At 69.0% G+C, this 57,671-nt stretch carries 47 protein-coding genes and 1 pseudogene; 17 read left to right on the forward strand and 31 right to left on the reverse strand.

Going from position 1 to position 57,671, the window contains the following annotated elements; genetic code table 11:
- Positions 1–207 precede the first annotated feature (207 nt).
- Positions 208–1,377, reverse strand: a complete 1,170-nt coding sequence (locus tag ACA514_RS45025) for a hypothetical protein (protein ID WP_375047635.1) — start codon at positions 1,375–1,377, stop codon at positions 208–210.
- 561 nt (positions 1,378–1,938) lie between these two features.
- On the opposite strand from ACA514_RS45025, the gene ACA514_RS45030 reads away from it, so the two are divergent.
- A complete protein-coding gene (locus ACA514_RS45030; RefSeq protein WP_375047636.1) occupies positions 1,939–3,102 on the forward strand; it encodes a hypothetical protein in 1,164 nt (387 codons plus the stop codon).
- Positions 3,099–3,854 (forward strand): hypothetical protein, encoded by a 756-nt coding sequence (locus ACA514_RS45035; RefSeq protein WP_375047637.1) that lies wholly within the window; start codon positions 3,099–3,101, stop codon positions 3,852–3,854. The genes ACA514_RS45030 and ACA514_RS45035 overlap by 4 nt, the downstream gene beginning before the upstream one ends.
- A 397-nt stretch (positions 3,855–4,251) precedes the next feature.
- Here ACA514_RS45035 and ACA514_RS45040 read toward each other — a convergent pair whose 3' ends face one another.
- Positions 4,252–4,419, reverse strand: coding sequence for a hypothetical protein (locus ACA514_RS45040; RefSeq protein ID WP_375047638.1), 168 nt, complete (start codon positions 4,417–4,419; stop codon positions 4,252–4,254).
- Here ACA514_RS45040 and ACA514_RS45045 point away from each other — a divergent pair.
- Positions 4,403–5,122, forward strand: coding sequence for a ferredoxin reductase (locus tag ACA514_RS45045; RefSeq protein ID WP_375047640.1), 720 nt, complete (start codon positions 4,403–4,405; stop codon positions 5,120–5,122). The two genes, ACA514_RS45040 and ACA514_RS45045, sit on opposite strands and share 17 nt — an antisense overlap.
- Positions 5,123–5,130: 8 nt before the next feature.
- Here ACA514_RS45045 and ACA514_RS45050 read toward each other — a convergent pair whose 3' ends face one another.
- Together ACA514_RS45050 and ACA514_RS45055 are read right to left on the reverse strand one after the other, a co-directional pair.
- Positions 5,131–5,973, reverse strand: a complete 843-nt coding sequence (locus ACA514_RS45050) for an SGNH/GDSL hydrolase family protein (protein ID WP_375047641.1) — start codon at positions 5,971–5,973, stop codon at positions 5,131–5,133.
- 371 nt (positions 5,974–6,344) lie between these two features.
- Complete coding sequence (locus ACA514_RS45055; RefSeq protein ID WP_375047642.1) at positions 6,345–7,355, reverse strand: LacI family DNA-binding transcriptional regulator; 1,011 nt, start codon at positions 7,353–7,355, stop codon at positions 6,345–6,347.
- Between the two features lie 351 nt (positions 7,356–7,706).
- Here ACA514_RS45055 and ACA514_RS45060 point away from each other — a divergent pair, with 351 nt between their 5' ends.
- The 4 genes from ACA514_RS45060 to ACA514_RS45075 all read left to right on the forward strand — a co-directional run bounded on the left by ACA514_RS45060 (position 7,707) and on the right by ACA514_RS45075 (position 15,156).
- Positions 7,707–10,487, forward strand: coding sequence for a family 78 glycoside hydrolase catalytic domain (locus tag ACA514_RS45060; RefSeq protein WP_375047643.1), 2,781 nt, complete (start codon positions 7,707–7,709; stop codon positions 10,485–10,487).
- Positions 10,488–10,501: 14 nt separating this feature from the next.
- A complete protein-coding gene (locus tag ACA514_RS45065) occupies positions 10,502–12,718 on the forward strand; it encodes a glycoside hydrolase family 3 C-terminal domain-containing protein (RefSeq protein WP_375047644.1) in 2,217 nt (738 codons plus the stop codon).
- 112 nt (positions 12,719–12,830) lie between these two features.
- Positions 12,831–14,222 carry an MFS transporter gene (locus ACA514_RS45070; protein ID WP_375047645.1) on the forward strand — a complete coding sequence of 464 codons (1,392 nt, stop codon included), beginning with the start codon at positions 12,831–12,833 and terminating at the stop codon, positions 14,220–14,222.
- Between the two features lie 91 nt (positions 14,223–14,313).
- Entirely contained in the window at positions 14,314–15,156 is an 843-nt protein-coding gene (locus ACA514_RS45075; RefSeq protein ID WP_375047646.1) for an alpha/beta hydrolase fold domain-containing protein, read from the forward strand.
- An 87-nt stretch (positions 15,157–15,243) separates the two neighbouring features.
- Here the strand turns inward: ACA514_RS45075 and ACA514_RS45080 are convergent, their stop codons facing one another.
- The 3 genes from ACA514_RS45080 to ACA514_RS45090 form a co-directional block, all read right to left on the reverse strand.
- Positions 15,244–16,698, reverse strand: a complete 1,455-nt coding sequence (locus ACA514_RS45080) for an NAD-dependent epimerase/dehydratase family protein (RefSeq protein WP_375047647.1) — start codon at positions 16,696–16,698, stop codon at positions 15,244–15,246.
- The gene (locus ACA514_RS45085) at positions 16,695–17,918 is read right to left on the reverse strand and encodes a DegT/DnrJ/EryC1/StrS family aminotransferase (RefSeq protein ID WP_375047648.1); all 1,224 of its coding nucleotides are present in this window, start codon (positions 17,916–17,918) and stop codon (positions 16,695–16,697) included. The genes ACA514_RS45080 and ACA514_RS45085 overlap by 4 nt, the downstream gene beginning before the upstream one ends.
- Positions 17,919–18,021: 103 nt before the next feature.
- Positions 18,022–19,470 (reverse strand): FAD-dependent oxidoreductase, encoded by a 1,449-nt coding sequence (locus ACA514_RS45090; protein ID WP_375047691.1) that lies wholly within the window; start codon positions 19,468–19,470, stop codon positions 18,022–18,024.
- Between the two features lie 351 nt (positions 19,471–19,821).
- Here ACA514_RS45090 and ACA514_RS45095 point away from each other — a divergent pair, with 351 nt between their 5' ends.
- The 6 genes from ACA514_RS45095 to ACA514_RS45120 all read left to right on the forward strand — a co-directional run bounded on the left by ACA514_RS45095 (position 19,822) and on the right by ACA514_RS45120 (position 26,851).
- Complete coding sequence (locus ACA514_RS45095) at positions 19,822–21,510, forward strand: FAD-binding protein (RefSeq protein ID WP_375047649.1); 1,689 nt, start codon at positions 19,822–19,824, stop codon at positions 21,508–21,510.
- Positions 21,511–21,558: 48 nt separating this feature from the next.
- The gene (locus ACA514_RS45100) at positions 21,559–22,428 is read left to right on the forward strand and encodes an alpha/beta fold hydrolase (protein ID WP_375047650.1); all 870 of its coding nucleotides are present in this window, start codon (positions 21,559–21,561) and stop codon (positions 22,426–22,428) included.
- Between the two features lie 31 nt (positions 22,429–22,459).
- On the forward strand, positions 22,460–23,644 hold the full coding sequence (locus ACA514_RS45105; RefSeq protein WP_375047651.1) for an acyl-CoA dehydrogenase family protein: 1,185 nt from the start codon (positions 22,460–22,462) through the stop codon (positions 23,642–23,644).
- Between the two features lie 27 nt (positions 23,645–23,671).
- On the forward strand, positions 23,672–24,589 hold the full coding sequence (locus ACA514_RS45110; RefSeq protein WP_375047652.1) for a VOC family protein: 918 nt from the start codon (positions 23,672–23,674) through the stop codon (positions 24,587–24,589).
- Positions 24,586–25,623 (forward strand): 2Fe-2S iron-sulfur cluster-binding protein, encoded by a 1,038-nt coding sequence (locus tag ACA514_RS45115; RefSeq protein WP_375047692.1) that lies wholly within the window; start codon positions 24,586–24,588, stop codon positions 25,621–25,623. Before ACA514_RS45110 ends, ACA514_RS45115 begins: the two co-directional genes overlap by 4 nt.
- A 409-nt stretch (positions 25,624–26,032) precedes the next feature.
- Positions 26,033–26,851 (forward strand): IclR family transcriptional regulator, encoded by an 819-nt coding sequence (locus ACA514_RS45120; RefSeq protein WP_375047693.1) that lies wholly within the window; start codon positions 26,033–26,035, stop codon positions 26,849–26,851.
- On the opposite strand, the gene ACA514_RS45125 is transcribed toward ACA514_RS45120, so the two are convergent.
- The 10 genes and pseudogenes from ACA514_RS45125 to ACA514_RS45170 all read right to left on the reverse strand — a co-directional run bounded on the left by ACA514_RS45125 (position 26,848) and on the right by ACA514_RS45170 (position 36,400).
- Positions 26,848–27,480 carry a TetR/AcrR family transcriptional regulator gene (locus tag ACA514_RS45125; protein WP_375047653.1) on the reverse strand — a complete coding sequence of 211 codons (633 nt, stop codon included), beginning with the start codon at positions 27,478–27,480 and terminating at the stop codon, positions 26,848–26,850. The two genes, ACA514_RS45120 and ACA514_RS45125, sit on opposite strands and share 4 nt — an antisense overlap.
- Before the next feature lie 259 nt (positions 27,481–27,739).
- Entirely contained in the window at positions 27,740–28,870 is a 1,131-nt protein-coding gene (locus ACA514_RS45130) for an NAD(P)H-dependent flavin oxidoreductase (RefSeq protein WP_375047694.1), read from the reverse strand.
- A 21-nt stretch (positions 28,871–28,891) separates the two neighbouring features.
- The gene (locus ACA514_RS45135; RefSeq protein ID WP_375047654.1) at positions 28,892–29,191 is read right to left on the reverse strand and encodes a hypothetical protein; all 300 of its coding nucleotides are present in this window, start codon (positions 29,189–29,191) and stop codon (positions 28,892–28,894) included.
- A 15-nt stretch (positions 29,192–29,206) separates the two neighbouring features.
- Positions 29,207–30,334: a MaoC family dehydratase N-terminal domain-containing protein gene (locus ACA514_RS45140; protein ID WP_375047655.1), complete on the reverse strand. Its 1,128-nt coding sequence runs from the start codon at positions 30,332–30,334 to the stop codon at positions 29,207–29,209.
- Positions 30,334–30,680 (reverse strand): annotated as a pseudogene (gene fdxA / locus ACA514_RS45145) (ferredoxin). The gene ACA514_RS45140 and the pseudogene fdxA overlap by 1 nt, the downstream one beginning before the upstream one ends.
- Positions 30,681–30,722: 42 nt before the next feature.
- Complete coding sequence (locus ACA514_RS45150; RefSeq protein ID WP_375047656.1) at positions 30,723–31,940, reverse strand: cytochrome P450; 1,218 nt, start codon at positions 31,938–31,940, stop codon at positions 30,723–30,725.
- Positions 31,941–31,955: 15 nt separating this feature from the next.
- A complete protein-coding gene (locus ACA514_RS45155; RefSeq protein ID WP_375047657.1) occupies positions 31,956–32,186 on the reverse strand; it encodes a ferredoxin in 231 nt (76 codons plus the stop codon).
- Positions 32,183–33,073 (reverse strand): SDR family NAD(P)-dependent oxidoreductase, encoded by an 891-nt coding sequence (locus ACA514_RS45160; protein ID WP_375047658.1) that lies wholly within the window; start codon positions 33,071–33,073, stop codon positions 32,183–32,185. Before ACA514_RS45160 ends, ACA514_RS45155 begins: the two co-directional genes overlap by 4 nt.
- Before the next feature lie 57 nt (positions 33,074–33,130).
- Positions 33,131–34,030 (reverse strand): SMP-30/gluconolactonase/LRE family protein, encoded by a 900-nt coding sequence (locus ACA514_RS45165; RefSeq protein ID WP_375047659.1) that lies wholly within the window; start codon positions 34,028–34,030, stop codon positions 33,131–33,133.
- A gap of 27 nt (positions 34,031–34,057) precedes the next feature.
- Entirely contained in the window at positions 34,058–36,400 is a 2,343-nt protein-coding gene (locus tag ACA514_RS45170) for a CoA transferase (RefSeq protein ID WP_375047660.1), read from the reverse strand.
- Between the two features lie 482 nt (positions 36,401–36,882).
- Here ACA514_RS45170 and ACA514_RS45175 point away from each other — a divergent pair, with 482 nt between their 5' ends.
- Positions 36,883–38,436 (forward strand): FAD-binding protein, encoded by a 1,554-nt coding sequence (locus ACA514_RS45175; RefSeq protein ID WP_375047661.1) that lies wholly within the window; start codon positions 36,883–36,885, stop codon positions 38,434–38,436.
- Between the two features lie 107 nt (positions 38,437–38,543).
- Here ACA514_RS45175 and ACA514_RS45180 read toward each other — a convergent pair whose 3' ends face one another.
- The 14 genes from ACA514_RS45180 to ACA514_RS45245 form a co-directional block, all read right to left on the reverse strand.
- On the reverse strand, positions 38,544–38,780 hold the full coding sequence (locus ACA514_RS45180) for a hypothetical protein (protein WP_375047662.1): 237 nt from the start codon (positions 38,778–38,780) through the stop codon (positions 38,544–38,546).
- Between the two features lie 4 nt (positions 38,781–38,784).
- Positions 38,785–39,945 (reverse strand): amidohydrolase family protein, encoded by a 1,161-nt coding sequence (locus ACA514_RS45185; RefSeq protein ID WP_375047664.1) that lies wholly within the window; start codon positions 39,943–39,945, stop codon positions 38,785–38,787.
- A 16-nt stretch (positions 39,946–39,961) separates the two neighbouring features.
- Positions 39,962–40,843 (reverse strand): SDR family NAD(P)-dependent oxidoreductase, encoded by an 882-nt coding sequence (locus tag ACA514_RS45190; protein WP_375047665.1) that lies wholly within the window; start codon positions 40,841–40,843, stop codon positions 39,962–39,964.
- Positions 40,840–41,835, reverse strand: coding sequence for an amidohydrolase family protein (locus ACA514_RS45195; protein ID WP_375047667.1), 996 nt, complete (start codon positions 41,833–41,835; stop codon positions 40,840–40,842). The genes ACA514_RS45190 and ACA514_RS45195 overlap by 4 nt, the downstream gene beginning before the upstream one ends.
- Entirely contained in the window at positions 41,832–42,701 is an 870-nt protein-coding gene (locus tag ACA514_RS45200) for an SDR family NAD(P)-dependent oxidoreductase (RefSeq protein ID WP_375047669.1), read from the reverse strand. The genes ACA514_RS45195 and ACA514_RS45200 overlap by 4 nt, the downstream gene beginning before the upstream one ends.
- Positions 42,702–42,716: 15 nt before the next feature.
- On the reverse strand, positions 42,717–44,183 hold the full coding sequence (locus ACA514_RS45205; RefSeq protein ID WP_375047670.1) for a class I adenylate-forming enzyme family protein: 1,467 nt from the start codon (positions 44,181–44,183) through the stop codon (positions 42,717–42,719).
- Between the two features lie 6 nt (positions 44,184–44,189).
- The gene (locus ACA514_RS45210; RefSeq protein WP_375047671.1) at positions 44,190–44,612 is read right to left on the reverse strand and encodes a Zn-ribbon domain-containing OB-fold protein; all 423 of its coding nucleotides are present in this window, start codon (positions 44,610–44,612) and stop codon (positions 44,190–44,192) included.
- Positions 44,609–45,775: a thiolase family protein gene (locus tag ACA514_RS45215; protein WP_375047672.1), complete on the reverse strand. Its 1,167-nt coding sequence runs from the start codon at positions 45,773–45,775 to the stop codon at positions 44,609–44,611. Before ACA514_RS45215 ends, ACA514_RS45210 begins: the two co-directional genes overlap by 4 nt.
- A 10-nt stretch (positions 45,776–45,785) precedes the next feature.
- The gene (locus tag ACA514_RS45220) at positions 45,786–48,137 is read right to left on the reverse strand and encodes a CaiB/BaiF CoA transferase family protein (protein ID WP_375047673.1); all 2,352 of its coding nucleotides are present in this window, start codon (positions 48,135–48,137) and stop codon (positions 45,786–45,788) included.
- A gap of 49 nt (positions 48,138–48,186) precedes the next feature.
- Positions 48,187–48,687 carry a 3-hydroxy-9,10-secoandrosta-1,3,5(10)-triene-9,17-dione monooxygenase reductase subunit gene (gene hsaB / locus ACA514_RS45225; RefSeq protein WP_375047674.1) on the reverse strand — a complete coding sequence of 167 codons (501 nt, stop codon included), beginning with the start codon at positions 48,685–48,687 and terminating at the stop codon, positions 48,187–48,189.
- A 65-nt stretch (positions 48,688–48,752) separates the two neighbouring features.
- Complete coding sequence (locus tag ACA514_RS45230) at positions 48,753–48,983, reverse strand: hypothetical protein (RefSeq protein ID WP_375047675.1); 231 nt, start codon at positions 48,981–48,983, stop codon at positions 48,753–48,755.
- A gap of 68 nt (positions 48,984–49,051) precedes the next feature.
- Positions 49,052–50,215, reverse strand: coding sequence for a Rieske 2Fe-2S domain-containing protein (locus tag ACA514_RS45235; protein WP_375047676.1), 1,164 nt, complete (start codon positions 50,213–50,215; stop codon positions 49,052–49,054).
- Between the two features lie 617 nt (positions 50,216–50,832).
- Entirely contained in the window at positions 50,833–52,011 is a 1,179-nt protein-coding gene (locus ACA514_RS45240; RefSeq protein ID WP_375047677.1) for an NADH:flavin oxidoreductase, read from the reverse strand.
- Between the two features lie 18 nt (positions 52,012–52,029).
- On the reverse strand, positions 52,030–52,857 hold the full coding sequence (locus ACA514_RS45245; RefSeq protein ID WP_375047678.1) for an SDR family oxidoreductase: 828 nt from the start codon (positions 52,855–52,857) through the stop codon (positions 52,030–52,032).
- Positions 52,858–52,975: 118 nt separating this feature from the next.
- Between ACA514_RS45245 and ACA514_RS45250 the strand changes: the two genes are divergently transcribed.
- From ACA514_RS45250 to ACA514_RS45260, 3 genes are all read left to right on the forward strand, one after another.
- Complete coding sequence (locus ACA514_RS45250) at positions 52,976–53,599, forward strand: TetR/AcrR family transcriptional regulator (RefSeq protein ID WP_375047680.1); 624 nt, start codon at positions 52,976–52,978, stop codon at positions 53,597–53,599.
- Positions 53,600–53,806: 207 nt separating this feature from the next.
- Entirely contained in the window at positions 53,807–54,421 is a 615-nt protein-coding gene (locus ACA514_RS45255; protein WP_375047682.1) for a TetR/AcrR family transcriptional regulator, read from the forward strand.
- 188 nt (positions 54,422–54,609) lie between these two features.
- Positions 54,610–57,498, forward strand: coding sequence for a glycosyl hydrolase (locus ACA514_RS45260; RefSeq protein ID WP_375047683.1), 2,889 nt, complete (start codon positions 54,610–54,612; stop codon positions 57,496–57,498).
- Positions 57,499–57,671 lie beyond the last annotated feature (173 nt).

The raw sequence follows: 57,671 nt of genomic DNA on the forward strand, positions 1-57,671 counted from the left end.
AAGCAGTTCCGGGCGGTCGCAACCCGCTACGACAAGAGAGCCTTCGTCTACGACGGCACCATCGACGTCGCCTCCATCAAGATCTGGCTCCGCGACCTCACCCAAGATCCGTCGGACACGACCTAGAGGGCGGAGCCGCTGCGGGCCGCCCGCATGTCCGCGCCGTCGCTTCTGCCAGGACCTGAGCGCCGGGTTATGAGGTTCGGCTCACAGTCCGATTTCGGCTTCGAGCTGGCGGCGCCAGGCGGCGCCGTCGCGCCAGTACCGCATGACCATCAGCAGGCTCTTCCAGCGGCCGCGTTCGCCGATGGCCGTGGGCGGGATGTTGGCCTCGCCGCCGCTGGTGGCCAGCCCGGCGCGCAGTCCGTGCCAGGAGTAGGCGCTCGGATCCTCCAGGGGCGCGGGCCGCCCGCGGGCGGCTGCGGCGTCGTTGACGCGGGCCACCGCCGCCCGCACCAGGGCGTTGAGGGTGGTGTTGCCGATCCGGGGCACCCCACCGGCCGGGTGCCGGGCTGCGTAGCCGGGGGTGCCGGCCAGCCGGTCGTACTGGTCGACTGCGCGGATCAGCGGCCCGTCGGTGATGCCGTGCGCGGCCAGGGTGTCGATCCAGGCCTGGGTGAGGCGAACGGGGCAGCTGGCCACGTGCTGGCCGCGTTGGATGTGCTGGATGGAGCCGGCCGCCTGCTGGTCGGTCTTGGAAGCGCGGATGGTGACGGTCATCCGGCCCGGCTCGGGGAAGGCGATGTCCTCGATGTCCAGGGCGGCGATCTCGCTGGACCGTCCGGCCAGGGTGAGCCCCAGCACCAGTGTCACCTGGACCTGCAGTGCGCGCAGCGCGCTGATCCGCTGGTCCAGGCGCGGGGTGGTGACCGCGTCCAGGGTCGCCTCCAGCAGCAGCGGCAGCACGCCGCGGGCGGTGACCGGGGTGGAGCGGCGCGGGCGGTGACCGGCGTGCGCGCGTTCGCGGCGGTAGTCGGTGAGCACCGCCCGCGCCAGCCGCACGTCGGCGACGTGGCCGGCGGCCTTGTGCAGGCCCTGCAGGCATCCCAACGCCTTGGCCAGGGTGCCCGGGGCGGGTGGGGTGCCGCGCCCGGTCGGGGTGCGCGACAGGTGGTCGATGTAGCTGGCCAGGGTCTGCGCGCTGGCTGGCATCGCGGTGCGGCCGGTCAGCCAGCACCACCGCGCGAAGGACTCCCATTGCCGGGCGTAGGCGGCGCGGGTGCGGTCCGACAGCACCCGCTCGATCCGGTCGGCCGCGCCTGCCGACAGTGCCGCGTCGGCACCGGCTACGGGACCGCGCCGGCCGGGCACGGTGGGCGCGGTGGGCGCGGCAGCGTTCGCCCCATCCCGGCCGGGCAGGACGAGCACCCCGCTCATCGCCTCAACTTCTCCTCCGGGCCGGTCTGCGGGCCGGTCTGCTAGCTCTTCCGCAGCGGAGAGCGGTGGTGTCGGCTCCGAGATCGGCGCCGCGAGGTCGATGCCGCTGTCAGGCCCGCTCATGTCGTCCTCCCACCGCACCCCGGGCACGCCCTCCGCGTCCCCGCTGGACAGCGGCGGGGCCCGGGCCCCCCTCCCCTGCTAAACGTCCGCGGTGCGTGCGCGTGGCAGGGCGCTCGGCGTGCCGGCGGGGACGCCGGTGACCCCCGGGGTCGCTCGCGTCGGGGTGCTGATCGCGGTGAGGCATGGGGGCACTCTAACAGCGTTCAAGATCGTTAAGGGAGTGAAGAACTTCTCCTTCTTCGCTTCCTTAACGATCAAGCTTTTCAGGTTACGAAACCTCGAAACGCTTTCGAAGTTTCGTGTTCCACGCTAGCCTTACTGCATGATCGCTCGATCGGGGCGGCTGCCAGGCGCCGCGCAGACCCGTCCACACGCCCGCCACGCCATTCCCGGCCCAGGCCCCGCCCTGCCCGCCCAGCACTGGGCTGGAGGATCGGCGTGACCGACATCGCCGACGCCTCCCCGGGGGACGCCGCCCCGGACACCGGCCCAGCGGCCGACCACGAAGCTCCGCACGGGCGCTGCCTGCACTGCCGCGGCCCGTTGCCGCCCCCCAAAGGCACCGGACGGCCGCGCCAATACCACGCGCCCGGCGCCGGCCCCGGCGGCATCGACTGCAAGGAGGCCGCCCGGCGCGCGCGCACCAGCACGGTCGGGGCCGTCACCGAGCAGCCGCTGGCCACCCTCATCACCGCAACCGAGCAGGAGGCGGCCGCGCGCCGCGCGCACGCGGACGCGATCACCGAGCTGAGCGCGCAGTTGGCCGCCGCCGCCACCCGCGACCAGCAGCTCGCCACCACCCTGGAGCACCTCGGCAGCACCATCGCCGCCCGCAACGCCTCCCTGGAAGAACGGGCCCGGCACGCCACCCAGGCAGCCCAGGAGGCCGAGGACGCCGCGGCGGCCGCCCGCGCCGCCGCCGAGACCGCCGAGACCGCGCGGCAACGCGCCGAGGAAGGCGCGGCCGCCGCCGAGAGCCTGACCCGAATGGCCGAGCAGGCCCGCCAGTCCGCCGAACGGGAGACCGCGCTGGCCGTGCGCGCCGGCGACGACGCCCGCGCGGCGCTGGCCGACACCCGCGACCAACTGCACGCGGTCGAGCAGGAGCTGCACCAGGCACACGCCGGCCGGGAGGCCACCCGGGCCGCTCACCAGGAGGTGCTCCAGCAGCACCGCGCCGCCACCGAGCACATCCGCGCGCTCACCGCACAACTGCAGGCCGCCTGCGGCGAGCGCGACAACGCGCGCGCCGAGATTGCGACCCTTTCCGCCCGCGCCGCCCAGGCCGAAGGCGCACTGGCCGAGACCCGCGACCAGCTCACCGCGACGCGCGCCGAGCGGGACGAGCTGGCGCTGGGCCACCAAGCCGCGCTGGCCGAGGCCGACCGCGCACGCGCCGAGGCCGACGCGGCCCGCGAGCGCGCGGCGCAGGCCGACACCGAGCGCGCTCAGACCGCCGCGACACTGGCCGAGGTGCGCGATGCGCTCGCGGCTGCGCGCGCCGACACCGCCGCGCTCCTCGAACGCGCGCTCACCGCCGAACAACGCGCCACCACATCTCCCGCGGCCACCGCCCCGACTGCGGCCGGGGACGTTCAGTGACCTCCAAACTGATTCAGGTGCGGCTCCCCGACCTCGGTCGCAAACCACACGGGTGTCCGGAAGAGGCATTGCGCAGCTGGGCCCGGTTGCAGGCCACCCACAAGTCGGTAAAGGGCCTGTTCGACACGCTCAACCAGCTGCGCCAGCAAGGCGATCCGCGCGGTGCGATCTCCGAAAGCCAGCGTGATCTGGCCCGCGCGGCGATTGCGTTCACCTCTGCCGGCGTGGACGCGAGCCTGCGCACACTGCTACGCGACACGCTGCCCACCCTGCTGGCCGTTGACGGCGCCGCGCACAACGCCTTCGTCGGACACTTCTACGACAAGCGGCTCCAGTCCGCCCCGACCCAGGCGACCAAGCAGGCCATCGTGGCGCTAGACCCGCGGGCCGCGCTGATCGAGCTGTATGTCGCCGACCTGACCGCAGCCAGCATCCAGGGCGCCAAGGATCTGATCGCGGTGCGCAAGGCGCTCGGCGTTCGCGGCGAACAGGTCAGCGACCAGGTGCTGAAGGACCAGCAGCCGTTCTTCAACGCCCGGCAGGAGGTCGTGCACGAACTGGACCTGGTCGACCCCTCCGGCAAGGGCACCCGCAGCCGCCGGCACCGCGACATCGAAGCCGTCGGCGCCCAGTGCGGGCAGGTACTGCTGCTGGTCTCGGAGTTCGTCACGCTCACCGCCACCGCAGTCAAAAGCGCAGCACTGACCGCGGCCCGTTCCGTAGATGGGGTGCCGGTAAGAAACGCGTCATGAGCCCCAAACGAGCGGATTGGGTGTCTCGGCTGCTGTGACGCGGGTGACCTACACCTGGCGGAGCGTCCTCACACCGATGCCCGGACCAGCCCTTCGGTGGTTTGAGTGTGAGGTTTTTTCGACCTGGGCGGCCCCCCGACACTGCCCTTCAGTTGCTGAGGATCTTCAACCTTCCGGTGTCGGACGCTGGAGGAGTTCGAGGCCGAGCGTCGCTTCCTCATCACCCGCCGGCGTGCCCGCGCAATTCCGCCGGACGCCGCCGGGTGCGGGGCGCGCCGAGCCGCTGCCCGGTCGTGATACAGCCAGCGACCGCAGGCTGGCGGCCGCTGCGCCTGCGGTCCTCGGCCGCTGCTTCCTGCTGGGCGGGTCCGGCCGCTGGACGGGATTCGGATGACGGTCAATCGGCCCGGAAGGTGGCGAAGTCCGCATGCGCTTGCTGCACGGCCTCGGAGTAGGCGCTGGCCTTGGCGTGTTCGGCGAGTGCCCGGTAGATGCTGGCCAGTGACGGATTCTGGCCCTTGTTCTTCCCGGTGGGTATGATCAGGTCCTTGCGGATGTCGTCCACTTTCTCGCCGGCGACGGCCCGGCTGCCGTCGGGACTGACACGCCAGTACTCGCTCTGCGGAGACCCGCAGGAGCGCCGCCACTACACGATCGCGGTGCGACCCGTGGCCGCGGGACGAGGCGGCTCAGCGGAGATCCACGGTACGGCGCTGGTCGGCCGGGAACTGGCGATGACCGGCATGGGTGACCATTTCCCGCTCTGCGACGCGGGCGAGTACCTGCTGATCGCCGGCGGTATCGGGATCACACCGCTTGTCCCCATGGCGCGCGTCCTCGCGGCACGCCGTGCGAAGTGGGCGGCGGTCTACTGCGGCCGTGGCGCTGCGACGATGCCCTTCCGCCCCGAACTGGCGGCCACCGGCGCAGACCGGGTCCGCTTCGTGGACACCGCGACCCAACCGAGACCCAATCTCAAGGCGCTGATCGGCGGCCTCGGGGCAAGCGCCACCGTCTATTGCTGCGGCCCTCACAACCTCCTGGACAGCGTGACCGAGATCTGTGAGACCGCAGGCATCAGGTGCGAGACCGAGCATTTCGGCGCCGCCACCCGGAGATCCGACACCGGCGACGGGGAGAAGGTCGAACTGGAACAATGCCGGTCCGAGACGACCGCGATACTCCGGAGGACGATCGCGGCGCCCTTGCGTCGTGAACGCCCGGGCGGAGGATGGGTCGCCGACTTCGACGCCGCAGCGTTCGTCTAGGGATCGGCTCAGTGACTGACGGTTAGGTGTCCCACGATCAGTTCGGCTACGGCTGTCATCCCGGCGAGGTTGGGGTGATAAGGCACGGTCGCGTCCCGCTTCATCAGGGAACCTTCGAAGCCGGTCACCCACGGCTCGGGTGACAGCGCCCCATGGTCCATGCTCGCCGAGGAGGTACCGACCAGCTCAGTACCGCTCTCATGCGCGGCGGTCGCGAACGCCTCGGCCAAGAGCTTGGCAGTGCGGGCAACTTTGCGCAGGTCGTCGATCGTCAAGGGCAACCGGGATCGCGGGGACTGCAGGGCGATCTCATGGCTGCCCACGACGGTGAGGTAGTCCACCCACAGCACGCGGGCCCGTGGAGCGCGGCGCCGGACCTCTTTGCCCACGGTCGTCATCGCGTGCGTCGCCTCCTCAACCCGTCGCGCGTCGACCTCCAGATCCACGCGGCCGCGGATCCATTCGGCGACCCCGGGTGAGAGCCGGGCGACTTGGCGCCCCGCCCGAGCCGCCAAACTCGCTGTGATGAGACCGCCGATATAACCGATGTCGTTGCCGCCCACTGTGATCGTCACGAGTGTCGTATCCGGTTCGATGGCCTCGACCTGCGCGGGCATAGGTGCACGAAGACGAGAGTGGGTGCCGATAAGGACGTCCTCGGTCGTGGCGCCCGAGTGGGTGGCGTCGGTCAACCGGAGGGACAGCTTCTTGGCCACCTGTTGCGCGTAATTGCGTCCAGACCTCCGCGCACGCCGGTTGACAAGGGGCGGGATGCCGGGGCCCGCGGCAAACGAGCTTCCCAGTGCCACATACCGGCCGCCCCTGATGGCGCCATTGTTCAGATCAGCCACCCGCGCTCCCTTTTGAAACGAAATCACTCACTCGCCAGACTTGAACATCCCGCCCAAGCCGGCGATTCCGACGGTCCGCCGAGCTGACGACCGAGCACCGCAGCGGAAGGGCACCAACGGATGCAGAACCAGATTGCCAAGCTCAAGCGGCCTCGACCGCCCCTACACCGCCGCCTACACTCCAGACGCGTCTGGCCGCGGCACGGAAGCTGATCGGGCTCAGGTAGGCTCCCCAGATCCTTGAATCCGTAAAGGAAGTAGCGTAGGCCGACGGAACGGACCCGGCCGTGACGGTCGTCACGGCCGGACATCTCGAGAATGGGACCGAGGATTGCCCACGCGGACGCTCCTCTGCTTTGAATCGCATGGTCCTACACGGACTCCCGCTCGATCACGTGGATGTTCCGCGGATTCACGACGAAGTCCTCACCACCGCCGTCCAGAGCCAGAAGCAAGGCTCGCGCCAAGTCGGCGCCGACGTCACCGCTGTCGATGGCGACGGTAGTCAAAGGCGGCACGGCGAAGCGGGCTGCGGTGATGTCGTCGGCTCCGATCACGGCCAGGTCGGCGGGCGCCGACAACCCCGCGGTCCGCATCCCCGCCAGGACGGCGAGCGCGATCTCATCGTTGTAGGCGCATACAGCGGTGGACGGCGACGCCGTGGCTCGCCATGCCTCCACGACCCGGGCGGCTGCCTCCGTGTCCAGCGGGACGGTGGAGACGACTGGGAAGGGCAGCCCGGCTTCGGCGCACGCCTGCGTGACGCCTTCCAGACGCCCGCGGGCGAGCCCGGACAGACGCGGGTCGTCCGGCAGGGCGTAGGCGATCCGCGTATGTCCGCGGGCGATCAGGTGTTCCGCTTGCAAGCGGCCGACTCCCCGGCTCCACAGCGTGACGGCAAGATCGTAGTCGGCGGATGACTCGGGCGGTGGGAACACCTTGGTGGTTCCGATTCGGCGGATTCCGTCGAGTTCGTCGGCGCTGAATGGCTGAAGGCCGACCAATGCGGCCGGGGCGAGCGCCACCGAGATCGCTGCCAGGCGGTCTGGCCCGCCGGAATGGACATGGGTGACCAGGGTGTAACCGGCCTCTGTCAGCGCCTCCGCCGCCCGCTCGACGAGATCGTTCACCGTGGGCCCCTGCGGCCAAGGCGGCAAGACCAGCACGACGATGTCGCTGCGGCCGCTACGCAGCGTGCGAGCCGGAGCGTAAGGGGTATAGCCGAGCCGCGCGGCGGCCTGCAGCACGCGCTCCCGAGTCGCCGGCGGGATCGACTTGTTGGGCTTGTCGTTGAGCACGAAACTGACGGTCGCGCGCGAGAGCCCCGACTCCCGCGCGACGTCGGCACTGGTGACCCTGCGTGGAGCCTTCTTCCCTGCCACCGCTGTCCCCGCTCACGCTCGACGGTCCCGGGCCATTGCCGCGACGCCACCCCGATGTTACCGTGCTCCCACTTGTCAGTTACACGTGTTACTTCCCTGGCGGGAGCAGTCGCCGGATCGCACGCCCATCGCTCGCAGCACGACGAACGCCCGGTCAAGGACCACCGTCCAGAAGCCTTTCGCACTTGCCACGCTCCACCCCGGAGACAGGGATGCCCGAGACCTTCCCCACCCCGCCCGCCCTGGGGCGCCGCGCCGCGCTGTACATACCGACGGCCTGTGTCGCTTGGGGGTTCCTCGTTCGCTAGCTGTTGTTTACACGTGTTACCGCCGATTGACCGAGGATCATCGATGAGAACTCACGTCTCCGCCGTCCGGTTCGAGCACCTGCGCGAGCCTTTGGGCATCGGAGCACCGCGCCCACGTCTGTCATGGGTGACCGAGACCGTTGAGAACGGTTGGAGCCAGACGGCATACGAGATCGAGGCGCGAGGCGAACGTGCTCTCGTGGAGTCCGCCGAATCGGTGCTGGTGGAATGGCCTTTCTCGCCTCTCGCCTCACGCGAACAGGTGGTGGTCCGGGTACGGGTGCAGGGCCCGGACGGTTGGACGCCGTGGAGCAGGGCGTCGCATGTGGAAGCCGGCCTGCTCGAGGCCGCGGATTGGGACGCCCAGTTCGTCAGTCCAACAGACGGCTCCTTGGTACGCGGAGAGTTCCAGGTGCGTGGCGGGGTGAAGCACGCGCGCCTGTATGCGACCGCTCTCGGCGTGTACGAGGCCGAGCTGAACGGGAGAGTCGTCGGCGATCACGTCCTCGCGCCCGGGTGGACCGCCTACGGCCACCGCCTGCGTTACCAGACCTTCGACGTGACCGGAATGCTCCGAGAGGGAACCAACTGTCTCGGCGCCATGCTCGCCGACGGCTGGTATCGCGGCCGGCTCGGTTTCGAGGGAAAACGAGGCCTCTACGGCGACCGGCTGGCCTGGCTCGCCCAGCTCGAAGTGGTCTATGGCGATGGTACGAGCGAACGCTTCCGCACCGGGCCGACCTGGCGGGCGGCGCCGGGCCCCCTAGTGTCGTCCGACCTCTACGACGGGGAGGTCCACGACGCCCGGCGGGAGCGTCCCGGCTGGTCCAAGCCGGGGCACCAGGACGAGGCCTGGCACCAGGTAGAGGTGCTGGAACGCGATCTGTCAACGCTGGTGGCCCCGGAAGGCCCGCCGGTGCGGGTCACCGAGATCCTTCCGCCGGCGCGCACGCTGACCTCGCCGTCCGGGGACACGATCATCGACTTCGGGCAGAACGTCGTCGGGCGCCTGCGGATCAAGGCGCGTGGTCGCGCCGGTGATCGCGTGATACTCCGCCACGCCGAGGTCCTGCATGACGGCGAACTGTGCATGACGCCGCTCCGTACGGCCGAGGCCACCGACACCTACATCCTGCGCGGCGGCGGCACCGAGACGTGGGAGCCTCGCTTCACCTTCCACGGGTTCCGGTACGCCGAGGTGACCGGGCCGGTCGAGGAGGTGAGCGCTGCGGTGTGCCACTCGGACATGGAACGCACGGGTTGGTTCAGTTGCTCGGATCCCCTGCTGGAACGACTGCACGACAACGTCGTCTGGAGCATGCGCGGCAATTTCCTCGACGTGCCCACCGACTGCCCTCAGCGTGATGAGCGATTGGGCTGGACCGGCGACCTGCAGGTGTTCGCGCCGACCGCCTCGTTCCTTTACGACTGCGCGGGCTTTTTGACCTCCTGGCTCGCCGATCTGGCCGCCGAGCAGCGCGAGGAAGGCCTCGTCCCGTACGTCGTACCGGACATCGGGCTCCCCGGCGTGGCGGCTGCTGCCTGGGGGGACGCGGCCGTCGTCGTTCCCTGGGTGCTGTACCGGCACTTCGGCGACCCCGGCATCCTCAAACGGCAGTTCTCCTCCATGCGCGCTTGGGTCGACCACGTGACCGAGCTCGCCGGCCCGGAGCGTATCTGGAACGCCGGTTTCCAGTTCGGTGACTGGCTGGACCCGACCGCCCCCGCGGACCGTCCCGATCAGGCCAGGACCTATCCCGAGATCGTCGCCACCGCCTACTTCGCCCGCTCGGCCGACCTATTGGCCCGTGCCGCCGCCGTACTCGCCCGCGACGAGGACGCCGCGGTGTACTCGGCGCTGGCGGCCGAGGTGCGCCAGGCGTTCCAGGACGAGTACATCACCGCCGGCGGACGGCTTCTCAGCGATTCCCTCACCGCGTACGCCCTCGCACTCCAGTTCGCCCTGCTCCCCGACGCGTCGCGCCGACACCGTGCCGCGGCTCGCCTGGCCGACCTGGCGCGCGCCAACGGCTACAAGATCTCCACCGGTTTCGTCGGCACTCCGCTGATCTGTGACGCGCTGGCCGAGGAGGGCCACTTGGACAGCGCCTACCGGCTGCTTCTCCAGCAGGAGTGCCCGTCGTGGCTCTACCCGGTGACCATGGGCGCGACCACGATCTGGGAGCGCTGGGACAGCCTGCGCCCCGACGGCACCCTCAATCCCAGCGGCATGACGTCCTTCAACCACTACGCCTTCGGCGCGGTCGCCGACTGGCTGCACCGCACCGTCGCGGGTCTGGCGCCGGCCGCACCGGGCTATCGGAAGGTCGCGGTGCGGCCGCAACCCGGTGGCGGGCTCACGCACGCCGCCGCTCGGCTCCGCACGCCCTATGGCCTGGCGTCCTGCTCATGGAGGACGGGCGGCGACCGACTCACGGTCGAGGCCGACGTTCCCGCGAACACGACCGCGGACATCACCCTGCCGGGCCGCGAGACCTTCACCGTCGGCTCGGGGACGCACACCTGGACCGTCCCGTACGCCGTTGCGACGTCGGTGGCGGCACCACTGAGCCTCGACAGTCCGCTAAGCGATGTCGCCGAGCGTCCCGCCGCCGAGCGACTCCTGGTCGACGCCATCGTCCGCCGGATGCCGGAACTCGCCGAGCACATCGAGACGGGCCTGGGAGCCACCGCCCAGAACATGACCGTCCGCCAAGCCATCGCGCTCATTCCCGGCGGCGGTGAGGAACTCGCCGGGGAACTCGAGGCCGGGTTCGCCCTGCTCAACGGCGCACGCGAAGAAGCCGACCTCACATCACTCTGAACGGAATCATCTCTGTGGACATCGATCAGCTGACCTTGGAAGAGAAGGCGTCACTCCTGTCCGGGCGCGATTTCGCGCATACCGAAAGGATCGAGCACGCCGGCCTCGCCTCGATCGCGCTCAGCGACGGGCCGCACGGCGTGCGATGGCAAGGCCAGAGCGGTGACCACCTGGGGATCGGCGACAGCGTTCCGGCGACCTGCTTCCCGCCTGCCGTGGCCGTCGGGTCCAGTTGGGACCCCGAAGTGGCCGCCCGGCTGGGCGCCGCGCTGGGACGCGAGGCGCGGGCATTGGGCATCTCGGTGAGCCTGGGCCCCGGCCTGAACATCAAGCGCTCCCCCTTGTGCGGCCGCAACTTCGAGTACTACTCCGAGGACCCGTTGCTGACCGGCGTGCTCGCCGCGGCCCACGTCTGCGCCTTGCAGGGAGAAGGCGTCGGCGCCTCGATCAAGCACTTCGCGGCCAACAACCAGGAGACCGATCGGATGCGGGTGAGCGCCGAAGTCGACGAGCGCACACTGCGCGAGATCTACCTGCCCGCATTCGAGCACGTCGTGAAGAACGCGCAACCCGCCACGGTCATGGCGGCCTACAACAGACTCAACGGCGTTCATGCGACCGAGAGTTCGTGGCTGCTCGGCGATGTGCTGCGCACCGAATGGGGATTCGACGGGCTCGTCGTTTCGGACTGGGGCGCCGTCGGCGACCGTGTCGCGGCACTGAAGGCCGGGACGGACCTGCAGATGCCGGGCACGGGCGGCATCGACGATGCCAAGGTCGTACAGGCCGTGCGAAACGGCGAACTCGACGAGGCGATCGTCGACGACAGCGTCCGCCGCATTGTGGCGCTGACGAGGCAGTACCGTCCGGAGCCGGCGGTCCACGACGCCGAGGCACACCACCGCCTGGCCCGGGAACTCGCCGGCGAGTGCGCGGTGCTGCTGAAGAACGACGCCGACGTGCTGCCCATCGCCTCCAGGATCCGGCGAATAGCGGTCATCGGGGAGCAGGCCACGAATCCCCGGTTCCAGGGTGCCGGCAGCTCCCACATCACGCCGACCCACATCGACACTCCGCTGGAAGCGATCCAGGCATTCGCCGACAGCGGAGACCAGACCGTCACCTACGCACCGCAACTCGACGTTCAGGCGGCTGAGGCGGTTCGAGAAGCCGACATCGCCATCGTCTTCGCAGGCCTCTCCGCAGATGATGAGTCCGAGGGGTTCGACCGCGAGCACATCCACCTGCCCACCGCACAGGTGGAGACGATCCGCGCCACGGCCGCGGTCGCGGCTCGCACGGTGGTCGTGCTGTCCAACGGCGGGGTGGTCTCGCTAGAGGACTGGCACACCGAGGTGGACGCGATCCTCGAAGGCTGGCTCCTGGGTCAGGCAGGCGGCAGCGCCATCGCCGACCTGCTGTTTGGCGCTGTCAACCCCTCGGGCCGCCTCGCCGAGACGATTCCGCTACGCCTTCAGGACAATCCTGTGCACCTCAATTTTCCAGGTGAGGCGGGGAAGGTCCTTTACGGCGAGCGAGTCATGGTCGGCTACCGCTACTACGGCTACGCGCAAACCCCGGTCCGCTACCCGTTCGGGCACGGGCTGAGCTACACGACCTTCGAAACCACCGACCTCGCCGTGACCGTCACCGGCGATGACTGCGCCACCGCAGCGCTGACCGTGACCAATACCGGCTCCCGGCCAGGCAAGCACGTGGTCCAGCTGTACATCGCGCCCGGACGAGCACCGGTCCAGAGGCCGGTACGCGAGCTCCGCGCTTTTACCAAGGTCGCGCTCGCCCCCGGAGAGTCGACCCGCGTGGAGATGCCGCTCAGCCGGCGCGCTTTCGCCTACTACGACGTCGAAGCGTCGCGATGGACGGTCGCCCCGGGCGAGTACACCGTCCAGATCGGCGAGAGCGCGGCCCGCATCGTCGCCCAGCAGACGATCACTTTGACCGGCCAGTCACTGGCCAAGCCGCTCAGCCTCGAGTCGCCCCTCAAGGACTGGTTCGACCACCCGGTCGCCGGTCCCCGGCTCCTCGATGCGCTGTCCGAGAACCTCACCGCCGAGCAGAAGGAGCAAGCCGAATCCCAGAGCCACCTGCTGCGAATGATCGACTCGATGCCGATCCGGCAGTTCATCGACTTCACCGGCCTCACCGTCTCCACCGAAACGCTCGAACGGCTCGCGGAGGAGAGCCGAGCGGCCTCAGCGGCAGGCCGTTGAAGCGACACCCCACCCCCCACCCCTCGGAGGAGGGACCACCCCCATGACATCGACCGCCTCCACATCCCCCCAGAAGGAACAGAGGGCCGGCTTCACGGGGCGCCATGCGCTCATGCTGATCGCCCTGCTCTGGCCCGCCCAACTGCTGTCCGTCATCGGACTGCTCGCCGGCAACGCTCAATCCAAGATCGCGATCGACTTCCACACGACGCAGATCGCCTGGTTCATCCTGATCAGCTCGCTGGTCGGCGTCTTCTTCATCCCGTTCGCGATGAAGGCGGCCGATCTGTACGGCAAGCGGCGGGTCATGCTCGCCCTCACCATGCTCGGCCTGGTCGGAGACCTGGTCTCGGCCCTCGCACCGAACTTCACCACTCTGCTGATCGGCCGTGGCGTGGCGGGGTTCTATGCACCGATGGCGGCTCTGGTGTTCGCCATCGCCAGGGACATCTTCCCTCCCCGCCTCGTCGGCCCCGCCAGCGGCCTCATCGGCGGAGGGGTGGGCCTGGTCGCGCTGTTCGGCCCGTTCCTGTCCGGATGGCTCCTTGACGACCACGGCTGGCGCAGCGTCATGTGGTTCCTGGTCGCGGCGTCCGCGGTGAGCCTGGCGCTGCTGCTGGCCTTCGTCCCCGAGAGTCCCGTCCGAGCCGAGCGCACGCCCATGGACTGGGCCGGCGGCCTGTTGCTGGGCGCCGGCATCACCGCCATCGTGTACGGCGTCGGCAAGGGCAGCGACTGGGGCTGGACCAGCGGCAAGTTCCTCGGCTTCGTCATCGGCGGAGTGGTGGCGATCATCGCCTTCGTCGTGGTGGAGAGCCGGGTCGCTCATCCGCTCTACGAACTCTCGATGCTCTCCCGGCGGTCCGTCTGGTCGGTCGTCCTGGCGACGGCTCTGCTCGCAGGGACCGTGCTGTCCGCCGGAACCATCAACCAACTCCTGGGGCTGATGCCCAAAATCCCCACCATTTCCGACGGGCTCGGCTTCAGCGCGACCAAGCTGGCCTGGATCGGCGCACCGGCCAGCGTCTTGATCATCTTGGCGGCGATCGCGACGGGATGGCTCGCCCGCCGTGTGGACAGCCGGATCCTGCTGGCCGCCGGGGCGCTGTTCACCGCGGTCAGCTACGGCCTATCGGCGAAGTTCCACCACACCGTGCCGCAACTGATGACGATCGCGCTCATGACGGCGATCGGCATCGGCACCATCGTCGCGCTGGTCCCCGTGATGGTGATCGAAGTGGTGTCACCGACCGAGCAGGCGCGAGCCAACGGCCTGCAGAACATGATGCAGGGCACGCTTCTCACCGTGGTGACACAACTGATCTTCGTGGTGCTGGCACAGGACGGCAAGGTGCTGAAAGGCACCCAGTTCTACCTGGACGCGGGCTTCACACATGGCTTCTGGTTGGCCGCCGGATTCGCCGTCGCCGGCCTGCTGGCCGTGGCGCTGATCCCCCGACTGCGGCGCCTCGAAGAGGTGAGAACCGGCGAGGGCGCGCCCTGACCCGGCTCGGTCCGCGTCCGCCGAGGCGGGCGCGGGCCCGAGCACCGTCCCTCCCCCTGCACGCGGGGAGAACACCTTGAGGTTTCCGCCGATGAAGGGCACCACCGTTGAGATGACCGTTGAGAATATCTCGGTCGACGGCAAGCACGGCGCTGTCCCCGTCCGCGTCTACGCCCGGCAGGCCGGAGGCACGCCTCTCCTGTGGGTCCACGGTGGGGCGTTCTGCGGCGGCAGCATCGACATGGCCGAATCCCACGCCGTCGCGTGCGCCATCGCCCGCGCCGGGCGCACGGTGGTGACGGTCGACTACCGGCGTGTTCCGCCGTGCAACTGGTTGCGCAGACCGAAGCCCGGCTCACTGCCAGGTGTCCGCTTTCCTGTCCCCCTGGACGACGTCAGTGACGCCTTCCTCTGGGTGCGGAAGCAGTCGCCGACCGGCGACGCCGTCATGGGCGGTGCGAGCGCGGGAGCGTGCCTGGCCGCCGCGGCAACGCTCCGCTTCCGCGACCACGGTGCACCTTTGCCTTCCCGCCTCGCGCTCGCATACGGCACCTTCCACCCGCGCCTCCCCTCCCGGTCGGCGCAGCTGGCGTCACGGCTACGCGGCCGCCACGGCATCGTTCAGTTCCGGCCGAGCACCGTGGAGAGGATGAACCGCAACTACGCCGGGTCACCGGAGGCGATGACCAACCCCTACGCCTTCCCCGGCGGGGCCGGGCTCGAGGGATTTCCTCCGGCCCTCCTGCTCGACGCCGACCGGGATTCGCTACGGGCTTCTGGTGAAGCGTTCGCAGCGGAGCTCGCCGCGGCCCGGGTTCCCGTGGTGCATCGCGTCGTCGCCGAATCCGCTCACGGCTTCCTCGACAAGCCCTCGCGGCGCCATTTCGCAACCGGCATCGGCATCCTCGTCGGATGGCTCAGCGACTTCCCCTAGACAGAGCCCTTCTTGCGGCGACCAGCCCGACAGCGGCGGTGTCCTCTCAAGAGGGCACCGCCGCACATCACGTTGTCGAACTTCGTATCAAGCGGGAGACGTGCTCGGAGAATTCGTCTCGACTTGGGCCAGGAAGCGGTTGCGCTCTGCCTGCTTGGCATACCCGGCGGTGTCCTTGACGCAGACAGGGCACCAATGGCCGGTGGTGAGGACGAGCCGGGGGCTTCCCGAGAAGGTGTGGCCGAAGGCGCACTCCCAACTCAGCGGAACCGCGACGGCCCCGGTCGCCATACCGTCGGAGAGAACGCGGCCGCCACGGAAGCCCGCGGCCTCTCTCATGTCGGAGAGAGACCACGACGCGGGAGCCTTGTCCTCGTCGTACCCGTGATCGAGGCGGGTCGGGACCCGGGAGGGTGCGGGCGGCCGGAAGGTGGACCAGTCACCGATCGCCTCCCACTCGCGACGCGACCCGAAGTAGGCGGCGATCTTCTCTTCGTCGTTGTCGCGGATGAAGGTCATGGTGCCGCGCGGCCGGCGCGCAAGGCGTTTGATGACCAGGTTCTTCACCACCCACGCTGGCACTCGCCCTGCCGACTTCAGCCGCGGATTGGCCGCGACGGCGCGGGCCAGCGCGGCGTCGAAGGAGTCGCGCCGAAACGGAACGAGTTCTTCGAGCCGGTCGGAGTCGGTGTACCACTGACCGTGGAAGTTGCGAGTGGCGAACCAGTTACGCTCGTACCATTTCCGGACGTCCCGCACGCCGAGGGCACCGGTCATCCGCGTCTGAAGCTCCCAGTTGGTGAGCCGCCAGTCCTCACCGCCTCCGATGTTGTAGACGCCGCCCCAGAACTGCTCCGGCACGTCGTCCTCGCAGATGCCGGCCATGAGGCGGGCCGCGTCTTCGGCCGACACCCACTCCATGACACCGGCGAAGGGCGAGTGGGTCATGATCGGGTCGCGGATCTGGAGCATGCCTGGATGGAAGATCCCGGTTTGGCGCAACCAGGCCCAGCGTGGCAGCCCTGACTCGACCAGCTCCTTCTCCGCGATGATCTTGCTTTGCGCGTATTCGTCGTACCGGGCGGCGCGCAGCGGATCGCCGACCCGGCCCCAGTGGCGCGGCGGGTTGCGATCCCCCGTCTCAGCGATGGACCCGATCATCACCACGCCGACTTCAGCCGCATCCTTCCGGGCCTTGACAGCGCGGATGATGTTCCTGGCGCCACCGACGTTGACCCGGTGCGCCAGCTCCGGGTGGTCGTCGGCGAACGGCGAGACGACGGCGCCGACATGCAGGACGACGTCGGCCTCCCGGATGCAGCGTTCGACGGCCGCGTAATCGGTGAGGTCACCGGTCACGACGCGCAGGTTCTCCATGTCGCCAAAGGCGCTGATGGCGTGGCGGTCGTTCCTGGTGGGTAGGACGAGCGCGATCACCTCGAAGCGGTCCGCCCGCTGGGCGAACTCGCGCAGAATGGAACGGCCCCAGTTCCCCGTGGCCCCCGTGAGGAAGATCCGCTTCCTGCCCGTCCGAGTCGTCATCGGCCGGAGGTCGCCGGGGCGTGCAGGCCAGCGAACTCGTGGACGCTGTTGACGACGTGGTCGAGTTCCTCGTCGCTCATGCCATGGCTCATGCCGAGGGACATCCCGCGCTCGAACACCTCGTCCGCGTGGGGAAGCCCGGCGGGCGGGATCCGGTAGTCCACCCCTTGCATCATGGGGTGGCGCGTGACGTTTCCGCTCCACACGGTGCGGGTGTCGATGCCGGCGGCCTCCAGGTGCTCCTGCAGATCGGAGCGCTGGAAACCGGCGTCCGGCCGGACCGTGACCGGATAGCAGAGCCAGGCGGTGTGGAAGTCGGGAAGCTGCCGCGGCAGCCGGAACAGGGACGGGTAGGCGCCGAACGCCCCGGTGAAGGCTTCGAAGATCTCCGCACGGCGCCGGTAGTTCTTGTCCAGCTTCTTCAACTGCTCCAGCCCGAAGGCGGCGCCGAGTTCAGACGGCTCGAAGTTCCACGGCAGGACATCGAAGATGAAGTCGTTGTCGTAGGCGACGCCGTCGAGGTCCTCGCGGAACACCCGGCCGGTCCCCCCCGAGCCGAACAGGTGTGGTTCCGAGCGCCGACCCCAGCGGCGCAGCATCAGGCCCTTGTCGCGCAGGCCCTCGTCGTCGAGGCAGACCATGCCGCCGTTGCCGGCGCAGGTGATGATGTGCGCCATGGCGAAGCTGGTCACGGTGATGTCGGTACGGCTCCCGGTCTTCGTGCCCCGCAGCGTGGTGCCGATGCAGTCGCAGGAGTCCTCGATGACCTTCAGGCCGCGGCGGTCGGCGATGTCGCGGATCGCGTCCCAGTCCGGTGCGTTGCCCGCCAAGTTGGGGATCAGCAGGGCACGGGTTCGCTCCGTGATCATCTCTTCGATCTTCGCGGGATCGACGTTGTAGGTGTCGGGCTCGACGTCGACGAAGGCCGGCACCCAGCCGCCGCGGACGATCGGGGCGACATCGGTGGAGAAGGTCAGCGGCGAGGTGATGACCTCGGCGCCCTTGGGCAGGTCCAGCAGTTCCAGGGCGAGGTAGATCGCCGACGATCCGGAGTTGCACATGAGACCGAGCCGCTTGCCGTACATCTCAGCGACGCGCTGCTCCATCTCGGCGACGTTCTTGCCGATCTTCAGGCCGTAGGGTCCGCTTCTCAGCACCTCGATGCAGGCGTTGATCTCGGCGTCGTCGTGCACGCTGCGCGCGTAAATGACCCGGGGCAATGTATCTCCTTATAGCGAGGACACGGTCAAGAGCGGATGGATCCGGCCAGGCTGCTCGCGGTGGCACGGTCGAGGTCGTGCATCGGTGGGACGGGGACGGCCGTCATCGCGCTGCCGCCGTCTTCCCGGCCCGGCGGCCGAAGAAGCTCGCGTCTCCCAGCGATGTGCCGCTGCAATAGCCCCAGGAAGGGATGCCGCTGGTGGTGCGGCCAGCGGCGAAGAGTCCCGGAATCGACTCTCCATCGGGGGTCAACACCTCACCGTTCGGTGAAGTGTGCAGGCCACCTATGGTGAAGACCCCGAACATTGCACCTCGAAGGTCGAGAACACCGTATGGAGGAGCGACCGGCTTCAGCCATCGGGCGGACTTGTGGCAGAGCGGGTCCTGGCCTTTCCTGGCGCCTGCGTTGTACTCCTCGACGGTGTTGGTCAGCACGCCGCGGGGGACGCCCATCAAGGCCTCGAGTTCGGTGAGACCGTCGGAGACCCACGTCGGCTCAACGGGCATGCCGGTGAAGGCCTCCACCTCCTCGTTGATCGCGTGGTCGTAGAGGAGGAATATCTGCCGGCCCTGCTGGAAGAGCGACGCCTGCCCCACGCGGCCGGGATAGGTGTCCTCGTTGATGAAGCGGCGACCGCGTGCATCCAGCAAGAGGGCGCGGCACAGCAGGGCGGGGTCGGCGGGGAAGGACGTCTGCCCCGCCTCCATGTGGCGGACGGCCGCTCCGGCCGCCTGGGCCATCCTGATGCCGCTGCCGTCGTCGTGGTCGGTGCCGATCAACATGTTGCCGGTCAGCCTCGGCGCGTGCTGGGCCAGCATCGAGGGGTTGGCCGCGAAGCCGCCGGCTGCCAGGACGACACCGCGCCGAGCCCGGATGAAGGATCGTTCTCCGAAGGAGACGACTTCGGCGCCGACGACGTCGCCACCGTCGACCACCAGTGTTTCGACCCGAGTGTCGTACACCGCCATCGCCCCGGCCCGCCTCGCGGTCTCAGCCAGGTTCTTCAACAGAACCCACCCGGCGGACCTTTGGCCCGGCCGCTTGTCCTGCATGTGCGGGACGTGGCCACGCGGCGCCGGCGGAGCGATGTCGTTGAACGGGTGGGCGTTCTCGCCGCCGGTGTACATGAGGCCGTACCCAGTCGGCGCTTCCCATGACGGCTCGGTCCAGAGCCTCGCCTTGAAATGGACGCCGCTTTCGACCAGCCAGTCGAAGTGCTCCAGATTGCCTTCGCAATAGACAGCGAGTTTCTCCTCATCCGGATCCGGCCCGGTGGCGGCTCGCAGGAACTGGTACATCGCCTCCGGGCTGTCCTCTATCCCGCACGCCTTTTGCAGGGGTGTACCGCCGCCCAGGTAGATCTCTCCACCGGCCATCGCGGTTGCGCCGCCTGGGCCTCCGGCCCCATCGACGACCAGGACATCGGCCCCGGCTCTGGCTGCTTCGATTGCGGCGCTCGTCCCTGCGCATCCACTGCCGACGACGAGCACATCGGTTTCGACCGCCCAGTCCCGGATCTCGCGGGCCGGCACCGGGGACGTCTTCGTCATGCGCACCTGAGGCTCCCTTCCACTGGCCTCGCCGCCGGTGCTCTTGCCGACCCGTCGGCGGTCGGCTGCGACGTTATCCCTCCCCCAATTCCGATCACCGGCATTGTTCCGGTGGCTGGAACACCATTAACCGCTTTCCCGATAATGTTCCAATGAGCGGGAACCTTTTCCCATCGGCGGTCCCGACTATCAAGAATCAGGAGCGTTCCAAGGTCATGACGCAGGCCCGGACGCCTCGGGAGTCCGCGCGACATCCTGCGTTTTCGGCCCGGCGAGGCACGGATTCACGACTCGCCGCGGCATGTGCAATGCGATCTCCCGCCGCCGAAACTTCCTCGACCGGAGGCTCTTATGAATTCCAGTGGCCCGGGGTGGGACCATGAGGTCGACATCCTTGTGGCCGGTAGCGGAGCGGGCGGGATGACCGGCGCCATCGCCGCTCACGTCGCCGGCCTCAAGGCGCTCGTTGTGGAGAAGGCCGCGTTCTTCGGCGGGTCGACCGCGTTGTCCGGCGGCGGGATATGGATTCCCAACAATCCAACGCTGAAAGCGATCGGCCGTACGGACGATCCTTCCGACGTCAAACGCTATCTAAAAGCCGTAGTCGGCGACCGGGTTCCGGAAAGCCGTCTCGATGCCTACGTCGAGCACGGCCCGGACGCGCTGGAAATGCTGCACCGGGTGAGCCGGCACATGGAGTTCACCTGGTGCCCCGACTATTCCGACTACCACCCTGAGGCACCTGGCGGGCGGCCCCGGGGACGCACGATCGAGCCACGGCCGATCGACGCGCGGCTTCTCGGCGAGGACGAGCCGTTCCTCTTGGCGGCGGACCTGCCGTCACCGCTAGGGCTGTGGTTCACCGGCTCAGAGGGCAGGCGGCTCATGCTGTTCAAGCGGACGTGGTCGGGCCGGTGGGCGCTGCGCCTCGCCGCCTGGCGGGTGGTCAGCAACCTCGTGCGCCACCGCCACATGAAAACGCTCGGTGGTTCGCTCGTGACGCGGCTACGGCTGACGATGAGGGACCTCGACATCCCGCTGTGGCTGAAGAGCCCGATCACCGAGTTGGTCGTCGAAGACGACCGCGTGGTCGGTGCCGTCGTCGACCACGACGGCACACCCCGCCGTGTCCGCGCCAGGCGCGGGGTGCTGATGGCCACCGGTGGCTTCGATCACGATGCCGAGCTGCGCAAGGAGTACCTGCCCGAGCTCGGGCAGGAGGACATCAGCGCGGGTGCCGCCGCTAACACCGGCGACGGCCATCGAATCGGTGAGCACGCCGGCGCGGAGCTCGACCTCATGGACGACGCCTGGTGGATGCCCTCGATCAAGCGGCCGGACGGGGGCGTGTACCCGCTGGTCTCCGAGCGCTGCATTCCGTCGATGGTCATCCTGGACAAGAAGGGCGAGCGGTTCACGAACGAGGCGTCCCCCTACGTCAACTTCGTCCATGCCCAACTCGAGGGCGGGCATGTGCCGGCCTACGAGGTCTTCGACGCCAAGGCGCGACGCCGCTACCAATTCGCGGGAATCATGCCCGGCCAGAAGTTCCCGGCAGAGTGGTACACGAGCGGGCTGGTCACCGAGGCCGCCACGCTCGCGGAGCTGGCCCGCAAGATCGGGGTGCCGGCGGACACCCTGCAGGCGACGGTCCACCGGTTCAACCGCTTCGCGCGCAATGGCCGCGACGAGGACTTCGGCCGCGGTGACAGCGTCTACGACCACTACTACGGCGACCCGACCCTCCCCAACCCGAACCTGGACGAGATCGGAACCGGTCCGTACTACGCCATCCGCATCGAAGCCGGTGACCTCGGGACCAAGGGCGGCCTCGTCACCGACGAGCACGGCCGGGTGCTGCGGCCCGATGGCCAAGCCATCGAGGGCCTGTACGCGGCGGGCAACGTCTCGGCGTCGGTGATGGGCAACGAGTACGCCGGTGCGGGGGCGACCATCGGCCCGGCGATCACGTTCGCCCATATCGCCGTGCGCCACGCGGCCGCTCACATGGCCAGCGCTTCGGCCGCCACGGACAAGTAGGCGCTCCGCTTCGCCCACCTAGACCCGCGCTCACAGAACTGGGAGATCATGCCGACCGAGCTGAGTCCAGACTCGACATTGCGGGAGCTGCGCACCGACCAGGGTGTACTGCGTTACCACGAGGCGGGCGAGGGCCCCCCGCTGTTGCTCTTGCACGGCTCTGGGCCTGGAGTCACCGGCTGGCGCAACTTCAGGGGGAACCTGGCCGCTCTCGCCGAGCACTTCCGTTGCCTGATTCTGGAGTTTCCCGGCTTCGGCGTGAGCGACCCGACCGAGGAACATCCGATGCTCGCCGCGCCAGGCGCGGTCACCAGGTTGCTGGACGGACTGGACCTCGGCGAGGTCGACGTGATCGGCAATTCCATGGGCGGAATCGTCGGCGCCCAGTTCGCCCTGTCACGCCCCGAGCGGGTTCGCAGGCTGGTGACCATCGGCGGGCTGGGCCGCAACATATTCAGCCCGGCGCCCGGCGAGGGCATCCGGCTGCTCATGGAGTTCACCGACGCCCCGACCCGGGAGGCTCTGATCAGGTGGCTGCGCTCCATGGTCTACGATCCCGCCCTCGTCACCGACGAGTTGATCGAGGAACGCTGGCAGCAGGCGACCGATCCGGACACTCTCGCCAGCGCACGACGCATGTACGGCTCGGCTGCACTGGCCGCCGCCGTCAAAGCAGCGGCCAGCGCTGACGCACCCCCGTACTGGGCGATGCTGCACAAGCTCAAGGCGAAGACGCTGATCACCTGGGGACGTGACGACAGAGTCAGCCCCGTCGACATGGCACTCCTGCCGATGCGCACCATCCCGGACGTCCAACTGCACGTGTTCCCCAACTGCGGACACTGGGTGATGATCGAGCAGAAGGACGCCTGGGAGCGGACCGTGCTGGCCTTTCTGAGCTCTGAGGAAACGGCGTGAACGCCGGCCACCACTTCCACGGGAGACAACGATGACGAACCGCGCCCTCGACATGATCATGGAGCGCGCCGAGGAGATCTCCGCGCTCGGGCAGTCCAACGAGCGGCTCGGCCGCCTGGACGACAAGGCCGCCAAGGTGCTGCGCGATTCCGGGACCATCCGGATGCTGCAACCGGCCGCGCATGGAGGCCTGGAGGCCCATCCACGAGAGTTCGCCGAAACCGTCATGGGAATCGCCGCGCAGGACGGCTCCTGCGGATGGGTGGCCGGGATCGTCGGCGTTCACCCGTGGGAGATGGCGTTCGCCGACCCGAAGGTCCAGAACGAGATCTGGGGCGAGGATCCCGACACGTGGATCGCCTCCCCGTACGCGCCGATGGGCGTAGCCCGTCCCGTGGACGGCGGGTACGTCTTCAATGGACGCTGGCAGTTCTCCTCCGGCACCGACCACTGCCACTGGATCTTCCTCGGCGGTCTGCTCGGAGACAGCACCGGCCAGCCGGTCCAGCCGCCCGAGGCGCTGCACCTGATACTGCCTCGCTCGGACTACGAGATCGTCGATGGATCATGGGAAGTCGCCGGGCTGAAAGGCACCGGCAGCAAGGACATCATCGTCCGGAACGCGTTCGTCCCGAGCTACCGAGTGATCCAGTTCGCCGAGGTCATCAGCGGTGACGCCGTCAGAAAGGCCGGGCTTGCCAACCCGACCTACCACGTGCCGTTCTCATGTGTCTTCCCCCTCGGCATCACCGCCGCGGTGATCGGCATGGCCGAGGGCGCACTCGCGCACGGCCTCGCCTACCAGCGCGACCGAGTGCAAATCGTCGGGACCAAGATCAAGGACGACCCGTACATGCTGTACGCAATCAGCGAGGCCGCCGAGGACATCGCCGCCTGCCGCACCCGGTTCCTGGACAACGCCTCCCAGATGTACGACAAGGCCGCCGCCGGGGACGAGGTCACCTTCGCCGAACGCGCCGCGGGCCGCCGCGTCCAAGTCCGTGCGGCGTGGCGCGCGGTGCACGCACTGACCGACATCGTGCTGCGGTCCGGCGGCAATGCGATGAGGACGGACAACCCGATCCAACGGTTCTGGCGAGACGCGCACGTCGGGCTCACCCACGCCATCCACGTCCCGGGCGCCGTCTACCACGTGTCCGCACTGACCGACATGGACATCGAACCCCCGCAGGGGCCGATGCGCTCGATGATCTGACATTCCCCCCTTCGTCAAGGAGAAACGGTGACGCACATCCGCGGACTCGGCTACCTGCGGGTCCAGTCGACCGACGTTCCGCGCTGGCGCGACCTCGCCGTCGACGCGCTCGGCTTCGCCGAAGGATTCGGCTCCGATCCGGACGGCCTGTACCTGCGCATGGACGAACGCCGACACCGGCTGACCGTGCTCCCAGGAGACGCCGACCGCGCCCTGTCCGTCGGCTGGGAGGTCCGCGACCAGTACGCACTGGCCTGCGTGCGGGAGGCGATCGAGAAGTCGGGCGCCGCGGTGGCTTCGCTGCCCGCCGAGCAGGCGGCCGAGCGCGGCGTCGAAGACGCCATCGCCTTCACCGATCCAGCCGGCACCCCCACCGAGGTCTTCTTCGGCCCGGTGCTGGACCACGCTCCCCTCCGGACCGGGCTGGGCCAGGCCTTCGTCACCGGACCCCAGGGCATGGGGCACGTGGTCCTGCCGACTCCCCGGCAAGCAGAGACTCTGGACTTCTACGCCGAGGTCCTCGGCTTCCTGCCGCGCGGCGCGATGAAAGTGGGCGAGGCGGCTCCCGCCCATCCGCTGCGTGTGCGCTTCATGGGTGTCAACCAGCGCCACCACAGCCTGGCCGTCTGCCCCGCACCGCACGACGGCGCTCCCGGTCTGGTCCACTTGATGGTCGAAGCCGACGACCTCGACGCGGTGGGCCGGGCGCTGGACAACGTCAACCGGCTGGGCTTCTCGGTCTCCTCCACTCTGGGCCGTCACACCAACGACAAAATGATCTCCTTCTACGTGCGGGCCCCTGGCGGCTGGGACATCGAGTACGGGACGGACGGCCTGCTCGTCGACGAGGCGTCCTACACCTCGGAGGAGATCACCGCCGACAGCTATTGGGGACACGATTGGTCGGCATCACAGCCGCTGGCCGCGTTCCTCCCGCAGGAATGACGGTAGGTCCCGGCGCCTGCCCGCTGACCGTCCTGGAGGTCGTGGAGGAGACGGCCGACGCCCGCTCGCTGATCCTCGCGGTTCCCGAAGAGCAGCGTGACCGGTTCAACTATCGCCCCGGCCAGTTTCTGACGATGCGCGCACCGGGCCCGGACGGATCGAGATCGGCGCGGTGCTATTCCCTCTCCAGCGCGCCCGGCGTGGACCCCCACCTGAAGATCACGGTCAAGCGGGTTGCCGGCGGGCTGGTCTCGAACTGGATCTGCGACGAGATCCGCGCGGGCGACGCGATCGAGGCGCTGCCTCCGGCCGGCCTGTTCACGCCGAGCCGGCCGGAGGACGATTTGCTGCTCTTCGCAGGCGGCAGCGGCATCACCCCGGTGATGTCGATCATCAAGGCCGTCCTGGCCGGCTCCACGGGCAGCGCCGTACTGTTCTACGCCAACCGTGACGAATCCTCGGTGATCTTCGCGGCGGAGCTGCGCGACCTCATGGCGCGGGCTCCACACCGTCTTCAAGTGATCCACTTGCTGGAAAGCCTGCACGGGCTCCCGGCGGCCGCGTCATTGGCCCAGCTCGCCGCCCCGTTCGCCGACCGCGACAAAGCGTTCGTCTGCGGGCCGGGCCCCTTCATGGACGCCGTCGCCGAGGCGCTCCGCGCGGTCGGCGTCACCGGTGACAGGGTCGTCGTCGAACGGTTCAAGTCCCTCACCACCGACCCGTTCGCCGCTCCGGCGGCTTCGGGGCCCGCGGCCGACACCGCCGCCAGCGTCGACGTCACTCTCGACGGCGCATGCCACTCGTTCGACTGGCCCGCGACAACACCACTTCTCGACCTGCTGTTGTCACATGGATTAGATGCCCCCTTCTCATGCCGCGAGGGAGCGTGCAGTGCCTGCGCCTGCCGAGTGACCGTCGGCGAGGTCACCATGCTGCGCAACGACGTGCTCGAAGACGAGGACCTCGCGGAAGGCTGGGTGCTCGCGTGCCAGTCCCTGCCCGCGTCCGACCACGTCGAGGTCACCTACGACTGAAGCCGCACCGCTGGTGTGAGCACAGAGCTTGAGCCTGCCCCGATCTCGGCCGACCGGGGTGACCGAGTGTTGAGTTCGGGTCAGTTGCGGCGACCCACCGCCAGGGGGCAGGACAGTGCCGGGCGACTTGCCTATCGGCACAGGCCGCGAGCCGGCGGCGTAGCTCACTGTAGAAGAGGGTCTCGGCGCGTGGCAGCGTCCAAGGCGTCCTCATCTCACCGGGGCTTCAGGCCGCATGCTTTGCCGTGCCTCTCCCCTTTACAAACGTGCGCGCGGTGACTAGCGTCACAGAAATGGCAGATTCTGCCATGTTGGCGGAAACCAGCATCGATTGCGGTTCCGCTCCCACCCCACGTGCGGCGCTGGAGGCCTCATGACCACGGCATCAGCGGAGCCGAGCCCGGTGACCATGCTCGATCGCGTTTCATCGATCCTGGACGCCTTCGCCGGCCAGCAGCGGCTGACCCTTGCGCAGCTGGCCAGGAAGGCGAACCTTCCTCGGTCCTCGGCGCACCGGATACTGCAACACCTCGTCGAGCTCGGCTGGCTCGAGCGACATGGCTTCGAGTACGCGCTGGGCCTGCGCATGTTCGAGCTCGGATCACTCGTCGTCAGGGGCAACAGGCTCCACCGCGCGGCCCTTCCGGTCATGCGGGACCTCCATGGGAGCACAGGGCTCACCGTCTATCTGAGCGTCCTGCGCGGCGCGGACGTCCTGCACATCGAGCGGATCGGCGAATGGCCGGACTCGGGTGACGGCTGGCATGTCGGCGCCCGCCAGCCCGCTCATCACGCGGCACCGGGGCGAGCCCTGCTGGCCGGCCTCACCCCGAACGCTCGCCCCGAACCCGATCTGTCGATCCCGCTCACGGCCTACAGCGTCCGGACGAGCGCCCAACTGGATCACGAACTGCAAAAGGTCCGCGACCATGGAGCCGCGGTGGACCTGCAGGGCCTGGCACTCGGCGTAGCCTCAGTGGCCACGGCCATCGGGCCGGCCACGTGCCCCCCGGCGGCGCTGACGGTCACCGGTCCGGCCGCGAACCTGAAACCAAGCCAGGTGCTCCCCTACCTGCTCGTGGCCGCTGCCGACATCTGGAGGGCCGCGACGGAGATGTCCCGGAGCAGCGCGAGCCAGCGGCCTTCCCGCCTCCGGCTGAGTCTGCGCCCGCCGGCACCTCTCGATGGCTTGCCGTCCTACACCGCGCGGCGGCCACGTCAGGCCTAACCACCCATCTCAGGCGTCCAGGACGCAATGAGCGACACCATCGCCTGCTCGAGCAGTTCGTGCAACTCGTCCAGATCCGGCGATTCGTCAGCGCGGATCCAGTGGTAGTACGTGAGCCGGGCTGCGTGGAGGATGAGGCCTCCGCGAAGACGCCGCTCGAACTGGTCGCTTCCGGCGAGCCCCCGCGCGGCGAGGAAATCTGCGATGGGACCGGTCAACGGTTCATCCAAGGCGTACCAACGCAACATGTACTCGGGCGAATCCCGGATGACGGACAAGAACCGGCGCTGGAACAGCGCGGGAGGACCGTCCCGGAACATCGTGCGCGGATAGAAGATCTCGGCCAGCGCTGTCACCACGTCGCCACTGGCGGGTGCTTCCTCTAGCGCCTCCAGCATCGCTTGCGCAGACCGCTCGAACAGGGGCACCACCACGTCTTCCTTCACGGCGAAATGGCGGTAGAAGGTGCGCTGGGAGATCCCGGCGCGTTCACAGATGGCCTCGACCGTGGTGCTGGTCCCGCCGTCCAACGCGAACAACTCCAGAGCGGTACGCGCCACTGAGAACCGCAACTCCTCGGCGCGGCGCTCGGTCAGCGTCCGGCGCCCAGAGCTTCTCACCAGGACCATCCCCCTTTCCGCAGGCCATCCCAACGCGACGAGCCTAGGCGATCCGCCCCTACGTCTGGTCCGCACCTGCCGCTCTACGGGCGGTATACCGGAACAAGTCCGTTCACCGGGACATCGCCGGAAACCCGGCGCTGCCCTTCGGGCTTGAAGGATCAAAACACTCGAACCCGCCGCCCGTGAAGGAGCAGCTGACAGCAGACCGAGGCCGGGCCGGGATCGTTCCAATGACGATCCCGGCCCGGCCTCGGAGATGTGGGGCTCAACCTTCGGTGAGCGCCTCGAGTTGCGCGCTCATGCGCTGAAGCGTCTCCAGGTACTCCTCGACCATGCCGAACACGATGTCCTTGGCGGACTGGACCTTGGTCATCCGGCTCACCACTTGGCCGACCGGTCCGCCGACCAGTTCCTGGACACCGGCACGCTTGGCGCGCGCCGTGTACTCGGCGTACAGCATATACTGCAGCGGCATCGGCAGTGCGCCCGGCCCGGCCGGATCGTCCCATGCCTCGGTCCATGCCGTCCGGATCTGCCGGTTGGGCTTGCCCGTCTGCGACTTCGATCGGACCGTGTCGGTGGACTTCATGCGCAGCAAGCGCTCGACCTCGTGCGGCTCCGCAGGCGCTTCTCTGCAAGTCAGCCAGATCGAGCCGGTCCACACTCCCTGCGCACCGAGGCTCATCGCGGCCGCCATCTGCCGGCCGGAACCGATGCCGCCGGCCGCGAGGACGGGCACGTCGCCCGCCGCGTCCACGACGTCGGGGACCAGCACCATCCCGCCGATCTCGCCCGTGTGGGCTGCTGCCTCGTAGGACTGGCAGATGATGACGTCCACACCGAGCTCGACGTTACGCGCCGCCTGATGGGCCTTGCCGACAAGCGCCCCAACCTTGGTCCCGCGCTCGTGTGCACGGTCGACGAGCCAGGCCGGTGGCGGGCCCAGCGCGCTCACCAGCAGCCCGTGCTCGTGTTCCAGCACGACGTCGATCTGCTCCTCGCCGCCGGCCGCCGTGAACCCCGCCGTCGTCCAGTCCTTGTGGCCGTTGGACTCGGGCAGTGGCGGGACGTCGTACCGCCGCATCAGTTGTTCGGCGTACTCCCGGTGCTCCTTGGGGATCATCGCCTCCAGGCGCTCCTGCATTCCCTCGCCGTCGCTCAGACCGGCGTCGCGGTCCGCCGTGTGCACCGGGGCCACGATGTCCACGCCGTAGGGTCGTCCGCCGGAGTTCTCCTCCAGCCAGCGAAGCTCGATGTCGATCTCTTCCGGCGACATCGCGACGATGCCGAGCACCCCCATCCCGCCGGCCCGTGAAACTGCGGCCACGACGTCTCGGCAATGGCTGAAAGCGAAGATGGGGTATTCGATTCCCAATTCTCTGCACAGTTTGTTCATCAATCGGCCTCTCTATCGGCGTCAGTCGGATGCGGGAAGCGGCTTGGCCGCCTTGATGGCCAACGGCCGGTCTCCGACTGCGAGCCCCCCGGCGCCCGCTCTGGTGCAGAGGAGTTCGAGTGTGCCGGTGTCGTCGGCGTAGCGCTTGCCGATGAGCAGTTGGTCTCCGTCGGCGGGCCGACCGGCCCGCTCGGCCGTGTCGGCGACGACCATCGGCTGCCCTCCGCACCGGAGGTCGACATCACCGGACGGTGCGCGGACGACGACGACCTGGGCCTGCGAGACGATGCTGTTCAGTTTCAGGCCGGGTCGCAGTTGCATGGTTGGTCCTTTTGGTCAGTTGTAGATGCCGGCTTCGGCGTCGGCCTCCGGGGCGTACAGCAGGTCATCGGCGACCGTGCCCTGGCCTGGCAACCGGACGGTCGCGACGGCGGTCGCCGTCACCTCGCCAGCGTGGTTGACGTTCTGCACCGCCACGTCGGCACGCAGGTCGTCGGGCGCCTCGCGATAGGTACGGCGCACCGTTCCCCGCACCGCGTTCGTGTCACCGACGAGGTTCGGGCGCCGAAGCCGCGCCTCGGCTTTCACCAGGGTTCCGTGGTCGCCCATCCAGTCGGTCACCGCCTGGAGGAGCCAGCAGATGCGCTGGGGACCGAAATCGAACGACGCGGCCTGGGCGCGAGCCGCCCGCGCGTACTCAGGATCGGCCCTGCCGCCCGCCCCCATATCAATGGTGCCCTCGTCCACCTGTCGCGCCCGGCGGGTACTGAGCGCGCCGTGCGCGAAGAGGTAGAGTTCGGTGGTGGTGTAAGTGCCCTTGGGCAGTTCCGGAATCGCTTCTCCCTCGGACACGTTCTCCCAATAGCGCGGGTCGCCGCCACGGCGGGCGCGTTCCCACACCAGCGGGTCGGGAGCGACCCGCGGCGCTGAGCCCGAGGCGACCTGCGCGGACTCCACTCCCTTTCCCTGGTTGGCGAAGCGCAGCATATCGTTGGTGAGCCTGGCCACCAGTTCCCCGCGCGAGTTCCAGTACTCGGTGGTGCCGGTACAGATCAGCGCCTCCCCCGCCTGCCTCGTCGTGGTCCGGCGGATGCCGGTGGGAGTCTGGATGCTCCGCAGACGGTCGCCGAGCCAGATCGGCCGATACCATTCCAGCGAGGCGCCCAAGTACAGAACCGTGAGGTCACGCATCGACACGTCGGCCTCGGGGACGTGCCCCCAGATGGAGGCGTTCGCACCGAAATCGACGGAGAACACGAAGCCGGGCGGCGCGACGAGATCGTGGTGGCGGCCGCGGTCGGCGTAGCCCTTGTCGCGGTAGAGCGGGTTGTAGTCGCCGGCCCCGTCGGCGTACCGTGCCAGCCATTCCTCCGTGACGGTTCGCCATGGCCTGGGCGGCATCGGTTCGCCGAGCCGTTCCTTGTAGGCGGCCTCGAACTCGTCCAGTGTGGTGATCTTCGGCATCAGGACTTCACTCTCCGGGGAAGCGCGGCGATAAGAGGCGTGTCGACACCGACCGGTCCGGCCACGCCAGCGCCACCCGGCTCGCCGATCGGCTCCCGCCGCCCTGGCAGGGTTTGCTGAAGAATTCGGCGTTGTCGGCGACGAGCCACCCCTCACCGGGCGGCACATCATCGTCGATGTAGATCGCCTCCATGGGGCATTCGGCTTCGCAGGCACCGCAGTCGACGCACTCACCGGGGTTGATGTACATCTTGCGGAGGCCTTCGTAGATGCAGTCGACAGGGCAGACCTGGATGCAGGACCGGTCCATGACGTCGACGCACCCTTCGGCGATCAGGAAGGGCATCCGCGGCTCCGCACCGTCGGGTGGTCCAACATCGTCATCGGCTCACCAGGCGATCGGCAGGACGTGCATCCCCGCCGTGAGGTATTCCGAGGCGTACTCCGGCTCCCCGGCCAGCTTCAGCCTCGGGAACCGGCGGAGTAGAGAGCCGAGCGCGACCTGCATCTCCATGCGTGCCAGCGGGGCGCCCAGGCAGTGGTGCACGCCGTGGTTGAGCGTCAGATGAGGATTGGGCCGCCGCGTCACGTCGAAGGCCTCCGCGTCGTCGAAGACCGCCGGGTCGTGGTTGGTACTGGAAGGGTCAATCGCCACGGCGTCCCCCTCCCTGATCAATGTGCCGTCGATCTCCACGTCCTCGGTCGCCACGAAAGGGACGAGCGAGCCGAGCCCGCCGGCCTTTCCTCCGATTGCGAACTGGCCGTGCCGCAGGACCTCCTCGATCGCGGTCGGTACCACGCCGTCGACATCGGCCAGGACGGCCTTCAACTGGTCGGCGTTGCGGAGCAGAGATAGCACGGCGAGGTTGATGAAGTTCGCCGTATTGTCGAAACCGCCGATGATCAGCAGCATCGCGATGGGCAGGATCTCGGCGTCCGTCAGCGAGTCGTCCTTGTCCGCCGCGGTGGCCAGGGCGCTCAGCAGGTCGTCGCGCTGTTCGGAGCGGCGCTCGGCGATCAGCTCGGAAAGGTAGGCGTACAGTTGCGCTCCCGCCTCCAAGATCGCCTCCTCCGTCATCCCCGAGGTCGCCAGCGTTGATTTGCTCCACTCGATGAACTTGTCCCGATCCTTGGCGGGCACTCCGAGCAGCTCGCTGAGCACACGGATCGGCAGGGGAAGCGAGAAATGCTCGACGAGGTTGGCCGGAGAACCGTGCGCGACCATCCCGTCGAGCAGTTCGTCGGCGAGGTGCTCGGTCCCCTCCCGCAGCCGGGCGACCCGCCGGGCGGTGAACGCCTTGGCCACGAGCCGGCGCAGCCGGGTGTGGTCCGGCGGGTCGGCGAACTGGAGCGTGCCCTTCAGGAAGTCCGGGAAGTGGACGAAGAAGGGGACCTCCCGCTCGCCCCGGGCGAAGGGGCCCCGGACGAACTTGTTGCTTTCCAGCATCTGCCGGGCCGCCTGGTGGCGGTGGATGATCCAGCCCTCCCCGCCGAACGGAAAGGCCACCTTGGTCATGGGGCGGTCGGTGATGACCTGCTGGTAGTTCTCCACCGCCTGGACGGGCGTGGCCGGCGGGAACGGGTACTGCACAGCGCTCTCGGTCATGGCTGTCCTCCGAGCTCAGATTCCGGATTCGATCTCTTCGCCCGTCTCATCGCGCACGACGATCGCGGAGACCGGGCATGACTCGTAGGCGTCGACGACGCTCTCCGACGGCCTGACACGGGCCGTGCGCGCACGCGACTTTCCCTCGGCCATCTCGAAGACGTCCGGCGCCACGGCAACGCACATCTTGTTGCCCACGCAGACGGCACGCTCCACCTCGACCGTCCACTCGGCACCGCCGCTCATGAGGCGGCCGCAGACGGCAGCATCAACGGGGCGGGCTCGGCCTGACCGACGGCGAGGATCTCATCGAGGCGATTGGCGACGGTCTCCGGCGTCAGATCGGGGTCGGTTATACCTGCGGTGTTGGCCAGCACGAGCCGGGACACGGTACCGCCCGCGGCGTTGAAGACCTCTCCGTTGACGGCGCACTCGGCGTGGGCCAGGTAGGCGGCGACCGGCGCCACCAACGACGGTGGCATGACCGCCTTCATGTGCTCGACGGTGCCGGGCGGCAGCGCGTCCGCGGCTTGGTCGAGCATCCGGGTGCCCGCGCCGGGCGCGATGGCGTTGACCTTGATGCCGTGAGCGTCAGCGGCCACCGCGAGGGTGCGGGTCAACCCGAGGACCGCGCCCTTCGCCGAGCCGTAGTGCACCATGTCCGGAACACCGAGCATCGCACCGGAAACGGTGTTGACGATCCGGCCGTGCTCTGAGGCGATTAGATGCGGCCACGCCGCGCGGCTGACCAGCATGCTGCCCAGGTAGTGGACGTCGAGAAAGTCTCTGTACCGCGACGTCGGCACTTCCAGCCACGGCTGGACGGTGTAGATGCCGGCGTTGTTGATCACGGCGTCGAGGCGGCCGAACGCGGTCATCGCCGCGTCTACGATGGCGTCCGCTCCCTCCTCTGTCGCCACCGAGTCGGTCGAGGCGATGGCGCGGCCGCCCGCCTCGGTGATCGCGGCCACCACCTCGGCGGCCGGGTCCTCGCCGCGCGGCGTACCGTCGACCGCGCCTCCCACGTCGTTGACCACGACGGCCGCGCCGCGGGCGGTGAGCAGTTCAGCATGCGCGCGGCCGATGCCGCGACCGGCCCCGGTCACGATCACCACGCGGCCGGTGAAGTCCAAGCGGGTCATGGTGTTGCTCCGTGTTCTGTCGAAGGTGTTCGCGGCCTCGCGGTGGTTTCAGGGACGGGCCGTGCCGCCGGACACCGGAACCGGCGCCGTCCAGATGGAGCCTTGGCCCTCCCGGCGCGACTTGTCGAAGTCCATGACCTCGAAGCCGCAGCAGATGTAGAGCGTGCGGCGATCGTCTCCGCCGAGCCCGCAGGCGGTGGTGCTGCCGCATTCGGCCTGCGGCGCGGTCACCCTGGCCAGCGCCTCACCGCCGTCGCGCACGCGGAGCACCTCCCCGGTGGCGGGGAAGGCGACCCAGGCCGCGCCGTCGGTGTCCAGGCACAACCCGTCGGGCAGGGAACCGAGTTCGGCGAACACGCGGCGGCCGCCGAGCGTGCCATCCGGGGAGACGTCGTAGGCGGTGACTCGGTTGGCGAAGACCTCCGCGACCACCAGGGTCCGCCCGTCGGCGGAGAGGGCGATGCCGTTGCCGCACATCAACTGCCCCGCCTCATCGGCGATCCGGACCGTGCCATCCGGCTCCACCACGATGATCGGCGACTCCTTGGGGTTCTCCTCGGCGTACAGGTCGAAGCCGAGCTGGGTGATGTAGGTGCGGCCGGCCGCGTCGACCACCATGTCGTTGATCGGGCCCACGGCGTGTTCGCGCAGGTCGGCGTACACGCTTGTCGTGTTGCCGTCGTAGGCCAGCACCAGCCGCTCGAACATCGAGTTGACCAGCATCCGCCCGTCGGGCAGGAACCCGGTGCCAACCAGGACGACGGGCTCGCCGTCCGCGGTCTTGCGGTCGGACAGATCGAGGTGGGTGTCGCTTTTGCCGGCCTCGTCGAGGGTCAGGATGCGGGCGTTGTACATGTCGGAGAAGTAGAAGCGCCCGTCGTGCCAGCGCGGGCACTCGGTCCAGCTGAAACCGGTGGCGAGTCGGCCCGCCTGTATGTCGGTTGCCATGGTGTGCTCTCCTTCGGTGGGGTGGGACTACAGGCCAGCGGGCCTGTCGCCGATGACATCTCGTTCGGCGAGTTCGCCGATGCGGTGGGGAGACAGGCCGAGTTCCTTCTCCAGGACCTCGTTGTTGTGCTGGCCGACGGTCGGTGGCGCAAGCCGGGACCAGCGGTCGATCCGGCCGAACCGGAACGGCAGAACAGGGATCGGGATGCGTCCGAGAACTGGGTGATCGATCTCTTCGAAGTAGCCGCGCGCCTCGATCTGCGGGTGCGCGTGCACGAAGCGTTGGTCGGCGACCTGGGCAGCCGGGACTCCCGCGGCCAGCAGACCGGCCGCGGCATCCGCCACATCCCGCCCGGCCGTCCACGCCCGCAGATCCTCATCGAGGCGGTGCCGTTGTGCCCATCGGCCGGCGGCGTCGGCCAGGGCCGGGTCCGCCCACTCCTGGATGCCGGTGTAGGCGGCCAATGCCCGCCACTGCTCGTCGGTGACGACCGAGATCGCGAGCCATTGCTCCATACCCGCCCCGGCGAAGACACCCTGGGGAGCGTGTCCGTGCGCCTGGTTGCCGTCGCGCTCCAGAAGCGTGCCGTTGGCCGACCACTCCACGACCTGTTCGGCGGTCATGGTCAGCGCCGCCTCCACCAGCGGCGCCTCCACGAGCAGCCCTCGTCCCGTCCGTTCCCGCTGCTGCAGCGCGGCCAGAAGAGCGAAGGTCGCGTTCGAGCCGCCCATCGGGTCGGCCGGGCCGCTCGGATTCACCGGAGGACCATCGGGGTAGCCGATGCGCCAGCACATGCCCGAGTACTGCTCGACGGTCTGGGCGTATCCGACCATGTCTCTGCGGGGACCGGACAACCCGAACGCCGGCATGCGGAGCATCACCAACCGCGGGTTGATCTCTTGGACCCGGGACCATCCGAGGCCGGAGTTGTCCAGGACGCGGGGGGCGTAGTTCTCGAGCAACACATCGGCATCGGCGATGAGCCGCTCGACGAGTTCACGTCCCTCCGGACGCGTGATGTCGAGCGTCACCGCCCGTTTGTTGTGGTTGGCCCCGAGGTAAACCCACCCGGCCTCCCACCACCGCGGATTGTCGGTGATGGTTCCGCCGAGCATGCGGGCGCCGTCGACCCGCCGGGTGGCCTCGATCTTGATCACATCCGCGCCGAGCGAGCCGAGCAGTGTCCCGGCGAGCGAGCCGACCCACCAGTTGCCGAAGTCGATCACGCGCAAACCGGCCAGCGGAAGGAGACCGACACCACTGTCCTCTGGACGCGGCACCGCAGGCGCTGCGAAACGAGCGTCCCCATCCGGCTCCGGGGCCTTGCGCGCCGATGGGGGGCGGACCCCGTCGAACAGGAACGGCACCGCCGGGTGCCGAAACCTGCCGCTGGCGTCTTGGACGTAGAAGCCGCGATCGACCATGTGCTCGTCATCGAGGATCGTCGCCGCGCTGTGCACCGGGGCGCAGGGGATCCTGAAGTCCCGGGCGGCCTGAACGATCTCGGCCACGGTGCGTTGCCGGGTCCAGGCGTGCACGGCCGCCGAGAACTCACGCGATCGCCGGTAGCGGCCCTCGTGCGTCTTGATCTCCTCGTCGCCCAACCAGTCGGGGCGCTCGATCAGGACCAGGAAGTCCTCGAGGTTCTGGGCCGAGGCCAGGTTGAAGCCCACCCACCCGTCGGCTGCAGGCTCGACCGACGGGACGAGCCTGCGCCGCTGCACTACAGGATCGCGCGAGTCACCGCGGATCGTGGCGGCCACGTCGGCGAACATCGTCGCCGCGTAGGTCGTCACTTCCAGCAATGAGACGTCGATGAGTTCGCCGCCGGGCCCGGCGAGGGCGGCCAGGGCGGCCGTCGCCGCGAACGAACCGGCGACCCACAGCTCCTCAGCCCCGCCGAGCGCAAGCGGATAGGCCGCAGGCTCCCCCCGGTTGCTCAGCGAGCCCGACTCGGCCTGCACGGTGAACTCGGTCCACGGTCTGCCGGATCCCGCCCATGGGCCGGTCATGCCCCACGGGGTGATGACCACGACGGTCGCCTGCGCAGCGAGCCGGTCGAGCAGCGCACGGTCCGGCGCGTCATCGGCCTCAAGGATCACAACGTCAGCGGATGCGGCGAGGTCGGCCCACTCGCGTCGGCTGGAGACCTTACCCGCGGCGAGGAACGCGAACAACGGAGCGTCGGTACCACCACGCCTTTCCCGCTCTCTAAGCGGGTGTCCGCCTTCTGGTTCCCACAACAGCACATCCGCGCCGACGTCCGCGAACAGCTTGCCGGCGTAGGCCCCCGCAATGCTATTGGAGACCTCCAGCACTCGTAGCCCGGCGAGTATGCCGCCGCTGTTCTCGCCCGGGATGGAGTTCATACCCGTCCCTTCATCTGCACCGAAGCGGTCCGCCCGCCGCGGTCAACACCCAACCGAAGCGCACGATAGGCGTCAGACCAAATGACAGAGTCCTTTGCCGTGACCTTGCCGGTCGGGGAAGCCCGGTCTCGCATCTCCGCGGGTTCGCAATGCCGTGGAGCGAATCTAGATGGCCCCTGCGGCCTGCAGAAAGATGAAATTCTGCTCAGTGGGATGCTCTGTGTGCACGTTAATGGGGTTATTCCAGTCACTGGGAAGCGCTGTTCCTTCGACCGTCGAACGCCCTCTACGGTCGGGGCCGACTCGGCGAGGACGTCGGCCGGGACGTCGGCCGGGGCGTCGGCGGCGACAGTGCCGGGTCTCGGCAGCGCAGGACCCGCCGCGCGGGTCAGAAGGGTGGGCCGGGGCGCGTGCAGGTCCACGGCCAGGCACGGTCAGCGTCGGCGCCGCTGCCGGCGCGGCGACATCCAGGAGGAGCGACCTTGAGCACGCGATGGAACGAGACCCACGACGTGGTCGTGATCGGTTCCGGAGGCGGCGGCCTGACGGCGGCCTACACCGCCGGCAGCGCAGGGCTGCGAACGGTCGTGCTGGAAAAGTCGGAATACTTCGGCGGGATGACCGCCTATTCGGGTGCATGCCTGTGGCTACCGGGGAACCACATCGCAGGCAAGACCGAGGAAGGCGACACCCCGGAGCGCGCACTCGAATATGTGCGGGTACTGGTCGGCGACAGCGCTCCCGAGGAAATGCAGCGCGCGTACGTCACCAATGCCGCCAGGGTGGTCGAATTCCTCACCCAGAACCCCGCCCTCCGCTTTCATCACGGTCCTTTCCCCGACTACTACGATGCCCCGGGCCGCGTCCCGGGCGGTCGCGGCATCTTCCCCGCGCCATTGGCCGGCGCCGAACTAGGTGACCTCGCCGGGAACCTGCGCGGCCCGATGGCGAAGCACCGATTCGGCCGCGAGATGGATCTCAGCCGGCTCGACGGGGGTCGCGCGCTCATCGGCCGGCTGCTGCTCGCGGTCTCGGGTCTGGAAGCGGTGAAGCTGCAGAGCGGGACATCCTTCACTGATCTGGTCATCGACAACGGGCGCGTCACGGGCGTCGTTGCGCGTCACGGCCAGCAGACGACCCGGATCCGAGCAGAGCGGGGAGTCGTGCTCGCCGCGGGCGGGTTCGAGGCCAATGCCGAGCTGCGCCGCAGATGGCAGGGCCGCGACAGCGAATGGACGAACGCGCCCGAGACGCACACCGGCGACGCGATCGTCGCGGGCATCGCGGCCGGCGCGGCCATCGCCGGGATGGAGAACGCGTGGTGGGCCACCAATCTCGCCTACCCCGGGGGCAAATCGGCGTTCATCGTCGGTTTCCACGGCGGTCTCTTCGTCAACGGGACCGGCCGTCGCTTCGCCAACGAGTCACTGCCTTACACGCAGATGGGCCAGGCGATCGTCGATCTCGAGGCGATGGGCGAGCCGGCTCTCCCCGTCTACTGGATCTTCGACGACCGATTCGAGAGCGTTCCCTGCATCGTCGAAGTGGAACCCGATCGCGAGGAGCTGCGGGCAGCGGGTCTCTGGCACACCGCGGACACGATCGAGGGCCTCGCCAGTCGGCTCGATCTGCCCGGCGAGGTGCTCGCGGCTACCGTCGCCCGGTTCAACTCGCACACCGCGTCGGGAGTGGACGAGGACTTCCATCGCGGTGAGGACGAGTTCGATCTCTTCTTCGCACGGGGGGATGGACCCAACCCCTGCCTGGTTCCGGTCGACCGTGCGCCCTTCCACGCGGTGCGCATCGGCCTCGGTGACCTGGGCACCAAGGGCGGACTCGTCACCGACCCCGACGCAAGGGTGCTGACCGAGTCCGGCACCGCGATCCCCGGGCTCTACGCCACCGGCAACACCACCGCCTCCGCCACGGGCAATGTCTATCCCGGCCCGGGCGCCCCGATCGGCACCTCGATGGTCTTCGGTTTCCTGGCGGCAAGGCATTTGGCAGCCGGGAGCGTGGCCCCGCAGCCCGCATGAGCAGCCTGACCGGGGAGCCTGAACGATCTGAGCCGCGCTGATTCCGGTGCGCTGACTCCGTGGGTGAGACCGGCGGCAATGGCGCCCGCCGCCGGTCTCACCCACGGTCACACCTCCTCGCGGGTCTCTCCTCGCGAGGCGAGGTTCTCGCGGCTCTTGCGCAGGGCGTGCAGGCGTTGTTCCAGCCGCTCCACCGCGTCTGTTTGGGCTTGGGGCCTTCGACGCAGCGCTTCCAGGGCGCTGGCCGTCTCCGCCTCGTCCTCCTCCAGCCGTTCGATCGCGAGACCGCGGGTGAGCAGGTCCTGCTCCGTCCAGTCCGAGGCGCCGGTCTCTTCCGTCGGCATGCCGTCAGCCGGTCGTCTCGTCGTGGAAGTTGAACAGCTTCCGGGTGTTCAACTCGACGATCTGGTGGACCTCGTCGTCGGGGATGTCGGCGAACACCTTCTCGGCGTACTCGCGGCTGTGCGGCCAGTAGGAGTCCGAATGCGGGTAGTCGCATTCCCACGTCATGTTGCCGACACCGATGTCGTGCCGGTTCTTCAGTCCGGCGACGTCGTCGATGAAGCAGCCGTAGATGTGCTTGCGGAACAGGTCCGACGGGCGCACGTCCTGGACCACGTTCTGGTACCAGCGATGCCGGTGCCAGGTGCCGTCGATCCGCTCGAGCAGGTACGGGATCCAGCCGACGCCGCCTTCGGACAGCGCCACCTTCAGCCTGGGGTGCCGGTGGAAGACGGGCGAGAACAGCAGGTGCGCCGTGGCCGACATCGAATTGGTTCCGTACAGCGAGATCGTCACCGCGTACGGGGCCTCGGGTGCGGTCGCCGGCGGTGAGCCGGAGGAGCCGAAGTGCATGCACAGCGGCATGTCGGTCTCCTCGGCCACGGAGAAGACTTCATCCCAGTGGTCGGTGTAGATCGACGGAAGCCCCAGCGGGACCGTGTTCTCGGGGAAGGTGATGCCCTTGGCGCCCTTGCCCGCGCACCGGCGGATCTCCTGGACGCACAGCGCCGCGTCCCACAACGGCAGGATGATCAGCGGGATGAACCGGTGCGGTGCGACGGCGCACCACTCGTCGATCACGAAGTCGTTGTAGGCCCGGACGCATGCCAGCGCCAGGTCCAGGTCCTTGCTCTCGGCGGTGAAGAGCGCGCCCGCGAACCGAGGGAACGAGGGGAAGTTGGCCGCCGCATGCACGCCGTCGAGGTCCATGTCGACGATGCGCGCCTGAGGGTCGTAGCAGCCGGGGATCATGTCGGCGTAGCGCACCGGTTCGACGCCGTACTCTTCGGGCTGTTTGCCGGCGACGGCGTTGAGGCCGATGGAGGGGAACCGCTTGCCTTCGTAGTGCCAGACCTGGATCGGTGGCCCGCCGGCCTTCGACGGCTCGTCGACGATCCGGGGCCCGCGCTCCTGGTGCTTGCGGGGCAGCCGGTCCGTCCACACCTTCGGGTGCTCGATCAGGTGATCATCGACCGATATGAGCTTCATCCAGGGTTGCAGGGGCATGGTTTCGGCCTCCCGTTCAGGATCGGAGATAGGGGGTGCGTAGCCGGTCGCGGCCAATCTCGCCGGGCTGCCAGCCAGGAACGAGATCCCGGCCGTCGAGGGTCCGCACGGGGCGGTCGTGCTCGACGAGGAGGGAGAGGTTGTAGCCGATGCGTCCGGTGAGGATCTTGGGGTTGCCGGTGCACAGCATGAGCGCCGCCTCGGCGATGGTCTCCTCCGGCTCGGAGTTGTCCCGCCGGACACCGGCGACGGTGAGTGCGTTGTCGGTGGCCACCTGATATTCGGGGGCGAGTGCGTTCACCGCGATGTTGTCGTCGTAGAGCTCCATTGCGGCGCCCGTGGTGATCCGGTCGATGAACGCCTTGGTGCCGCCGTAGAGCGTGGCTCCATTGGTCGGGTTGTGCCTGAACGGCGGACCCGTCCGCGGTCCCGCCTGGGAGGAGGAGATGTTGAGGATCCATCCCGCTCCCCGCTCGCGCATGCCCGGTACCGCCGCGGCGGCCAGGTTCCAGGCGGCCCACACGTTGGTCTCGACGGCCGCGCGGAAGGCCTCCCCGGTCATGTCCGGGAAGATGAGATCGAAGTGCCGGCTGGCGGCGGCGTTGTTCACCACGATGTCGACCGGAGCGCCGAACGCCTCCCCGGCTCGGTCGATGATTTCGCTGCGGCTCGCCGCAGGATCTCCGAGGTCGAAGGGAATGGCGGTTGCGTGGCCGCCGTCGGCGGTGATCTGCGCGACGGTCTCCTCCAGCGACCCGGCCAGGGAGGCGTCACCTGGCCGCAGCGAGCGGGACACCGCGGCGACCGCGATCCCCTCGGCGGCGAGCCGGCGGGCGATTGCCCGACCGATGCCGCGGCTGGCGCCGGTGACGACCGCGATGTGCCGCTGTCCCGTCACGACGCCAGCCCCGTGATCCTGCGGAAGTTGCGCCCCGCAACGTTCGCCAGTTCGTCGTCGCTGAGCGGCAGCGACCGCAGGACCTCCAGCTCGCGGTCGAGGCGGTCGTGGCTGGTCTGCGGTGTCACGCCGGGCCGCGACCGGAACCACAGGTACTCGCTGATCACCCAGTTGCTGCCGAACAGGACGCGGTCGGTGCCGATCGCCCGTAGGTGCGCTGCCATGTCGTCGGCGCTGACGTGTCCCTCGGCCACTTCGATGAGCCGAAGCGACACATCGGTGTGGACACCGGAGTACGTCTTGGCCAGCTCGAGCACCTCGGCGTCGGCGCCTTTGCCGAACGTGCGGTCGTGGCCGAGATGGGCGAAGATCAGCTTGAGTGAGGGGAAGTCGGCCAGGGCCTTGGCGTAGTGCCGAGGGCGGCCGGGCATGAACCCGGCGGCCTGGGTCAGGATCGGGACGCCCTCGGCGGCGCAGTAGTCGTAGACCGGCCACATTCTCGGGTCGTCGCCCTCGGTGCCGTGGTTCATCGGCACGTGCTTGACCCCGAGAGCGCCGCGGCGGATGCCGTTCTCGACTTCGGAGAGCAAGGTGTCCTTGTCCATCAGGACCGGGTCCACGCCGACGAAACAGCTCAGGCGCCGATTGCTCGCGGTCTGGTCGAGCGCCCACTGGTTGTTGTCCTGGATGCGCCGGATGATCCTGCGCCGCAGGCCCTCCTGCTCGCGTGCCCGGTCGGCCGGTTCGTCCGGCAGCACGTTGAGGCCCTGCCGCCAGTACACCCCGGACCAGGTGAACATCAGGATGTTCATGTGCGCGATGCCGGTGTCGGCCATCACCCGCTCGGCCTCGTCGGGCGTGCCGAAGAACCCGGGTTTGTCAGGCAGTCCCATCGCGGCGCTGAACCGCAGCAGGTTGCTGTAGAGGTCGCAGCTGTGGTCGGCGGTCCTCAGGATGTGGTTGTGGCAGTCGATGATCTCCAGGTCGCTCACGAGGTGCTCCCGGTACCGCTCAGCGCCGCGGGAGTCAGCGATCCCACGGCCGGCCGCCGCGTGGTGTGGGTGATCCCGCCGTCCGACACCACCGAGTGCCCGGTCATGTAGGACGAGAGGGCGGAGGCGAGGAACACCGCGACGCCGGCGGTCTCCTCGGCACCGCCCAGCCTCTTTTGCGGCGTGGCCTCGGCCGCCTTCCGCATGAACTCCGCCTGTTCGGGGCGGCGGGAGGTGGCGGTCTCCCGTCCGCTGCGGTCGATGGCGTGCGTGCCGGGGACCACGCAGTTCACCCGGATGTCGTACGGCGCCAATTCCAGTGCCGCAGAGCGCGTCAGGTGGATCACGCCAGCGTTTGCGGCGCCGTAGTGCGAGATGGACGGCGCGGCGGTGACCCCGCTCGTGGAGCCGAAGTTGACGATGCGTCCCTGCACGCCGTCGCCGATCATGGCGAGGGCCTCGGCCTGCATGCACAGCATCGTCGAGGTGAGGTTCAGCTCGATGGGGCCGTTCCATTCCGCGAGGTCGAAGTCCAGGAAGGACTTCGGCGTGGCGGCGCCAAGGCTTCCGACACCGTTGACGGCCACCGCGATCGGCCCCAGTTCGCTGCGGGCCTGGGCGACCATCGCGCGGACCTCCTCAGGCCGGCGGACGTCGGCGTGCAGCGCGACCGCTCGGCGTCCGAGGTCTTCGATCTCCTTGACCGTCTGGGCGGCGAACTCCTCGGCGATGTCCACGACGGCGACGTGTGCTCCGGCCTTGGCCAGGGCGATCGCGGTCGCCTTGGGGATGCCCCCGCCGCCACCGGTTACCAGCGCCACCGCGTCGGTCAGCCCGAGCAGTTCCGCCGCATGCTGATCAGCCATGTTCGTGCCTTTCTCTCAGGTCAGCCGCTGTGCCAGCTCGCGGCGCAGCAGTTTTCCGGTGGCGGTGTAGGGAAGGTCGGGCTGGAACACCACGTCGTCCGGCGTGCGTGAAGACCTCAGGCGGGCGCGCACGAACGCGCGCAGGTCACCGGGGTCGGGGACGGTGTCTCCGGCGGGCACGACGACCGCGACGATCCGTTCGCCCCACTCCTCGTCCGGCAGGCCGAGGACCGCGGCCTGGCCCACTGCGGGGTGCTCGACCAGGACGTCTTCGATCTCCGCCGGCGCGATGTTCTCACCGCCCCGGATGATCGTGTCGTCAGAGCGGCCGTGGACGAACAGGTAACCGTCGGCGTCGATCCTCCCCTGGTCGCGGGTGGGGAACCAGCCGGCGGCGTCCAGCACGCTTCCCAGTCCCCGGTATTCGCCGGAAACCTGGGCGCCCCGCACCCAGATTTCGCCGACCTCCCCCGCCGGCAGTGGTGTGCCGTCGGCGCCCCGGATCTCGCACTCCACGCCCGGGACCATGCGTCCCACCGATCCGAGTCTGTCGATCGCGGCCGCGTCGCCGGCGAGCGCGGCGCGATGGTCTTCGGGTCCCAGCACCGCGATCGTCGAGCTGGTCTCCGTCAGGCCGTAGGCGTTGACGAAGTCGGTGTCGGGGAATGCCGCGAGCGCGGCGCGCAGCACGGTCGGCGGCATCCGCGCGCCGCCGTAGGCAATGGAGCGCAGTGACGGTGCGTCGGCCTGGCGGCCGGCGAGTTCGTCGATGATCCGGGCGAGCATCGTCGGCACCACCATTGCGTGGGTCACCGCGTCTTCGCGCACCAGGTCCAGCCAGCCGCGGGCGGTGAAGTCGGGCAGGTAGGTCATCCGGCGCCCCGCGTACAGGTTGCTGAGGACGGACCCGACGCCCGCGATGTGGTAGGGCGGAACGCTCACCAAAACGGCGTCGCTCGGGTCGGCCGCGCCGAACTCGACCGTCTCCAGCACGTAGCTGAGCAGGTGCGCGTGCCGGAGCAGCACCCCCTTCGGCTTGGCGGTCGTGCCGCTGGTGAACAGCACCACCGCGGGATCGTCGGCGCCGTCGCCGGGCGGGGCGGGCGCTGCAGCCGAGGCCAGGGCGATCCAGTCCTCCGAGCGCGTGTTGGCGGCCACCTGAGGGGTGAACGTCTCGTCGGCCACCACGTAGGGGTGGTCCAGCTCGGCGATCAAGGCGGCGATCTGCGGTGCGGACAGCCGGTAGTTGAGCGGTGTCAGCGGGAGGCCGGCACGGGCCGCGGCGAACAGCAGTGACGGCAGGATGGGCCCGTTCAGGCCGATGTGGACGACGCTCTTGGCTTCTGCTTCCCTGAGCAGGGTCGCGCCGCCGTCGGCGATGCGCGACAGGTCGGCGAACGTGCGGCCGTCGTGACGGCCGCCCAACGCGATCCGCTCGCCGAAGGCGTCGCGGGTCATGTCGAGGATCAGCTCGATTCCCATAAATGGTCAGCTCCTGTCCGGCTCGACGTAGGGCAACGTGATCCCGTCGCCGACGTCGTGGAACGTCGCCTGCACCCGAAGTCCCACGCGGACCTCCTCGACCGTGCCGCCGATGAGGTTGGTGAGCATCTGGAACCCCTCGTCGAAGGTGACGATCACGACGGCATAGGGCGCGGTGAATTGCGGGGCTTGCGGCCGCCACACGACCGTGTGGCTGTACACCTCGCCGCGGCCTGCGCTGGTGCGCCACTGCAGTGCATCGGCATCGCAGTACCGGCATGCCCAGGCAGGGTCGAAGACCGCCCGGTCGCAGGCACCGCAGTGCTGATAGCGGAGTTCGCCGGCGGCGCATCCCTCCCAGAACGGCCGCGACACCGCAGTCGGCTGCGGCAGCGGGATCCCGGCGCGCTGGGGACCGAGGACCGTCACGGGCGCTCACTCCCCAGCAGCACGACATCAGTGAACAGCGCGCCGGAGCCGCCGTTGCTGCACAAGGCGACCTTCGCGTCCGGCACCTGGCCGCTCTGGCATCGCTTCTGCAACTGGTGCACACCCCGGGCCACGCGCTGCGACAGTTGGACGATTCCGCCGCCATGGCTGTAGGACATGAGCCCGCCGTCGGTGGTGATGGGGAACTCGCCGCCGGGACCGATGCGGCCACCGGTGACGAAGTCGCCCCCTTCGCCCTGCTCGCAGAACTCGAACGCCTCGAACTGGCGGATGATCTCGAACGAGAACGGGTCGTACAGCTCGCACACGTCCACGTCGGAGGTGCCTAGACCGGCCATACCGAAGGCGCGGCGGGCAGCGCGGCGCCCGACATAGCCGTTCGGGACGTCGTCGAGGCTGCCGGCGAGATCCCAGGCGGGCGCGTGCCTGTAGGCGGGTCCGAGCGCGTCCAGTCCTCCGCCGAGGACGTACACCGGGGTGCCCGGAAGGTCGGCGGCACGCTCGACGGTCGTCATCAGCAGGCCGCACCCTCCTTCCGAGGTCGTGGCGCAGTCGAGAAGGTGGAACGGGTCGGCGATCATCCGGGAGCCCAGGACGTCGGCCACCGTGTAGGGGCCGCGGCCGAAATAGACCGCATCCGGGTTGACGTGGCCGTTGTTGCGGATGGTCGCGGCCACCTCGGCCAGCTGCTCGGGTGTCGTGCCGTGCAGGTACATGTGGCGCCGCGCTATGAGGGCGAACTCGGCGGCCGTGTAGAGGCCGAACGGTACGACGAACTCGTTGGCCGGACGGGTCCATGGCGCGGTGGCGGCGCGCTCGGTGTACAGACCCGCTCCCCCGTCGGCGAGCAGGACCGTGCGCGCCAGTCCCGTGGCGATCAGGCTCGCCGCCTGCAGCACCCCCGCGATACCGCTCGCGCCGTTGGAGTTCCAGGCCGGCCCGATGCCGAGCGCGTAGATCAGCTCGGGGGCATGCTTGCTGAACACGGCGTCGACCTCGGACGCCGGAACCGCCGCCTCGGCGAGCACGCCACGGGCCGCCTCCAAGGTGATCGAGAACGCGGTGTGCCCTTCGAGCACGCGGGCTTGGCGAGTGTTGTGCGCGGCGATGATCACCACGTCACGGAAGGGATGTCCGCTCACGGTCGCGTCCTCACAGGTTGTCCGGTCGTTCACCGATGACGCCGATATCCCGCAAGGTGGTGATCTGCTCTGCGGTCAGACCCGCGACCTGCCTCAGCACCTGGTCGTTGTGCTGGCCCAGCGTCGGCGCCGGCCGGGCAAGCCAGGGCCCGGACCTGGACGCCGACCGAAACGGCATTCCCGGCATCGTCCGGGCACCGAGCACGGGGTGTTGGACGGTCTCAGCGAAGCCCCGGCGGGTGAATTGAGGATTGTCCAGCACGTCCACGGGTGGCACGACGCGGGCCGCCGGAACGCCGCGCCCGAGCAGCAACTCGGCGAGCTCTGCGGCGTCGCGTCCTGCACAGTGCGCGGCGAGGTGTTCGTCGATCCAGTCGTGGGCGTGGCGCCTGCCTTCCCGCGAGGCCAGCTCCGGCGGGCTGGCCCATTCGGGGTCGCCGAGCACCGTGCGCAGCGCCGCCCAGTGCTCGTCGGTCACGATCGCCAGGGCCAGCCATTGGTCGTCATCGGGGCCGCCGCACCGGTAGAGGTTCTGCGGCGCGGCCACGGGCCCGTGATTGCCCGTCCGCATGAGATCCGCGCCGTAGGCCTCATGCTCGATCAGCAGCTCCGCGGCAACGTTGAGCGCGGACTCGACCATCGGCACCTCGACGAAGACGCCATGGCCGAGCGTGTCGGCGCGCTCGAGCGCGGCGAGCGTCGCCACAACGGCGTGCATTCCGGCAAGCGGGTCGCACGGGCCTTTGAGAACCATCGGCGCGGCGTCGGGGTATCCGGTCATCCACGCCAGTCCCGTCGCCTGCTCCATCGTCTGCGCGAATCCGGTGCGGTCCCGCCAGGGCCCATCCAGGCCGAAGGCAGGCATCCGCACGAGCGTGACCTGAGGGCAGGTCTCTTGGATGAGGTCGGCGGTGATGCCGAAGTTTCCGAGCACACGCGGCGAGAAGTTCTCGATCAGGACATCGGCGTTGGCCAGGAGCCGGAAAAGGACGTCCCGTCCCTCCGTCCGGGTCAGGTCCAGGGTGATGCTGCGCTTGCCGGCGTTGGCGCCTTGGAACACCCCTCCCCATTCCCACCAGCCGTCGACGCTCGGAGGGCGGGTCGAGGTGAAGCGCATGCCGTCAGGCCGCTGCGTCGACTCGATCTTGATCACGTCCGCACCGAGCGCGGCGAGCACCTGGGTCGCTGCCGGGCCTGCCCAAAAGCCGGTCAGGTCGATGACCCGAACGCCGTCCAGCGGATGACCGTCGGGTTTGGTGCCGAATCGCTCCCGCGGGGCCCAGCCGATGCGGCCGGTGTGCTCGCCGAGGGCCGGTGCGGGGCGCGGCGCGGAGCCTGCCGCACCGTCGACCAGGTAGGGCCGGCGCGGCTGCACGAACCCCGCCGGGTTCTTGACGAAGACCCCGCGCGCGGTGAAGTGCTCGTTGGCCGTCACGGTCGCGGGTGTCGCGATCGGCGACACCGGGATGCGCAGGGCGCTCGCGATCTCCTCGATCGCCGATGACGGAAGCGCAGACGTCCACGTCTCGATGATCTTCTGGAACTCGGCATAGCGGGCCTGGCGGTGCTTCGGGTCGATGATCGTCGGGTCCTCCAGCAGATCAGGGCGATCGATCATCACCAGGAAGTCCTGGAACATCTGCGCGGTGATCGTGCAGAATCCGATCCAGCCGTCGGCGCTGCGCTCGACCGAAGGGATCTCGACCGTGCGCCGCGCCGGCCTGGTGCCCGAAAGGGCGGCCGTGAGCGGCGTGTACAGCGACATGGCGACGCACATGCACTCGAGCATCGACAGATCAATGCGCTCGCCCTGCTGGCCCCGACGACGGGAGCCGGTCCGCAGCGCCAGCGCCGCTGCGGCCGCATAGCTGCCCGCGATCCACTCTCCGAGACGTCCCCCTGCAGGCACGGGCGGCCGGTCGGGGAGCCCGCGGCCGCCGGTCGAACCGGCGAGGGCCTGGAGCGTGAACTCCGTCCAAGGCCGCCGGGCCCACGGGCCGTACCGGCCGAAGGGCGTGATCGACACGATGTCGAGGGCCGGATGTTCGGCGCGGATCCGCGCGTAGGTCGCCTCGTCCAGGCCCGGTTCGACGAGCAGGTCCGCACCGGCAAGAAGCTCAGAGGTCTCGCTGTCACCGAGCCGCCCCAGCACCGATCGTTTGCCGGCATTGAGGAAGTGGAACATCGCGCCGTCGGCGGAACCGAGGTCCGCATGCGAAGCCGTCCAGCGGCGGTACTCGTCGCCGGCCCCGTGCTCCAGCTTGACCACATCGGCACCGGCGTCGCTCAGCAGTTTCGTCGCATAGGGGCCGGCGATCCCCGTTGTCAGGTCGAGCACCCGGAAGTCCGTCAGCAGCGACATAGGACTGTGCTCCTTCTCCGAAGGCCAGGTCGACGACTCGGGGCCCGCCTCACTGGTGCTCGCTCAGGAACGGTTCGTCGAGGTCATGGCGGCCCCGGTAGAACAGCAGCGGCCGGTGGTCGCGTTCCACCCCGAGCTCTCGGACACGGCCGACGACGATGTCGTGGTCGCCGCCGTCGTGGACGGCCTCGATGGAGCAGTCGAGCCAGGTGAGGACACCGTCCAAGACGACGGCCCCCGCCGCCGTCCGCCGCCACCCGACCACGCTGAACTTCGGAGCCGAGGTCGCGCCGAATGCCGCGCACACGTCGCGCTGATCATCGGCCAGCACATTGACGCTGAACCTGCCGCCGTTGCGAATCCGCGGCCAGCTGGTGGACGTGCGGCCGGGACAGAACAGCACCAGCGGCGGGTCGAGCGACAGCGAGGTGAAGGACTGGCACGCCAATCCGACCGGTTCCCCGCGGTCCAGCCCCGCGACCACAGTGACGCCAGTGCAGAAGTGCCCGAGCACGTTGCGGAACGTCTGGGCGTCCACAGGCGTGGACATATGACCTCCTTCAGCCCTGAGCTGAGCCGACCATCGCCGCCTGCCGCGGTGACCGGCGGATCCAGTCACCACTCGGGCACCTGCAGGACGCCGTTGCGAACGGCGTCGTCGATCGACTCGCGCAGCTGTTCACAGGTCGGGATCAGCGCTGTCCTGGGTGGACCCAACCGCGCGAGCCGCTCGGTGAACTCTGCGCAACGACCGGAGTCACCGGTCCACTGCACGGAGGTCTGGGCGAGACTGTTCTTCTCCACCAGCACGACGGCGCCGCATTGAAGGCACGACACGCGTTGCACAGCGCTCTCCCCATCCGCGGAAGGTCGGTCACCAGCAGGCGAGGCGATGCCGCCTCGCCGGCGGCGCTTCATCCCGGTACGACCGGCGCGCCGCCCTGCCGGGCGAGGTTCCCCTCGACCTCGCGCTGCCAGTACTCGATCGGACGCTGAGTGTCCAGCTCAAACTCGAACCGGTTCGTCATCTCCGGAGTGACGGCCTCGACATCCACGTAGAACTGCTCGTACCAGCGCCGCAGCTGGTAGACGGGGCCGTCTTCCTCGCAGAGCAGCGGGTTGTCGATGCGGGTCTTGTTCTTCCAGATCTCGACGTCCTGCAGGAACCCGATCTCGACCCCGCTGGCGGAGGCATCGGCCAGCTGCTGCGCTTCTTCCTCCGGCCGGCCCGGCTGCTTCTTGACGATGACCCCCCACTGCAGCACGAAGCTCGTCGGAGTCACCGGGTAGTGGCAGTTGATCAGGACGGTCTCGGTCTCGATGGCGCCGTTCGATCCCTGCAGCCAGTCGATCATGTACGCCGGCCCGAAGTACGTGGCCTCCGACCGACCGAGCTTCTCCTCCTCGCCCTCGGCCTTGGCGTAGTTGGACCCGAAGCTGATATCGGCACGTGCCTTCGAGTGCATGTACTGCGACGCATGGTGCCCTTCGAAGACGTTCTTGAAGTACACCGGGAACGAGTAGTGGACGTAGAAGAAATGTGCCATGTCGACGACGTTGTCCACGATCTCGCGGCAGTTGGCGCCCTCGATGAGAACGGAGTTCCACGTCCAGTCGGTCCACTCGTCGGAGAAGACAGCGTCGATCCGGGGAATCGTCACCTCGGCTGGCGGCGGATTCCCTTGAGGGTCATTCCAGACGAAGAGCTGCTTGTTCTCCTCTAGTACCGTCCAGGCTTTCGTGCGGGCCCTGGGAGGTACCCTCCGGGCATAGGGAATGCCGGCGCAGCGCCCGGAACCGGACCATCGCCAATCGTGGAAGGGGCAGGCCAGGTCGTCGCCTTTGATCGTGCCCTGCGTGAGGTCACCGCCCATGTGCGGGCAGTACCCGTTGAGCACGTTGAGGTTTCCGGAACTGTCGGAGAACACCACGAGCTTCGTGCCGAACGCGTGGACCGCGTGCGGCTTGCCATCCCGGAAGCTGTCGGCGAGCCCCAGGCAGTGCCAGCCTCGCGCATACCTGGTAGGCGGTGCACCGGTCTCGATAACGCGCACCTCATCCGTCTGCGCTGAAGCCATCGCTCCTCCAAGTCCGCTCCCCGAGCCAAGCCGTTCAAGCACCATCGTCCGAACCCGTGAGTCTTGGGGGAAGCGACTCTCCCACTCATTGGAACCGCTTCTGCGGACTGCCGGCAGACGACAGGGAATGCCGATATCAGGGACGTTTGCTACGAGGTGGTCCTCACGCCGATGGCGGTACTGCTCCTGGCAGCGCTTTCCACCAGGCGCAGTACAGCGAATTGGATGGCCGGTTTCGCGCCAACCGGTGGCGTCCCCAGGCCTTGCGTAATCGCGGTTAGGTGGGGCGGGCAGTCGCCATGGCCGAGGGATAACCGAGCCCGGCTCGGTCGGCCAAGAGGGAGATATGATCGCCGCGGTCATGCCCCGCAACTGGTCTCAGCTGAGCCCGGGACGTCATCACGCGTTGCCGCACGGGCTTCAAGACTCCCAAGTACGCCGCGATCGTCGATGCTCTCCCGGAGAGCCCGGCGGCAAACGCCGGCTCCCTCGCAGGTCGCCGATGTGACGACGATCGAGGTTGCGTTGGCGGTGTGCCTCTGCCCGGTCCGGCCCGGGGAGCAGACCGTCCCGGGCCGGACCGACCGTCTCGGCGCTCTGGTCCCCCGCGGCGTCTGTCAGGCGATGACGCAGTGGGTCCGGCTGAAGATCGTCGGCATGCACTTGTTGCAGTGGATGCACAGCGAGCGGGCGGCGGGCTCGTTGTGGATGCGGTTGATGAGGTCGGGCTCGCGCAGCAGTGCGCGCGCCATCGCGACGAACTCGAAACCCTCCGCCATGGCCAGATCCATGGTGGAGCGCTGAGTGATGCCGCCGAGCAGCACCAGCGGCAGGTCCAGCGCGGCGCGGAACTGGCGGGCGCTGTCCAGCAGGAACGCCTCCTGGTACGGATAGGCGCGAATGAAGCGGCTGCCGACCAGGTTGATGCCGAAGCGCAGCGGCTGCCCGAACGTCGCGGCGAACTCGCGGACGGGCGCGTCGCCGCGGAACAGGTACATCGGATTCAGCAGGGAGCTGCCGGCGGTCAGTTCCAGGGCGTCGACGCTGCCGTCCCGCTCCAGCCAGCGGGCGACCTGGAGGCTCTCGTCGAGCCAGAACCCGCCCGGCACGCCGTCGTCCATGTTGAGCTTGGCCAGGATCGCGATGCGGTCGCCGACGGCGTCGCGAACGGCGCGCGCAGCGCTCAGGGCGACCTTGGCGCGGTTGGCCAGGGAACCCCCGAACCCGTCCCGCCGCTTGTTGATCTTCGGGCTGAGGAACGAGCTGGCGAAGTAGTTGTGCCCGAGGTGGATCTCGACCGCGTCGAAGCCCGCCTCGATCGCCAGCTTCGCGGCCTCGCCGTGCGCCTGGGCGATGCGCTCGACGTCGGCGGCGGTGGCCCTGCGGATCCGCTGCATGCTCATCGGGCTGAACGAGGCGGACGGCGCCAGCGCCGGAACGCCGTTGGACTTTCCGTTGGCGACCGGTCCGGCGTGCCCGATCTGGGCCGACGCCGCGGCGCCTTCGGCGTGCACCGCCTCGGTGAGGCGGCGCAGGCCGGGCAGCGCCTCCGGGCGCATCCAGACCTGGTCGCGTTCGGTGCGTCCCTCGGGGGCCACCGCGCAGTAGGCCATGGTCGTCATCGCGACGCCGCCCGCGGCGTGCCGTCGATGGAACTCGATCAGGTCGTCGGAGACCAGCGCGCCTTTGGTCATGCCTTCGAAGGTGGCGGACTTGATGATGCGGTTGCGCAGGGTCAGCGGCCCGAGCCGGGCGGGCTCGAACACCTCGGGGGTGTTCTGTTCGGTGGTGGTCACGTCATCCTCCTCGAGGGGTCAGAAGGTCATCGCGGTCGGCTGGGCATCGGGCCGCATGGCGGCGTCGGTGCCGCCGTCGACGAACAGGACCGCCCCGGTGGTGAACCGGGCCTCCGGCTTGAGGAACTGGTGCACCCAGAACGCGATGTCCTGCGGGCGGCCGAAGACGCCCAGCGGCATCGGCGTCGGGAACTCGTCGGGGTCCGTCTCGGCGGCCGTGCCGGTCGACCCGAGCATGAGCGGCGTGAGCACGGCGCCGGGAGCGATCGCGTTCAGCAGCACTCCGCGCCGCGCCCAATCAGCCTGGACTGCGGTACGGCGCACCCAGCGGGCCAGGGCGAACTTGGACGTGGCATAGGCGCCGATGCTGGGCGCCATCTCGATGATCTCCGCGGGCATGGCGCTCTGCGCGGCGAGAGCGCGCTCGCGGGCGGCGTCCTCGTCGCCGGCCAGCGCGAGCTCCGCCAGGTCCTCGTCGATCAGGGGGACAGTCGTCGCCGAATTGGACCCGATCACCACGGCGCGTCCGGCACCCGACCGCACCAGCGCCGGATGGAGCCCCTCCAGCAGCGCCACCGGGCCGAAGTAGTTGATCGACATGACGGCAGCCGCATCCCGCATGTTCGGGCCCACCCCGGCGATGGCCGCGACGCCGTCGAGCACGCCGCCGGCGGCGGACAGGATCCCCTCTACGGCGGCGCGCCGTCCATCCGCGGTACCTAGATCGGCCGTGACGTCGGCGTCGTGGAGATCGACCCCGATGACGGTGTGACCGGCGTCTGCGAGGAGCGCGGCGCTCGCAGCGCCCATGCCCGAGGCGGATCCGGTGACCGCGATAGTTCCCATGGTCCAGGTCTCCCTTCCGGAGCTCGGCGCGCACGAGCACGTTGCCGACCGAGCATCTCTAGCGTTGTCCAATCACTGATTGGATACTGCCTAGAGGGTATGTGATGCAATGGGCCACATGGCAGACGCTTCCCCATCCACCCGCGACCGCCTGCTCGACGCCGCTGAGCAGCTCTTCCTGGAGAAGGGGGCCGATCAGGTGTCGGTCCGCGCCGTCAACGCCGAAGCCGGCCTCAACCCGGGCGCGGTGCACTACCACTTCGGATCGCGGGAGGGGCTGATCACTGCACTGCTGGAACGCGAGTTGCTGCCGCTGTGGGCCGATCGGCTGGAGGCGATCGCCGACCAGTCCGGAACGGACGGCCCCTCGAAGCCGCAGGCCCGGGTGGGAGAGCTGGTGGCGGCCGTCGTCCAGCCCTTCGAGGAACTGGCGAAGACGGAAAAGGGTCGGATGCTGTGCCATCTGCTGGCCCGCTTCGCTCTGCCCGGCTGGCGCCTGCCGAACGTCTCCCCCTGGTTCAGCTCGGTCCCGTTCGAGGTGATGCTCGCACGCGCCATGCCGGAACTGCCGGGCCGCGAGGTCGCCGAGCGATGGCGGCTGGCCTTCACCCTTCTGCTGGAGGTCTACGGGCATCCGCTGACGTCCACCCCAGCGGCGGCGATCGCGCCACCGGAGACCGGGACCGTCATCGCCTTCCTCACCGCCGGCTTGACCGCGCCCTCAGCCGGAGACGGCTCCTGACCGCTGCCTCGATGCACAGAGTGCACGCTCTCCTCGATGGAAGTCACGGAGTCGGCAGCGACGTTCCCCCGCACTGGACGATCGATCCCGTCGATGTCGTGACGACTCCAGCGGCTCCCTGTGGGAGCCGCTGAGCACGAATCCACGAATCAAGGTCCAAAGGAACGCGGACAAGAGCGAGGCTGGCCGGGCAGTACCGTCGTCGGTGTGAGCAGCCAGCGGAAACCGCGCGGCCCCTATCGCAAGGGCCTGGAGCGCAGGGAACAGATCCTGCGGACGGCCCTCGAGGTGTTCGCCCAGCAAGGGGACCGCGGTTCGTCCATCCAGGAGATCGCCGACCGGGTCGGCCTCTCTCAGACGGGACTGCTGCATCACTTCGGTTCACGTGAGGAGCTACTGCTCGCCGTCCTGAAGCGGCGGGACACCCTCGACACCGAGGTCACCGAGCAGCCGCGCAGTTCCGGGGAGGCCGTCGCGCAGACGGTACGGCACAACATGGAGCAGCCGGGCCTGGTGAAGCTGTTCGTGGCGCTGTCTGCGGCCGCCACCGACCCTGCGCACCACGCACACGGCTTCTTCACTGACCGTTACGGCGATCTCGTGTCGCTGCTCACGCATGGGCTGGAGGAAGGTCAGCGCTCTGGCCGGGTCCGTGACGACGAAACGGCAGAGCACATGGCCCGACTGCTGCTCGCCGTGTGCGACGGCCTACAGATTCAGTGGCTCCTTGATCCGTCCGTCGACATGGCTGCGCTGGTCGAGACGTTCAACAGGATGTGCGAGGCGGCCGGCGATGCCACGAGCCCGGATCAGGTCGAATGAGCGCGCGGCCATCCGGCGCCGGGTGGCCCGACAGCAGGCCTTAAAACAGAGTTCTACTCGGCTTTAACCTTGACGCGTGGCGTGGCACACATCTACGGTCGCAACAGGGACAGCGATTAAAACGTTTTAATCACCCTTCGGAGCCCACCGGGCGTCCCGTTCGACCGACCTGCTCGCCAGGAGTCCTCATGTTCGCCACCCCACCGCGGCGCCTGCGCACCGGCGCCGTGGCCTTGGCGGTGACCGCGGCCGCGCTCGCGGCGCCCGGCACCGCCTCGGCTGCGTCTCCCTCACCGTTCGGAACATCGTTCGCGCGCGCGTTCGCCGACCCGCCCTCCGAAGCCAGGCCGAAGATCCGGTACTGGTGGCCCTGCGGCGACATCACTTCCGCGTCGGTCGACGCGGAAGTGAAGCAGATCGCCGATCATGGGTTCTCCGCCGCCGAGATCTCCTGCATGTTCAGCACGAACCCCGCCGAGTCTGGCTGGGGCAGCCCGACGCTCAACGACCGGCTCAAGACGGCCGTGGAGGCCGGCCGCAAGTACGGGGTCCGCATCGACTTCACTGTCGGTCCTTCGTGGCCGCTGGTGGTCCCCGGCCTCACCCCCGACGCCCCGCAGGCCGCACAGGAGATCGCCTACGGACGCGCCGTCGTCAAGGGCGGCGCCCCCTACACCGGGCCGGTGCCGTCGGCGCCCGCGCCGCACGCCGGCGTCACCAAGCAGACCCTCGTGGCGGTGCAGGCGGTCCGTTGCGCCTCCAGCTGCACGGCGGCCAAGCCGGTCAAGCTGGAGAAGAGCTCTCTGGTGGACCTGACCGCGAAGGTCCACAACGGCACGGTCTCCTGGACGGCGCCGGCTGGAGGCGAATGGGTGCTGCTCGGCTACTGGCAGCGCGGCACCGGGCAAGCATCCGTCGCCGGGCAGGCCGCCTCCAGCGAACCGGCGTACGTCGTCGACCACTTCGGCTCAGCCGGGGCGAAGGCGGCGACCGACTACTGGGACGCGCACATCCTGACGCCGCAACTGCGGCAGCTGCTCAAGCGCGACGGCGGGAACCTCTTCGAGGACTCCTTGGAGCTGGACTCCGGCCAGCACTGGACGTGGGACCTGCTCGCCCAGTTCCAGAAGCGGCGCGGCTACCCGCTCCGGGACGACCTGCCCGTCCTGTTCATCGACAAGATCCACCGGCAGTACACCTCGGTGACGCCGGACGACGCGCCGGACTTTGAGTTCACCGACGGCAGCGGCGCCCGCGTCCGCGACGACTACTACCGCACCCTCACCGACCTGTACACCGACGATCACGTCAAGCCGCTGCAGACATGGGCCCATGCGCGCAACCTCCGCTACCGCGCCCAGCCCTACGGAACGACCATCGACACCCCCAGCATCGACGCCAAGGTCGACGTTCCCGAGACCGAGTCCCTGGGCATGCAGGCCGGCTACACCGACGACCCCTTCCACTGGATCTCCAGCGGCGCCGTCCACCTCTCCGGGCGCAAGGTCTTCTCGCTCGAATGTTGCGCGACCTACAACGAGGCATACGGGCAGACATGGCCGGAGATGTTGAAGCACTTCAACACCGCCTTCGCCCATGGCGTCAACCAGATCGTCTACCACGGATTCGCCACCGAGCAGGGGCTCGGCGCCCAGTGGCCGGGCTTCTCCCCGTTCACGCTGCAAGGCGGCAACGGCTTCTCCGAAGCGTGGGGACCGCGCCAGCCGACCTGGGACGACACCAGTAAGATCACCGGCTGGACCGCCCGGATGCAGTACGCCCTGCGCCAGGGACGCCCCTCGGTCGACCTGGCCGTATACCGGCAAAGCTATGGCACCAAGGTCAACGAGCCGGACGGCGCGGCCGGATTCACCTACGACTTCACCGGCCCGGACCAGCTCGACGGGGCCCCCGTCAAGAACCACCTGCTCGCCCCCGGCGGTCCCGGCTACCGGGCACTTGTCCTGGACCGCCAGGCGACTCTGCCGGTGAAGACCGCGCGCGAGTTCCTCGACCATGCTCATGACAGCCTGCCCATCGTGATCGTCGGCGCGCCGCCGACCCGCACACCCGGCGACTACAAGGCCGCCCAGCAGGACGCCGAACTCGCCGGACTCGTCAAGCAGCTGCTCGCGCAGCCCTCCGTCAGGCACATCGATGCGCAAAGCGAACTGCCCGCCGCCCTCAGCAGCCTCGGCGTGCATCCCTCGGCGCAGGCCACCAAGCCGGGCCTGCTCACCGTCCGCCGGGCCCTGCCGCAGGGAGATCTGTACTACCTGTACAACCCGACCTCGTCGGCAATCTCCACACAGGTGACCCTGGACGGCGGCGGCAGGCCCTACGAACTGGACGCCTGGAGCGGAGAGATCAACCCGATCGGCCAGTACGCCGTTCAGGCCGACCGCACCACGGTTCCGGTCAGTCTGGCTCCGGGCGCCACCACCGTCATCGCACTCGGCGGCGGCACCGCCCGGCACGTCACGGCCACTACCGGCGGCGAGACCAGCATCCAGAACGGCGCACCGCAACTGCGTGCGACCAAGGCCGGCACCTACACGGTGACCCTCGACAACGGCAAGAAGACGCAGGTGAACGTGCCTTCCGTCCCGGCAGCCCAGGAACCCCGGGACTGGGCGCTGTCCGTGCAGGACTGGCACCGCGGCGCTGACGGGAAGCACGAAGTGACCCAGCACCAGCTCAGGCTCACCGCGCTCACGCCGTGGAGCGCGATCCCCGAGTTGCAGGACGTCTCGGGTGTCGGAACCTACAGCACGACGGTGACCATGGACGAGGCGGGCGGCGCCTACCTCGACCTCGGCCAGGTCACCGACACCTACGAGGTGACCGTGAACGGCCGGAAGCTTCCTCCGGCCGACCAGGTGGCCCGGCGGCTCGATCTCGGCGGGTACCTGAAGCAGGGATCGAACGCGATCACGATCCGCGTCGCGACCCCGCTGCGGAACCGGCTGAGGGTGACCGACGGTTTCCCCGGACAGACCCAGCAGCCCCGCCAGCAGTACGGCCTGATCGGCCCGGTCCGCGTGGTGCCGTACCAGCAGGTGCCGATCACGAACTGACCATCGCAACGGTCACGGCCCGCCCGATTCCACCATGGATGCGGGCGGGTCACCGGCCAGTTGCCGAAGACCTCGCAGTTGCCTAACGCTGGCAGTCCGCAGGCCGGCTCCGAAGACGCACGGACTTCTCCGCCACCGGCCAGAGTTCGACCGGCCGCTCGCCGAGCGTCGGT

The organism is Actinomadura sp. NTSP31, assembly GCF_041951385.1.
GTDB lineage: Bacteria > Actinomycetota > Actinomycetes > Streptosporangiales > Streptosporangiaceae > Spirillospora > Spirillospora napierensis.

Excerpts from the sequence above, each read along its gene's own strand:
- ACA514_RS45135 (WP_375047654.1), bottom strand. The coding sequence starts at position 29,191 with ATGCAACTGCGACCCGGCCTGAAACTGAACAGCATCGTCTCGCAGGCC.
- ACA514_RS45060 (WP_375047643.1), top strand. The coding sequence starts at position 7,707 with ATGAGAACTCACGTCTCCGCCGTCCGGTTCGAGCACCTGCGCGAGCCT.
- ACA514_RS45250 (WP_375047680.1), top strand. The coding sequence starts at position 52,976 with ATGGCAGACGCTTCCCCATCCACCCGCGACCGCCTGCTCGACGCCGCT.
- ACA514_RS45170 (WP_375047660.1), bottom strand. The coding sequence starts at position 36,400 with ATGAACTCCATCCCGGGCGAGAACAGCGGCGGCATACTCGCCGGGCTA.
- ACA514_RS45095 (WP_375047649.1), top strand. The coding sequence starts at position 19,822 with ATGAATTCCAGTGGCCCGGGGTGGGACCATGAGGTCGACATCCTTGTG.
- hsaB (WP_375047674.1), bottom strand. The coding sequence starts at position 48,687 with ATGTCCACGCCTGTGGACGCCCAGACGTTCCGCAACGTGCTCGGGCAC.
- ACA514_RS45105 (WP_375047651.1), top strand. The coding sequence starts at position 22,460 with ATGACGAACCGCGCCCTCGACATGATCATGGAGCGCGCCGAGGAGATC.
- ACA514_RS45220 (WP_375047673.1), bottom strand. The coding sequence starts at position 48,137 with ATGTCGCTGCTGACGGACTTCCGGGTGCTCGACCTGACAACGGGGATC.
- ACA514_RS45260 (WP_375047683.1), top strand. The coding sequence starts at position 54,610 with ATGTTCGCCACCCCACCGCGGCGCCTGCGCACCGGCGCCGTGGCCTTG.
- ACA514_RS45070 (WP_375047645.1), top strand. The coding sequence starts at position 12,831 with ATGCTGATCGCCCTGCTCTGGCCCGCCCAACTGCTGTCCGTCATCGGA.
- ACA514_RS45090 (WP_375047691.1), bottom strand. The coding sequence starts at position 19,470 with ATGACGAAGACGTCCCCGGTGCCGGCCCGCGAGATCCGGGACTGGGCG.
- ACA514_RS45180 (WP_375047662.1), bottom strand. The coding sequence starts at position 38,780 with ATGCCGACGGAAGAGACCGGCGCCTCGGACTGGACGGAGCAGGACCTG.
- ACA514_RS45200 (WP_375047669.1), bottom strand. The coding sequence starts at position 42,701 with ATGGCTGATCAGCATGCGGCGGAACTGCTCGGGCTGACCGACGCGGTG.
- ACA514_RS45165 (WP_375047659.1), bottom strand. The coding sequence starts at position 34,030 with ATGGCAACCGACATACAGGCGGGCCGACTCGCCACCGGTTTCAGCTGG.
- ACA514_RS45245 (WP_375047678.1), bottom strand. The coding sequence starts at position 52,857 with ATGGGAACTATCGCGGTCACCGGATCCGCCTCGGGCATGGGCGCTGCG.
- ACA514_RS45130 (WP_375047694.1), bottom strand. The coding sequence starts at position 28,870 with ATGAACAAACTGTGCAGAGAATTGGGAATCGAATACCCCATCTTCGCT.
- ACA514_RS45125 (WP_375047653.1), bottom strand. The coding sequence starts at position 27,480 with ATGGTCCTGGTGAGAAGCTCTGGGCGCCGGACGCTGACCGAGCGCCGC.
- ACA514_RS45025 (WP_375047635.1), bottom strand. The coding sequence starts at position 1,377 with ATGAGCGGGGTGCTCGTCCTGCCCGGCCGGGATGGGGCGAACGCTGCC.
- ACA514_RS45205 (WP_375047670.1), bottom strand. The coding sequence starts at position 44,183 with ATGGGAATCGAGCTGATCCTCGACATGACCCGCGACGCCTTCGGCGAG.
- ACA514_RS45185 (WP_375047664.1), bottom strand. The coding sequence starts at position 39,945 with ATGCCCCTGCAACCCTGGATGAAGCTCATATCGGTCGATGATCACCTG.
- ACA514_RS45150 (WP_375047656.1), bottom strand. The coding sequence starts at position 31,940 with ATGACCGAGAGCGCTGTGCAGTACCCGTTCCCGCCGGCCACGCCCGTC.
- ACA514_RS45075 (WP_375047646.1), top strand. The coding sequence starts at position 14,314 with ATGAAGGGCACCACCGTTGAGATGACCGTTGAGAATATCTCGGTCGAC.
- ACA514_RS45120 (WP_375047693.1), top strand. The coding sequence starts at position 26,033 with ATGCTCGATCGCGTTTCATCGATCCTGGACGCCTTCGCCGGCCAGCAG.
- ACA514_RS45080 (WP_375047647.1), bottom strand. The coding sequence starts at position 16,698 with ATGACGACTCGGACGGGCAGGAAGCGGATCTTCCTCACGGGGGCCACG.
- ACA514_RS45155 (WP_375047657.1), bottom strand. The coding sequence starts at position 32,186 with ATGAGCGGCGGTGCCGAGTGGACGGTCGAGGTGGAGCGTGCCGTCTGC.
- ACA514_RS45140 (WP_375047655.1), bottom strand. The coding sequence starts at position 30,334 with ATGCCGAAGATCACCACACTGGACGAGTTCGAGGCCGCCTACAAGGAA.
- ACA514_RS45235 (WP_375047676.1), bottom strand. The coding sequence starts at position 50,215 with ATGGCTTCAGCGCAGACGGATGAGGTGCGCGTTATCGAGACCGGTGCA.
- ACA514_RS45100 (WP_375047650.1), top strand. The coding sequence starts at position 21,559 with ATGCCGACCGAGCTGAGTCCAGACTCGACATTGCGGGAGCTGCGCACC.
- ACA514_RS45115 (WP_375047692.1), top strand. The coding sequence starts at position 24,586 with ATGACGGTAGGTCCCGGCGCCTGCCCGCTGACCGTCCTGGAGGTCGTG.